The 56057-nt window shown below is 73.9% G+C and carries 56 protein-coding genes and 1 tRNA gene (2 of these 57 cut by a window edge); 26 read left to right on the plus strand and 31 right to left on the minus strand.

Features of this window, described 5'->3' with window-relative positions:
* A protein-coding gene (locus ACI78T_RS06030; RefSeq protein ID WP_456557175.1) for an esterase crosses the window boundary here: on the plus strand, positions 1–179 show its final stretch. The gene continues 1165 nt to the left of window position 1, outside the view; the window shows 179 of its 1344 coding nt (coding positions 1166–1344); the start codon falls outside the window, past its left edge; its stop codon occupies positions 177–179.
* A gap of 55 nt (positions 180–234) precedes the next feature.
* Here ACI78T_RS06030 and ACI78T_RS06035 read toward each other — a convergent pair whose 3' ends face one another.
* Positions 235–918, minus strand: a complete 684-nt coding sequence (locus ACI78T_RS06035; protein ID WP_456557176.1) for a (2Fe-2S)-binding protein — start codon at positions 916–918, stop codon at positions 235–237.
* A gap of 145 nt (positions 919–1063) precedes the next feature.
* On the opposite strand from ACI78T_RS06035, the gene acs reads away from it, so the two are divergent.
* The 3 genes from acs (at position 1064) to ACI78T_RS06050 (ending at position 4556) form a co-directional block, all read left to right on the plus strand.
* Positions 1064–3016, plus strand: a complete 1953-nt coding sequence (gene acs, locus ACI78T_RS06040) for an acetate--CoA ligase (protein WP_456557177.1) — start codon at positions 1064–1066, stop codon at positions 3014–3016.
* Positions 3017–3121: 105 nt separating this feature from the next.
* On the plus strand, positions 3122–3622 hold the full coding sequence (locus ACI78T_RS06045; protein ID WP_456557178.1) for a phage holin family protein: 501 nt from the start codon (positions 3122–3124) through the stop codon (positions 3620–3622).
* A 7-nt stretch (positions 3623–3629) separates the two neighbouring features.
* The gene (locus tag ACI78T_RS06050; RefSeq protein ID WP_456557179.1) at positions 3630–4556 is read left to right on the plus strand and encodes an alpha/beta fold hydrolase; all 927 of its coding nucleotides are present in this window, start codon (positions 3630–3632) and stop codon (positions 4554–4556) included.
* 96 nt (positions 4557–4652) lie between these two features.
* Here ACI78T_RS06050 and ACI78T_RS06055 read toward each other — a convergent pair whose 3' ends face one another.
* The 5 genes from ACI78T_RS06055 to nth are packed head-to-tail and all read right to left on the minus strand — an operon-like array spanning position 4653 to position 8421.
* Positions 4653–5834, minus strand: a complete 1182-nt coding sequence (locus ACI78T_RS06055; RefSeq protein WP_456557180.1) for a MarP family serine protease — start codon at positions 5832–5834, stop codon at positions 4653–4655.
* 4 nt (positions 5835–5838) lie between these two features.
* Entirely contained in the window at positions 5839–6276 is a 438-nt protein-coding gene (locus ACI78T_RS06060) for a plastocyanin/azurin family copper-binding protein (RefSeq protein ID WP_456557181.1), read from the minus strand.
* Entirely contained in the window at positions 6273–7037 is a 765-nt protein-coding gene (locus tag ACI78T_RS06065; RefSeq protein WP_456557182.1) for an NUDIX hydrolase, read from the minus strand. The genes ACI78T_RS06060 and ACI78T_RS06065 overlap by 4 nt, the downstream gene beginning before the upstream one ends.
* Positions 7034–7624 (minus strand): TlpA family protein disulfide reductase, encoded by a 591-nt coding sequence (locus ACI78T_RS06070; RefSeq protein WP_456557183.1) that lies wholly within the window; start codon positions 7622–7624, stop codon positions 7034–7036. Before ACI78T_RS06070 ends, ACI78T_RS06065 begins: the two co-directional genes overlap by 4 nt.
* Positions 7621–8421 (minus strand): endonuclease III, encoded by an 801-nt coding sequence (gene nth / locus ACI78T_RS06075; protein WP_456557184.1) that lies wholly within the window; start codon positions 8419–8421, stop codon positions 7621–7623. The genes ACI78T_RS06070 and nth overlap by 4 nt, the downstream gene beginning before the upstream one ends.
* Before the next feature lie 104 nt (positions 8422–8525).
* On the opposite strand from nth, the gene ACI78T_RS06080 reads away from it, so the two are divergent.
* Entirely contained in the window at positions 8526–8765 is a 240-nt protein-coding gene (locus ACI78T_RS06080) for a hypothetical protein (protein ID WP_456557185.1), read from the plus strand.
* A gap of 151 nt (positions 8766–8916) precedes the next feature.
* Positions 8917–9591 carry a Crp/Fnr family transcriptional regulator gene (locus ACI78T_RS06085; RefSeq protein ID WP_456557186.1) on the plus strand — a complete coding sequence of 225 codons (675 nt, stop codon included), beginning with the start codon at positions 8917–8919 and terminating at the stop codon, positions 9589–9591.
* Between the two features lie 130 nt (positions 9592–9721).
* Here ACI78T_RS06085 and ACI78T_RS06090 read toward each other — a convergent pair whose 3' ends face one another.
* Genes ACI78T_RS06090 through ACI78T_RS06100 form a run of 3 tightly spaced genes read right to left on the minus strand, consistent with a single transcriptional unit; the run spans position 9722 to position 11135 of the window.
* The gene (locus ACI78T_RS06090) at positions 9722–10513 is read right to left on the minus strand and encodes an NUDIX hydrolase (protein ID WP_456557187.1); all 792 of its coding nucleotides are present in this window, start codon (positions 10511–10513) and stop codon (positions 9722–9724) included.
* The gene (locus ACI78T_RS06095; protein ID WP_456557188.1) at positions 10510–10968 is read right to left on the minus strand and encodes a RidA family protein; all 459 of its coding nucleotides are present in this window, start codon (positions 10966–10968) and stop codon (positions 10510–10512) included. Before ACI78T_RS06095 ends, ACI78T_RS06090 begins: the two co-directional genes overlap by 4 nt.
* Complete coding sequence (locus tag ACI78T_RS06100; RefSeq protein WP_456557189.1) at positions 10965–11135, minus strand: hypothetical protein; 171 nt, start codon at positions 11133–11135, stop codon at positions 10965–10967. Before ACI78T_RS06100 ends, ACI78T_RS06095 begins: the two co-directional genes overlap by 4 nt.
* A 48-nt stretch (positions 11136–11183) precedes the next feature.
* Here ACI78T_RS06100 and ACI78T_RS06105 point away from each other — a divergent pair, with 48 nt between their 5' ends.
* Genes ACI78T_RS06105 through ACI78T_RS06115 form a run of 3 tightly spaced genes read left to right on the plus strand, consistent with a single transcriptional unit; the run spans position 11184 to position 15669 of the window.
* Positions 11184–12176, plus strand: a complete 993-nt coding sequence (locus ACI78T_RS06105; RefSeq protein ID WP_456557190.1) for an ArsA-related P-loop ATPase — start codon at positions 11184–11186, stop codon at positions 12174–12176.
* Positions 12173–13405: an ArsA family ATPase gene (locus tag ACI78T_RS06110; RefSeq protein ID WP_456557191.1), complete on the plus strand. Its 1233-nt coding sequence runs from the start codon at positions 12173–12175 to the stop codon at positions 13403–13405. Before ACI78T_RS06105 ends, ACI78T_RS06110 begins: the two co-directional genes overlap by 4 nt.
* Before the next feature lie 41 nt (positions 13406–13446).
* Positions 13447–15669, plus strand: coding sequence for a transglycosylase domain-containing protein (locus ACI78T_RS06115; protein ID WP_456557192.1), 2223 nt, complete (start codon positions 13447–13449; stop codon positions 15667–15669).
* Between the two features lie 3 nt (positions 15670–15672).
* Here the strand turns inward: ACI78T_RS06115 and ACI78T_RS06120 are convergent, their stop codons facing one another.
* Positions 15673–16125: a GatB/YqeY domain-containing protein gene (locus ACI78T_RS06120; protein WP_456557193.1), complete on the minus strand. Its 453-nt coding sequence runs from the start codon at positions 16123–16125 to the stop codon at positions 15673–15675.
* 53 nt (positions 16126–16178) lie between these two features.
* On the opposite strand from ACI78T_RS06120, the gene ACI78T_RS06125 reads away from it, so the two are divergent.
* The 3 genes from ACI78T_RS06125 to ACI78T_RS06135 all read left to right on the plus strand — a co-directional run bounded on the left by ACI78T_RS06125 (position 16179) and on the right by ACI78T_RS06135 (position 19058).
* Positions 16179–17090: a metallophosphoesterase gene (locus ACI78T_RS06125; RefSeq protein ID WP_456557194.1), complete on the plus strand. Its 912-nt coding sequence runs from the start codon at positions 16179–16181 to the stop codon at positions 17088–17090.
* Between the two features lie 31 nt (positions 17091–17121).
* A tRNA-Pro gene (locus ACI78T_RS06130) sits at positions 17122–17198 on the plus strand.
* Positions 17199–17261: 63 nt separating this feature from the next.
* Positions 17262–19058: a S9 family peptidase gene (locus ACI78T_RS06135; protein ID WP_456557195.1), complete on the plus strand. Its 1797-nt coding sequence runs from the start codon at positions 17262–17264 to the stop codon at positions 19056–19058.
* Between the two features lie 29 nt (positions 19059–19087).
* On the opposite strand, the gene ACI78T_RS06140 is transcribed toward ACI78T_RS06135, so the two are convergent.
* Positions 19088–20140, minus strand: coding sequence for an aspartate-semialdehyde dehydrogenase (locus ACI78T_RS06140; RefSeq protein ID WP_456557196.1), 1053 nt, complete (start codon positions 20138–20140; stop codon positions 19088–19090).
* Positions 20137–21402 carry an aspartate kinase gene (locus tag ACI78T_RS06145; protein WP_456557197.1) on the minus strand — a complete coding sequence of 422 codons (1266 nt, stop codon included), beginning with the start codon at positions 21400–21402 and terminating at the stop codon, positions 20137–20139. The genes ACI78T_RS06140 and ACI78T_RS06145 overlap by 4 nt, the downstream gene beginning before the upstream one ends.
* 74 nt (positions 21403–21476) lie before the next feature.
* On the opposite strand from ACI78T_RS06145, the gene ACI78T_RS06150 reads away from it, so the two are divergent.
* From ACI78T_RS06150 to ACI78T_RS06170, 5 genes are all read left to right on the plus strand, one after another.
* Positions 21477–23069, plus strand: a complete 1593-nt coding sequence (locus ACI78T_RS06150; RefSeq protein WP_456557198.1) for a phospholipase D family protein — start codon at positions 21477–21479, stop codon at positions 23067–23069.
* A gap of 180 nt (positions 23070–23249) precedes the next feature.
* Positions 23250–23888: a helix-turn-helix domain-containing protein gene (locus ACI78T_RS06155; RefSeq protein ID WP_456557199.1), complete on the plus strand. Its 639-nt coding sequence runs from the start codon at positions 23250–23252 to the stop codon at positions 23886–23888.
* 159 nt (positions 23889–24047) lie between these two features.
* Complete coding sequence (leuA, locus tag ACI78T_RS06160; RefSeq protein WP_456557200.1) at positions 24048–25781, plus strand: 2-isopropylmalate synthase; 1734 nt, start codon at positions 24048–24050, stop codon at positions 25779–25781.
* A gap of 52 nt (positions 25782–25833) precedes the next feature.
* Positions 25834–26346 (plus strand): RNA polymerase sigma factor, encoded by a 513-nt coding sequence (locus ACI78T_RS06165; RefSeq protein WP_456557201.1) that lies wholly within the window; start codon positions 25834–25836, stop codon positions 26344–26346.
* Entirely contained in the window at positions 26339–27238 is a 900-nt protein-coding gene (locus ACI78T_RS06170; RefSeq protein WP_456557202.1) for a VOC family protein, read from the plus strand. The genes ACI78T_RS06165 and ACI78T_RS06170 overlap by 8 nt, the downstream gene beginning before the upstream one ends.
* Here the strand turns inward: ACI78T_RS06170 and mnhG are convergent.
* From mnhG to ACI78T_RS06210, 8 genes are all read right to left on the minus strand, one after another.
* Entirely contained in the window at positions 27226–27684 is a 459-nt protein-coding gene (gene mnhG / locus ACI78T_RS06175) for a monovalent cation/H(+) antiporter subunit G (protein ID WP_456557203.1), read from the minus strand. The two genes, ACI78T_RS06170 and mnhG, sit on opposite strands and share 13 nt — an antisense overlap.
* Positions 27681–28010, minus strand: coding sequence for a monovalent cation/H+ antiporter complex subunit F (locus ACI78T_RS06180; protein WP_456557204.1), 330 nt, complete (start codon positions 28008–28010; stop codon positions 27681–27683). Before ACI78T_RS06180 ends, mnhG begins: the two co-directional genes overlap by 4 nt.
* Entirely contained in the window at positions 28007–28570 is a 564-nt protein-coding gene (locus ACI78T_RS06185) for a Na+/H+ antiporter subunit E (RefSeq protein WP_456557205.1), read from the minus strand. Before ACI78T_RS06185 ends, ACI78T_RS06180 begins: the two co-directional genes overlap by 4 nt.
* A complete protein-coding gene (locus ACI78T_RS06190; RefSeq protein ID WP_456557206.1) occupies positions 28567–30270 on the minus strand; it encodes a Na+/H+ antiporter subunit D in 1704 nt (567 codons plus the stop codon). The genes ACI78T_RS06185 and ACI78T_RS06190 overlap by 4 nt, the downstream gene beginning before the upstream one ends.
* Positions 30267–30764, minus strand: a complete 498-nt coding sequence (locus ACI78T_RS06195; protein ID WP_456557207.1) for a Na(+)/H(+) antiporter subunit C — start codon at positions 30762–30764, stop codon at positions 30267–30269. The genes ACI78T_RS06190 and ACI78T_RS06195 overlap by 4 nt, the downstream gene beginning before the upstream one ends.
* Positions 30761–33637, minus strand: a complete 2877-nt coding sequence (locus tag ACI78T_RS06200) for a Na+/H+ antiporter subunit A (protein WP_456557208.1) — start codon at positions 33635–33637, stop codon at positions 30761–30763. Before ACI78T_RS06200 ends, ACI78T_RS06195 begins: the two co-directional genes overlap by 4 nt.
* A gap of 75 nt (positions 33638–33712) precedes the next feature.
* The gene (locus ACI78T_RS06205; RefSeq protein WP_456557209.1) at positions 33713–34372 is read right to left on the minus strand and encodes a response regulator; all 660 of its coding nucleotides are present in this window, start codon (positions 34370–34372) and stop codon (positions 33713–33715) included.
* Positions 34369–35547, minus strand: coding sequence for a sensor histidine kinase (locus tag ACI78T_RS06210; protein ID WP_456557210.1), 1179 nt, complete (start codon positions 35545–35547; stop codon positions 34369–34371). Before ACI78T_RS06210 ends, ACI78T_RS06205 begins: the two co-directional genes overlap by 4 nt.
* 145 nt (positions 35548–35692) lie before the next feature.
* Here ACI78T_RS06210 and ACI78T_RS06215 point away from each other — a divergent pair, with 145 nt between their 5' ends.
* Positions 35693–36412, plus strand: coding sequence for a hypothetical protein (locus tag ACI78T_RS06215; protein ID WP_456557211.1), 720 nt, complete (start codon positions 35693–35695; stop codon positions 36410–36412).
* Positions 36413–36488: 76 nt separating this feature from the next.
* On the opposite strand, the gene ACI78T_RS06220 is transcribed toward ACI78T_RS06215, so the two are convergent.
* From ACI78T_RS06220 to ACI78T_RS06250, 7 genes are all read right to left on the minus strand, one after another.
* Positions 36489–38309, minus strand: coding sequence for an ABC-F family ATP-binding cassette domain-containing protein (locus ACI78T_RS06220; RefSeq protein WP_456557212.1), 1821 nt, complete (start codon positions 38307–38309; stop codon positions 36489–36491).
* A gap of 46 nt (positions 38310–38355) precedes the next feature.
* Positions 38356–39198 (minus strand): alpha/beta hydrolase, encoded by an 843-nt coding sequence (locus ACI78T_RS06225; RefSeq protein WP_456557213.1) that lies wholly within the window; start codon positions 39196–39198, stop codon positions 38356–38358.
* Between the two features lie 77 nt (positions 39199–39275).
* Entirely contained in the window at positions 39276–40172 is an 897-nt protein-coding gene (locus ACI78T_RS06230; RefSeq protein ID WP_456557214.1) for a transglutaminase family protein, read from the minus strand.
* Entirely contained in the window at positions 40169–41119 is a 951-nt protein-coding gene (locus ACI78T_RS06235; RefSeq protein WP_456557215.1) for an alpha-E domain-containing protein, read from the minus strand. The genes ACI78T_RS06230 and ACI78T_RS06235 overlap by 4 nt, the downstream gene beginning before the upstream one ends.
* The gene (locus ACI78T_RS06240) at positions 41113–42786 is read right to left on the minus strand and encodes a circularly permuted type 2 ATP-grasp protein (protein WP_456557216.1); all 1674 of its coding nucleotides are present in this window, start codon (positions 42784–42786) and stop codon (positions 41113–41115) included. Before ACI78T_RS06240 ends, ACI78T_RS06235 begins: the two co-directional genes overlap by 7 nt.
* Positions 42787–42831: 45 nt before the next feature.
* Complete coding sequence (locus ACI78T_RS06245; RefSeq protein ID WP_456557217.1) at positions 42832–43611, minus strand: class I SAM-dependent methyltransferase; 780 nt, start codon at positions 43609–43611, stop codon at positions 42832–42834.
* The gene (locus ACI78T_RS06250; protein ID WP_456557218.1) at positions 43608–44606 is read right to left on the minus strand and encodes a methylenetetrahydrofolate reductase; all 999 of its coding nucleotides are present in this window, start codon (positions 44604–44606) and stop codon (positions 43608–43610) included. Before ACI78T_RS06250 ends, ACI78T_RS06245 begins: the two co-directional genes overlap by 4 nt.
* A 195-nt stretch (positions 44607–44801) precedes the next feature.
* On the opposite strand from ACI78T_RS06250, the gene ACI78T_RS06255 reads away from it, so the two are divergent.
* From ACI78T_RS06255 to ACI78T_RS06265, 3 genes are read left to right on the plus strand one after another with little or no spacing between them, the layout of a single operon-like run.
* Complete coding sequence (locus tag ACI78T_RS06255) at positions 44802–45806, plus strand: pirin family protein (RefSeq protein ID WP_456557219.1); 1005 nt, start codon at positions 44802–44804, stop codon at positions 45804–45806.
* 9 nt (positions 45807–45815) lie between these two features.
* Positions 45816–46784, plus strand: coding sequence for a pirin family protein (locus tag ACI78T_RS06260; protein ID WP_456557220.1), 969 nt, complete (start codon positions 45816–45818; stop codon positions 46782–46784).
* Complete coding sequence (locus tag ACI78T_RS06265; protein WP_456557221.1) at positions 46784–47212, plus strand: PPOX class F420-dependent oxidoreductase; 429 nt, start codon at positions 46784–46786, stop codon at positions 47210–47212. Before ACI78T_RS06260 ends, ACI78T_RS06265 begins: the two co-directional genes overlap by 1 nt.
* Before the next feature lie 10 nt (positions 47213–47222).
* Here the strand turns inward: ACI78T_RS06265 and ACI78T_RS06270 are convergent, their stop codons facing one another.
* Both ACI78T_RS06270 and ACI78T_RS06275 read right to left on the minus strand, forming a co-directional pair.
* Positions 47223–47996 carry a VOC family protein gene (locus tag ACI78T_RS06270; protein ID WP_456557222.1) on the minus strand — a complete coding sequence of 258 codons (774 nt, stop codon included), beginning with the start codon at positions 47994–47996 and terminating at the stop codon, positions 47223–47225.
* Positions 47997–48070: 74 nt separating this feature from the next.
* Entirely contained in the window at positions 48071–49165 is a 1095-nt protein-coding gene (locus ACI78T_RS06275) for an LLM class flavin-dependent oxidoreductase (RefSeq protein WP_456557223.1), read from the minus strand.
* Between the two features lie 298 nt (positions 49166–49463).
* Between ACI78T_RS06275 and ACI78T_RS06280 the strand changes: the two genes are divergently transcribed.
* The 4 genes from ACI78T_RS06280 to ACI78T_RS06295 all read left to right on the plus strand — a co-directional run bounded on the left by ACI78T_RS06280 (position 49464) and on the right by ACI78T_RS06295 (position 53168).
* Positions 49464–50327, plus strand: a complete 864-nt coding sequence (locus tag ACI78T_RS06280) for an ABC transporter permease (protein WP_456557224.1) — start codon at positions 49464–49466, stop codon at positions 50325–50327.
* 85 nt (positions 50328–50412) lie between these two features.
* Complete coding sequence (locus ACI78T_RS06285; RefSeq protein ID WP_456557225.1) at positions 50413–51471, plus strand: taurine ABC transporter substrate-binding protein; 1059 nt, start codon at positions 50413–50415, stop codon at positions 51469–51471.
* Positions 51464–52282, plus strand: a complete 819-nt coding sequence (locus tag ACI78T_RS06290) for an ABC transporter ATP-binding protein (RefSeq protein ID WP_456557226.1) — start codon at positions 51464–51466, stop codon at positions 52280–52282. Before ACI78T_RS06285 ends, ACI78T_RS06290 begins: the two co-directional genes overlap by 8 nt.
* A 25-nt stretch (positions 52283–52307) precedes the next feature.
* On the plus strand, positions 52308–53168 hold the full coding sequence (locus ACI78T_RS06295; RefSeq protein ID WP_456557227.1) for a TauD/TfdA dioxygenase family protein: 861 nt from the start codon (positions 52308–52310) through the stop codon (positions 53166–53168).
* On the opposite strand, the gene ACI78T_RS06300 is transcribed toward ACI78T_RS06295, so the two are convergent.
* The gene (locus ACI78T_RS06300) at positions 53125–55242 is read right to left on the minus strand and encodes a TPM domain-containing protein (protein WP_456557228.1); all 2118 of its coding nucleotides are present in this window, start codon (positions 55240–55242) and stop codon (positions 53125–53127) included. The two genes, ACI78T_RS06295 and ACI78T_RS06300, sit on opposite strands and share 44 nt — an antisense overlap.
* A gap of 103 nt (positions 55243–55345) precedes the next feature.
* Between ACI78T_RS06300 and ACI78T_RS06305 the strand changes: the two genes are divergently transcribed.
* On the plus strand, positions 55346–55705 hold the full coding sequence (locus ACI78T_RS06305) for a Rieske (2Fe-2S) protein (RefSeq protein ID WP_456557229.1): 360 nt from the start codon (positions 55346–55348) through the stop codon (positions 55703–55705).
* A gap of 3 nt (positions 55706–55708) precedes the next feature.
* On the opposite strand, the gene ACI78T_RS06310 is transcribed toward ACI78T_RS06305, so the two are convergent.
* On the minus strand, positions 55709–56057 hold the 3' portion of the coding sequence (locus ACI78T_RS06310; RefSeq protein ID WP_456557230.1) for a MarR family winged helix-turn-helix transcriptional regulator. The gene runs 92 nt beyond the window's last position; only the last 349 of its 441 coding nucleotides appear in the window; its start codon lies off the right edge, out of view; it ends in the stop codon at positions 55709–55711.

Below are 56057 nucleotides of genomic sequence, written 5' to 3' on the forward strand. Positions count from 1 at the left end.
CGGCCGAGCGCAACCAGGCCTTCACCGACCTGGTCGCCTGGGTGGAGGACGGGGTGCGGCCTGCGGGCGACGACGTCCTCGACCCGGCCGTCGTGGCCGACCGCCGCTACGGCTGCCGGTTCACCCCGGTGGCGCACGCCGGCGACCTCGAGCACGCGCGGTACTGCACGACCCCCTGACACGGGCATCGAGCGACGGGACGTCCGGGCACCGCCCGGGCGTCCCGTCGTCGTCTCAGCCGCGGCCCGCGAGCCGCTCCAGCAGCCGCCGGCGCTCCTCGGGTGCACGGTTCGGGCAGGAGGTGCAGGTGGGCATGCCGGGCATCCGGTCGAGCAGGCAGCACGACGCCCGCCGGACGAACCGGCGACCACCGACGTCCTCGTAGCGCGGCACCGGCAGCGGCGGCCCGACGGCGGCGGCGAGCGGTGCCGCGAGCCCAGTGGTCCGCCCGACGTCCCCCGTGGCCTGCCCGAGCACCAGCAGCCGGTTGGCGAGCGAGTCGGTCGCGATCGCCCAGAGCGGCCGTGCGCGCATCCCCCCGGCGTCGGCCACCGCCGTCACGACGGCCGCCAGGGAGTCGCGCAGGTCGGCGGCGAGGTCCCCGCCCCGGCCGCCCGACACGGCGGCGACCGGCCGGCCCGCGGAGAAGGCGACGGACAGGTCCTCGAGGCGCGCCGACAGCGGCGACCCGGCGACCAGACCGGCCAGCGGCGGCGTGAGCAGCACCGACGACAGGGAGTACCACCACACCGTGGCGGCGACCCGTGCGTCCGCGGCGCCGCGCACCTGCCGCGCCGTCCAGCCCGCATCGGCCAGCGTGGCACCCGGGACGAGCACCGCGGACGCCGGCGCGACCAGCCCGAGCGCCGCGGCGCCCGGCACCTGCGCCGTCACCGCGTCCTGGAGCCGCTCCGCCACGGGGTCAGTCTGACCGGCCGCCGCACGGAACCAGCCGTCCGCCGTCCCGGAGCAGACGCCCGGGGCCGCGGGCCATACGGTGTGGTGGGAGCCACAGTGCGACGTGGCCGCGCCGCTGCGCGCCACCGGAATGGGGAGGTACCGCATGAGCGAGACGACGACCTCGACGGAGGGCCGGACGTTCCCGCCGCCCGAGCAGCTCGCCGCCCACGCCAACGTCGGTCCGGACGTCTACGACCGGGCGGCGCAGGACCGCCTCGGCTTCTGGGCGGAGCAGGCCCGCCGGCTCACCTGGACCCAGGAGTGGGACGAGGTCCTCGACTGGAGCAACCCGCCGTTCGCCAAGTGGTTCGTCGGCGGCAAGCTCAACGTCGCCTACAACTGCGTCGACCGGCACGTCGAGGACGGCCACGGCGACCAGGTCGCCTACCACTGGGAGGGCGAGCCGGGCGACACCCGCACGATCACCTACGCCCAGCTCAAGGACGAGGTCTCCAAGGCCGCGAACGCGCTGGTGGAGCTCGGCGTGAACGCCGGCGACCGCGTCGCCATCTACATGCCGATGATCCCGGAGACCATCATCGCGATGCTGGCCTGCGCCCGCATCGGCGCCGTCCACATGGTCGTCTTCGGCGGCTTCTCCGCCGACGCCCTGGCCAGCCGGCTCGACGACGCCGGTGCCGTCCTCGTCATCACCGCCGACGGCGGCTACCGGCGCGGCGCCCCCAGCGCCCTCAAGCCGGCCGTGGACGACGCGGTGGGCCGCAGCCCCGGCGTCCGCAACGTGCTGGTGGTGAAGCGGACCGAGCAGGACGTCGAGTGGACGGAGGGCCGCGACCTCTGGTGGCACGACGTCGTCGAGCGGCAGTCGACCGAGCACGAGCCGGAGTCCTTCGACGCCGAGCACCCCCTCTACATCATGTACACGTCGGGGACGACGGCGAAGCCCAAGGGCATCCTGCACACCAGCGGCGGCTACCTGACGCAGGTCGCCTACACGCACTGGGCGACCTTCGACCTCAAGCCCGACGACGACGTCTACTGGACGGCGGCCGACGTCGGCTGGGTGACCGGCCACAGCTACATCGTCTACGGGCCGCTGGCCAACCGGGCCACGTCGGTCATGTACGAGGGGACGCCGGAGACCCCGCACCGCGGCCGCTGGTTCGAGCTGATCCAGAAGTACGGCGTCACCATCCTCTACACCGCCCCCACGGTCATCCGGACGTTCATGAAGTGGGGCGAGGACATCCCGGCCGGCTTCGACCTGACGTCGCTGCGGCTGCTGGGCTCGGTCGGCGAGCCGATCAACCCGGAGGCGTGGCTCTGGTACCACCAGAACATCGGCGGCGGGCGCTGCCCGATCGTCGACACCTGGTGGCAGACCGAGACCGGCGCCCACATGATCACCCCGCTGCCCGGCGTCACGACGCTCGTCCCGGGCTCCGCCCAGGTGCCCTTCCCGGGGATCTCCGCCAAGGTCGTCGACGACGAGGGCAACGAGCTGGCCGACGACTCGACCGGCCTGCTGGTGCTGACCGAGCCGTGGCCGTCGATGCTGCGCACCATCTGGGGCGACGACGACCGCTACGTCGACACCTACTGGTCGCGGTTCGGCAAGAACGTCTACTTCGCCGGCGACGGGGCCAAGAAGGACGCGGACGGCAACATTTGGCTGCTCGGCCGGGTCGACGACGTCATGAACGTGTCCGGTCACCGGATCTCCACCACCGAGGTCGAGTCCTCGCTGGTGGGTCACCCGACCGTCGCGGAGGCCGCGGTCGTCGGCGCCAGCGACCCGACGACCGGCCAGGGCATCGTCGCCTTCGTGATCCTGCGCGGCAATGCGGAGGACTCCGGCGACGAGCTCGTGCAGACGCTGAAGACGCACGTCGCGAAGGACATCGGCCCCATCGCCAAGCCGCGCCAGATCATGGTCGTGCAGGAGCTGCCCAAGACCCGCTCGGGCAAGATCATGCGGCGACTGCTCCGCGACATCGCCGAGAACCGCGAGCTCGGCGACGTGACGACGCTGACCGACTCCTCGGTGATGAACATGATCAAGGAGAAGCTGCCCGCGGCACCCTCCGAGGACTGAGCCCCGGCGCCTCCGCCTCCCGATCGGGGGAGGCGGAGGCGCGCGCTCGGCCGACGTGCGGCACGATTCGGGTGACCACCTGCACCGATCGAAGGAGGAGCCCCCGTGGCCCACAGTGTGTCGCCGGCTTCCCGGAACTCGACGACAGGAGCCGAGGAGCCCTCCGTCGGCACGCTCGTCCAGAGCGCGATGGCCGACATCTCCACGCTGGTCCGCAGCGAGATCGAGCTGGCCAAGGCCGAGATCGGCAAGTCGGCGAAGAAGGCCGGCATCAGCGTCGGCCTGTTCGGCGCGGCCGGTGTCCTGGTGGCGTTCGCGGGGATCTACTTCTTCGTCACGGTGGCCGAGGCGCTTACCGCGCTGGGGCTCCCCCGCTGGGTCTCCTACGGCATCGTGACCGTCTTCCTGCTGCTGCTGGCCGGCGTCTGCGCGCTGATCGGGCGCCGGATGATCAAGAAGATCGAGAAGCCGGAGCGCACGCTGGAGACCCTCTCCGACCTGCCGGAGGTGCTGCACCGCGAGGCCCCCGGGGCGCGCCACCGGGACGTCCCCGAGGTGAGCAACGGCAAGGTCGCCCTGCGCGGCAACCAGACGTACAAGGTCTGAGCGCCCGGTGACCGTCCCCCCGGACGGCCCACCCGACGCGACCAGCGTCCTCCTGCCCGGGCCCTGGACCCACCGCGACATCTCGGCGAACGGCGTCCGCCTGCACGCGGCGGAGGCCGGCTCGGGGCCGCTGGTCCTGCTGCTGCACGGGTTCCCGCAGTTCTGGTGGACCTGGCGGTCGCAGCTGACCGGGCTGGCGGAGGCGGGGTTCCACGTCGTCGCGCCCGACCTGCGCGGCTACGGCGCGAGCGACAAGCCACCGCGCGGCTACGACCTGCCCACGTTGTCGGCGGACGTCGCCGCGCTCGTGCGAGCGCTGGGCGAGCAGGACGCCGTGGTCGTGGGCCACGACTGGGGCGGGCTGCTCGGCTGGACCATGGCCGCGCTGCACCCCAGGAGCGTGCGCCGGCTCGTGGTGCTGTCGATGGCGCACCCGCGGCGGCTGCGCGCCGGCATGACCGACCCGGCCCAGCGGCGCGCGTCCCGCTACGCGCTGGGCTTCCAGGTGCCCCGCCTGCCCGAGCGCCGCCTGACCCGCACCGACGACGACCCGGTGGCCGACCTGATGCAGCGCTGGTCGGGCCCCGCGTGGACGCGCACCCCCGACTTCGCGGAGGCGGTGGACCGCTACCGGGCCGCGGCGCGCATCCCGCAGGCCGCGTACGGCGCGATGGAGTACTACCGCTGGGCGGCCCGCTCGCAGCTGCGCCCCGACGGCCTGCGCTACGCGCGGCGGATGTCGGCGCCGGTCACCGCGCCGACGTTGCAGCTGCACGGCACGCTCGACTCCTGCGTGCTGGTGGACACGGCCCGGGGCTCCGGCCGGTACGTGGCCGGCGCCTACGAGTGGCGGGAGCTCCCGGGCATCGGCCACTTCCCCCAGGAGGAGGCCCCGGACCTGGTCACCGAGGCCATCGCCGGCTGGGCGGCGTAGCGCAGCGGAGCCGCCCGAGGTGACGCGATGGAACGGCCCCCGTTCAGGGCCCCGCCGCGAGCGCAGCGAGGTGCGGGGGGCAGCGAGATCCTTCTACTACTCGCAGGGACCGGTGCCCACCTCGGCGGTGGCGCGGCTGCCGACGTTCGCGGCCTCGGCGACCTGCGGGCCGGTGAGGGCGTAGCCGGTGTCGGGGTCGTCGATCGCCGAGGCGAAGACGACGCCCAGCACGCTGCCGTCGGGCGCGAACAGCGGCCCGCCGGAGTTGCCCGCCCGGACGGTGCCGTACAGCGCGTAGACGTCGCGGACGACGGTCTGCGTGCCGCGGAAGTCCGGACCGCTGATCTCGCCGCGGTCGCGGACGCGGGCCGGGCCGACGAAGAACGGCCCGCCGCCCGGGTAGCCCATGATGATCGCGTCGTCACCGGCCTCCGCCGGGTCCGCGGTGAAGGTGAGCGGCAGCGTCTCCAGCCCGGGGACGGCGAGGACCGCGACGTCGATCTCCTCGTCGACGTAGACCGGGACGGCGTCGTACTCGTCGCCCTCGGCCAGCACCACGGGGTCGCCCACGCCCGCCAGCACGTGCGCGTTCGTCATGACCCGCTCCGGCGCGTAGACGAACCCGGAGCCGTCGATCTGCCGGGAGCACGACGCCGCGATGCCGCTGATCTTCACGACCGAGCCCTCCACCGACGCCACGACCGGGCTGTTCAGCAGCGCCGGGTCGGGCGCCTCCACCTCGCGCACCTGCGTGGGGGTGAGCGGGTCGAGGACGTCGGGCAGGCCGCGGCGGTCGATGGCGTCGCGCAGCGTGTCGTAGACGGTGCGGACGCCGTCGGGGACGGCCCGGTCGACGGCCTGCACCAGCGCCGACTGCCGCACCTGGCTGGCGACCTGCGGGAACGGCGAACTGGCCAGCGGCGAGGCGACCATCCAGGCCACCAGCAGCACGGCGGTCGCCGACAGGACCGCCCCGGCGACGGAGTCGACCATCTTGGCCGGCTCCCACGTGACCCTCCCGCGGATCGCCCGGCCGATCGCCCCGGCCAGGATCTGCCCGAGCAGGGCCGCGGCGAGGACGACGACCAGCGCCGCGAACACCCGTGTCACGCTCGAGCCGTCGATGCGCTCGGCGACCGGTCCGGAGAGCTGGGCGCCCAGGACGGCGCCGCCGAGGAACCCGAGGATCGAGGTGGCGGACACCAGCAGGCCCTGGCGGAACCCGGAGAGCGCGAAGACCAGGGCCAGGACGATCAGGACGACGTCGACGAGGGACACCGGCTTACCCGCGCACCGTCATCGTGCCGACCTGGCCGAGCTGGACGTGGAAGGTGCACTCGAAGGGGTGGTCGCCGGGCTCGGCGACGGTGAACTCGATCGTCTTCTCCTCGCCCGGGGCCACGAGCGAGATGCCCTCGCCGATGTCCTCCGGGCCGGCGCCCTCGGTGAACTCGAGGTTGTGGGTCATCTGCTCGGCCACGTTGACCACGGTCAGCCGGACCTTGCCCGGGTCGACGGTGAAGCTGTCGGGCACGAACACGTAGTCGTCCTGGGTCTGCACGGTGATCTCCTGGACCCCGTCCGGTCCCGTGGTGACCTCGCCGACGCCCGGCGCGGTGCTCGGCGCGGCCTCGTCGCCGGCGTCCCCGCTGCCTCCGCACCCCACCAGCAGCACCGCCGCCGCGGCCAGGCCGGCGACCTGCGTGGAGAGACGCTTCATCGGGGCGGAACCGTACGCGCCGGAGGGCCGTCGGGCGCGGGATCGGCCACCGTCGGCGCGGCGGCGGCGTCGCGGTCGTCGTCGTCCCCGGAGCCCGGCAGCGTGTACGGCCGCAGCATGGACTCCGGGATCGGGCGCACGTCGCGGGTGTTCCACGGCCGGCTCAGGCCGGCGGCCTCGAGGATCGCCTCGAGCAGGCCGGCGGTGAACCCCCACACGAGCATGTCGGCGACGGCGAACGCAGGTCCGATGTAGCCCGACGGGTGGCTGAGCCGGAACCGGTTGGCCGGGTCGGTCAGCTCGGCGAGCGGCACGCGCGCGACCCGGGCCACCTCGTCCGGGTCGCCGATGCTGACGTCCCCCGGGTCCTCCCACCACCCGACCACCGGGACGACCAGCCGGTCCGACGGCGGTAGGTAGAGCTCCTGCAGGGTGGCCAGCACCCGCACGCCGTCCGGGTCGACCCCGGCCTCCTCCTGCGCCTCGCGCAGCGCCGTGCCGACCGGGAAGTCGTCACCCGCGTCCACCCCACCGCCGGGGAAGGCGGGCTGGCCGGCGTGGCTGCGCAGGTGGGCCGACTTCTCGATCAGCAGGACGTCGGGGCCGTCGACGCCCTCGCCGAACAGGATCAGCACGGCGGACCGGCGCGCGGTCGAGGACGCCTGCGGCATGCGGTGGCGCAGGGGCAGGTCGGCGGCCGAGCGCAGCAGCCGCTGCAGGTAGTCCGGCAGGCCGTCGAGGTCGGCGGCGGGCGTGGTCACAGCTGCACCCCGAGGTGCTCGGCGACCAGCGCGCGCAGCTCGTCGACGGAGGAGACGTCGCCGACCTGGGTGTGCACGACCGCCCCGTCCGCGTCGAGGAAGTAGGTGAACGGCAGGGCGTTGAGGCCGAGCTCGGTCATGAGCTCCCCGTCCCCGTCGAAGGCACCCGGAAACGTGACGCCCGCGTCATCGGCGAACGAGCCGGCCTGCGGGACGCCGTCCTTGCTGATGACACCCAGCACCTGGACCCGGCCGTCCGCGGAATCCGCGAACTCCTGCAGCAGCGGCAGCTCCTCGCGGCACGGCCCGCACCAGCTCCCCCACAGGTTGACCAGCGTCGGGACGCCGGGGGCGCGGCCGAGGTCGAGGGAGCCGCCGCCGAGGCAGTCGAAGGCCAGCGCGGGCATCGTCTGCGCGCCGGCCGCCGGCCGCTCGGGCTGCTCCGGGCAGGGCAGCAGCGAGGTCTCGGCGGTCGCGACGTCCGTCGTCGGCGAGGCATCGGGGGCCGCCTCGCCGGCGGCGGTGCAGCCGGCCAGCAACGACGCGAGCACGAGACCGCCGGCGGCGGCCGTCCGCAGCCGCGTCATTCGGTGTCCGACGTGGCCGGGGTCTTGACCAGCTTGACCGCGACCTCGGGGTCGACCGGCCCGATGCCGAAGGAGGGGCACCACTTCGCCAGGCCGCACGCGCCGCAGGCCGCCTTCTTGGCGTGGCACACCCGGCGGCCGTGGAAGATCACGCGGTGGGAGAAGTCGGTCCACTCCTTCTTCGGGATCAGCTCGGCGATCTCGGCCTCGACCTTCACCGGGTCCTCCTCCGCCGTCCACCCGAACCGGCGGACCAGCCGGCCGAAGTGGGTGTCGACGGTGAGGCCGGGCATGCCGAAGGCGTTGCCGAGGACGACGTTCGCGGTCTTGCGCCCCACCCCGGGGAGCGTGACGAGGTCGGCCATGCGCGCCGGCACCTCGCCGTCGAACCGCTCGACGAGCGCCTGGCTGAGCCCGAGCACCGAGTTCGCCTTGGCGCGGAAGAACCCGGTGGGCTTGAGGATGGTCTCGAGCTCCTCGCGGTCGGCTCCCGCGAGCGCCACGGCATCGGGGTACCGGGCGAAGAGCGTCGGCGTCACCTTGTTGACCATCTTGTCCGTGGTCTGGGCCGACAGGACCGTCGCGACGAGCAGCTCGAAGGCGTTGGTGAAGTCCAGCTCGCAGTGCGCGTCCGGGTGGATCAGGGCGAGCTCGCGGGCCATGCGCCGCGCCCGGCGGGTGCGCGACAGCGGCGTCTCCCCCGGGTCGTACGGCGAGGCGCCGGTGCGGGCGGCGAGCGTGGGCCGGCGGACGGGGGCGGGCCGCGCGTACGCGGGCTCAGACGCGGGCAGTGACACGCGGTCGAGGGTAGGCGGAGACCCTGACGTGTTCCGGCCGTGCCACCATGGGGAACGGACAGGTCACGGCCCGGACGGGCCCTACGATGGAGAGGTGGCAGGCGGTGGTCGCTCTGAGCGTCATCCTGTTCCCGCCCCTGCTCATCGCCTTCCTGCTGGTGATGGAGCGCGTCGAGGAGCCGCTGCGCCGGCCCGCGTCCCCGCGCGAGGTGACCGAGTTCCTGAGCACGGCGACGGCCGGCGAGGTCGACACGCTGGCCTCGTCGGGCATCCGCCGGGCGCTGTTCCGCTGGCGCCGCCGGCGCACCAAGGACGCCGGGACGGCCAACCCACCCCTCGTGTGAGCCGCGGTCCGCGTCGGCCGTGACCCAGGCCACTCGCTCGGAGGAGGGACGCGTCCGCCCACCGAACGGGTGACCGAATGCACAGCCGCCTAGACTCCCTCCGGACACGGACGCCTGTGCGTCCATGCGAACGGCAGTGAGAGGACGTGCAGTGGACGAGGTGCTGGCCCAGTCCGGGCTCTTCCAGGGGCTCTCGGAAGAGGCGGTGGACCCGGTCGCCAGTCGCTTGGAGATGATCACGCTCCCGCGGGGGCGCGTGGTCTTCAACGAGGGCGAGCCCGGGGACAGCCTGTACATCGTCGTCTCCGGGAAGATCAAGCTGTCCCGCCGCTCCCCGGACGGCCGCGAGAACGTGCTCGCCGTCATGGGTCCCTCGGACCAGTTCGGCGAGCTCTCGGTCTTCGACCCGGGCCCGCGCACCGCGACCGCGACCGCGGTGACCGACGTGAAGCTGGCCCGCATGCCGCAGTCGGTGCTGCGCCCGTGGATCGAGGCGCACCCGGAGATCGGCGAGCAGCTGCTGCGCGTGCTGGCCCGCCGCCTGCGCCGCACCAACGACTCGGTCGCCGACCTGATCTTCACCGACGTCCCCGGCCGCGTGGCCAAGGCCCTGCTGCAGATGGCCGACCGCTTCGGCAGCCGCGAGAGCGACGGCCTGCGCGTCAAGCACGACCTGACGCAGGAGGAGCTGGCCCAGCTCGTCGGCGCCTCGCGGGAGACCGTGAACAAGGCCCTGGCCGACTTCGTGCACCGCGGCTGGATCCAGCTGCAGGGCAAGTCGGTCGTCGTCCTCGACGAGGACCGCCTGCGCCGTCGCGCGCGCTAGCCACCGACGCACGGACGAGGGCCCGGAACCGTCACGGTTCCGGGCCCTCGTCGTGCTCCTGGGGTGTCGTTCGCGCTCCTGGAGTCCTGCAGGACCGCGGGAGCGCGAGAAACGCTCCAGGAGGGCGGCCTCACGAGGGAAGCGGCACCACCAGGCGGATGCGCGTCCCGTCGGGGAGCACCGCCCACTTCCCGTCGGCGGTCTCCTCGAAGGTCGGGCTGATCGGGTGCAGCGGTTCCGGCGGCGAGCCGTCCAGGGCGGCCGCGACGTCGGCGAACGGCTCGAGCTGGCCGAGCGTGTGCGTCGTCGGCGGCAGCATCGGCCGCGCGCCGGCGGCCGCCTCGGCCAGCGCGGCCGAAGGCGTCAGCCACGCGGCCTCGTCGGCCTCGCCGGAGACGTCGCGGGCCTCCTGCCCCACCGGTAGCGCCGCGACGAAGAACTTGGTGTCGTAGCGCCGCGGCTCGACCGGCGGCGTGATCCAGTGCGCGAACGGCCGCAGCAGGTCCGACCGCAGCGCCAGCCCGCGCCCGGCCAGCAGCTCGGTGAGCGAGAGGTCCCGGGTCAGCAGCGCCTGCCGCTGCTCCTCCCAGTCGTCACCGGACACGTCCGGCACGACCGCGCCGCCCCGCGGGTCCCCGGCCAGCAGGACGCCGGCCTCCTCGAACGTCTCCCGCACCGCGGCGCAGACGAGCTCGCGGGCGGTGCGCTCGTCGCAGCCGAACGCGGTGGCCCACTCCGCGGGCGACGGGCCGAACCAGGCGACGTCCGCGTCGCCGTCGCGCTCGTCAACCCCGCCGCCGGGGTAGGCGGTCATGCCGCCGGCGAACGGCATGCCCGTGGTGCGCCGCAGCAGGTAGACCTCGAGGCCCGGCGCCCCGTCGCGCACGAGGAGGACCGTCGCGGCCTGCCGCGGTTCGGTCATCCCCTGAGTTCGACGGTCAGCTCGACCTCGACCGGGGCACCCAGCGGGAGCTCGGCCACCCCGATGGCGCTGCGCGCGTGCTGCCCCGCCTCGCCGAACACCTTGCCCAGGAACTCGCTGGCGCCGTTGACCACCCGCGGCTGGCCGGTGAAGCCCTCGGCGCTGGCGACGTAGCCGACCACGCGCACGATCCGCGCGACCTCGTCGAGGCCGACCAGGTCGTCCACGGCGGCCAGGGCGTTGAGCGCGCACACCTTGGCGTCCGCGGCGGCCGCCTCGACGTCCACCGAGCCGCCGACCTTGCCGGTCCGGCGCAGGCCGCCGTCGACGAAGGGCAGCTGGCCGGAGGTGAACACCAGCGAGCCGGTCCGGACGGCGGGCACGTAAGCGGCCACCGGTGCGGCGACGGCGGGCAGCCGGATGCCCAGCTCGGCCAGGCGGGCGTGCCAGCTCATGCCGGGCGCTTGAGGTAGGCGACGAGCTGGTCGGAGCCGCCGGGACCCGGCAGCACGGTCACCAGCTCCCACCCGTCGACGCCCCAGGAGTCGAGGATCGCCTTGGTGTTGTGGACGAGCAGCGGGATGGTCGCGTACTCCCACTTGCGGCGGGCCGGTTCGGTCATGCCTGGACGCTAGCGCAGCGGTGGCGGCCTGCTCCTAGGCTGGTGCAGGTGAGCCCCGACCCGTCCTCCGTGCGCCTGCACGTCGTCACCGGCAAGGGCGGGACCGGCAAGACCACCGTCGCCGCCGCGCTGGCCCTCGCCCTGGCCGCGGACGGCCGGTCCGTCCTCCTCGTCGAGACCGAGGGCCGGCAGGGCATCGCACAGCTCTTCGACACCCCGCCGCTGCCCTACGAGGAGCGCCGCGTGGCCGTCACCCGCGGGGGCGGGGAGGTGAAGGCCTTGGCGATCGACGTCGAGGAGGCCCTCCTCGACTACCTCGACATGTTCTACAACCTGCGCCGGGCCGGCCGGGCGCTGCGCAAGATGGGCGCGATCGACTTCGCCACGGCCATCGCGCCGGGCCTCCGCGACGTGCTCATCACCGGCAAGATCAAGGAGGCCGTCACCCGCCGGCACGACGGGCGGCCGGTGTACGACGCCGTCGTCGTCGACGCGCCGCCGACCGGCCGGATCACCCGCTTCCTCGGCGTCACCGCCGAGATGGCCCAGCTCGCCCGCTCCGGCCCCATCAAGACCCAGAGCGACGGCGTCATGGCCGTGCTGCGCTCGCCCCAGACGGCGGTGCACCTGGTGACCCTGCTCGAGGACATGCCGGTCCAGGAGACGGCCGACGCCATCGCGGAGCTGACCAAGGCCGACCTGCCCGTCGGCTCGGTGATCGTGAACATGGCGACCGAGCCGGTGCTCCCGGTCGACGCCCTGACCCGCGCCGCGGAGGGCCGCCTCACCGGTGCCGACCTGCTGTCCGGCCTGGCGCCGGCGCACCTGCCGGGCGGGACCGACGTCGCCGACGCCCTGGCCGCCGAGGTCACCGAGCACGCCCAGCGCTGGGCCGGGCAGGACGCCCTCCGCGACGACGTCGAGGCGCTCGGCCGCCCCACCGTGGAGCTGCCGCTGCTCACCGGTCCCATGGACGTCGGGACGCTGTTCGAGCTGGCCGGCCGGCTGGAGGACCACGTGCGCACCGAGGTGGCCGCGTGACCGCCGCCCCGGAGGAGCGCCCGGGCCGCCCCGCGGCCGCCGCCCGCCCGGCGCCCGCCGCCCCGGCGATGGACCTGGACGCCCTGGTCACCGACCCGGCGACGCGGATCATCGTCTGCTGCGGGGCCGGCGGCGTGGGCAAGACGACGACGTCGGCGGCGCTGGCCCTGGCCGCCGCGGAGGCCGGCCGCACGGTCGTCGTCCTCACCATCGACCCGGCTCGGCGGCTGGCGCAGTCCCTGGGACTCGTGGAGCTGGACAACGAGCCGCGGCGGGTCGAGACGCCGGGGGCCGACGGCGAGCTGCACGCGATGATGCTGGACATGAAGCGCACGTTCGACGACGTCGTCGTGGCGCATTCGACCCCCGAGCGGGCCCAGCAGATCCTGGAGAACCCCTTCTACCAGTCGCTGTCCTCGTCCTTCGCCGGGACGCAGGAGTACATGGCGATGGAGAAGCTGGGCCAGCTGCGGGCCAGCGACCAGTGGGACCTGATCATCGTCGACACCCCGCCGTCGCGGTCGGCGCTGGACTTCCTCGACGCCCCGAACCGGATGAGCCGCTTCCTCGACGGCACGATGATCCGGCTGCTCACCGCGCCCAGCCGGACCGGCTTCAAGATCGCCAGCGCCGGGTTCATGTTCTTCAGCCGGATCATCTCGAAGATCCTCGGCGGGCAGCTGCTGCGCGACATCTCCGCGTTCGTCGCCGCGCTGGACACCATGTTCGGCGGCTTCCGCGAGCGGGCGACCGCGACCTACGAGCTGCTCCGCCGTCCCGGCACCTGGTTCGTCGTGGTGGCGACGCCGGAGCCGGACGCGCTGCGCGAGGCCTCCTACTTCGTCGACCGGCTGTCGGCCGAGGGGATGCCGCTGGCCGGGCTGGTGCTCAACCGCACGCACCCGCCGGCCACCACGCTGCTGTCGGCCACGCGGGCGGAGGGCGCCGCCGAGCGGGTCGGCGAGGCCGGTGCCGAGGGGGCCGAGCTCGCGGCCGCAGCGCTGCGGGTGCACGCCGAGCGGATGGTGCAGGCCGCCCGGGAGCAGCACCTGGCCGACCGGTTCACCAGCGCCCACCCGGAGGTCGCCGTCCGCACCGTCCCGGCCGCCGCGGGCGACGTGCACGACCTCGACGGGCTGCGCGTCATGGGCGAGGCGCTGACCGGCCTGGACGCGGACACGCCGACCGGCACGCCGCGCACCCGGGTCCTCCCCGCGCGCCGCAGCTGACCTCGGGCTCCGCGGCGCCGGGGCACGTACATTCGACGCCGATGTCGGAGAACGCTGCCCTCAGGACCCGCACGCTCGTCAAGCTCGCCGCGACGATCGTGGTCGCCGGTGCGCTGCTCGCCGGATTCCTCTTCCCCTGGGTGGGCGGGTCCGGGCTCGTGGCGCGCAACTCCGCGTCGCTGCTCGACGCCCTCCCGGTGGAGCTGACCGACGAGACACCGGCGGGCAACACGAAGATCCTGGCGGCCGACGGCTCGCTGATCACCAACCTGTACGAGAACAACCGGACGCCGGTGACGCCGGACCAGATCTCGCCGATCATGAAGCAGGCGCTGGTCGACATCGAGGACTCCCGCTTCTACGACCACAACGGCCTCGACGTGCAGGGCACCATGCGCGCCCTCGTCACCAACGTGGCCGCCGGCTCGGTCGAGGAGGGCGGCTCGACGCTGACCCAGCAGCTGGTCAAGCAGACCCTGCTGCAGACGGCGGAGACCCCCGAGGACCAGCAGGCCGCGGTCGACCAGAACGTGGGCCGCAAGCTGCGCGAGGCGCGACTGGCGCTCGCCCTGGAGGAGACCTATCCCAAGGACGAGATCCTCACCCGCTACCTGAACATCGTGTACTTCGGGCACGGCGCCTACGGCATCCAGGCCGCCGCCCAGAAGTACTTCAGCGTCAACGCGATCGACCTGACGCTCCCCCAGGCCGCCATGCTCGCCGGGCTGGTGCAGAGCCCCACCAACGACGACCCGATCTCCAACCCGGAGAACGCGGTCGCCCGCCGCAACCAGGTGCTGCAGCGGATGTTCGACCTCGGGCACATCACCGAGCAGGAGCTCAACGAGATCTCGCCCCAGCCGGTCGCGGTCGCCGAGGGCGTCGACCCGCCCAACGGCTGCATCGACGCCGCGGTCGGCGGCTTCTTCTGCGCCTACGCGGTCCAGCACCTGACCCGCGAGCTCGGCATGAGCGAGAACGACCTCAAGCGCGACGGCCTGACCATCCAGACGACGCTGCGGCCGGACCTGCAGACCTACGGCGACCAGGCGGTGCTCAACACACTGGCCATGGGCGACCAGCTCGCGGGCATGTTCACCGCCATCGAGCCCGGCACCGGCCACGTGCTGGCCATGAGCACCAACCGCCGCTACGGGTGCAGCGACCCCGACTGCGAGTCCGTCGTCCTCAACGACGTGGCCAGCAAGGGCGCCGGCTCCACCTACAAGGTCTTCACGGCCGCGGCCGCGCTCGAGGCCGGCATCGGCGCCGGGACGACGATCAGCACGCCGGGCAACCAGTACACCTCGCGGGTCTACCGCGGGCCGGCGTGCGGCGCGAACCGCGACCGCACCACGGGCATGTACTGCGTCGAGAACGCCGGCAACTACCCCGACACCCTCGACATGGTGGGCGCGCTGGTCCGCTCGTCGAACACCTACTTCCTCGCGCTCGAGGACCGCCTGGGCAGCGTCGAGGGCCCGGTCCGGATGTCGGAGCGGATGGGGCTGACGTACGACCAGCCCACCCAGAACCCGGCGCAGGACATCATCGACGGCAACTTCGGCTCGTTCACCCTCGGCGCCGAGGCCACCAGCCCGCTCGAGCTCGCCAACGCCTACGCCACCCTCGGCGCCCAGGGCACGAAGTGCGACCCCATCCCGGTGACGGCGGTGCTCGACCGGGCCGGCCAGCCGCTGACCAAGGACGGGCAGCCCCTGGTGACGGGTGACTCGTGCACCCCGGAGTCGATCCCGCCCGCGATCGCCAACACGCTCAGCCAGATCCTGGTCGGCGACGTCGCCACCCCGGCCGGTACCGGTACCCGCGCCGCGGTGCCGGGCCACGAGATCGCCGGCAAGACGGGTACCGCGCAGGGCCGCGACTCGGTGGCGTTCGTCGGCTTCATGCCCGAGTACGCGGCCAGCGTGATGGTGTTCAACCCCAAGGAGAAGCAGGACGTCGGCGGCTACGGCGGCAACCTGCCGGCGACGATCTGGCGTGACGCGATGGCGCCGTTCCTCGCCGACAAGCCCACCTCGCCGTTCCCGCCCGCGGACCAGGGCCTGCTCAACGGCGGCCGGCCCGCCCCGCAGCCGGCACCCTCTCCCGCCCCGGCGCCCGCCCCCACGGGTGACGCCCCGGCGCCCGACCCCAACGCCCCCGCGCCCGACCCGAACGCGCCGGTCCCGCAGGGCGGCACGGAGGGGCCGCCCGCGGACCCGGGCAACCCTGACGCGAACCGGGGCCGCGGTCCCGGCTGAGGCTCAGCCGAGCTGGCGGCGCACCTCCGCGGCGACCCGACCGCCCTCGGCGCGCCCGGCGACGGCGCCCTGCACGGCGCCCATGACCTTGCCCATGTCCTTCATGCCGGAGGCGCCGGTGCGGGTGATGACGTCGGCGACGAGCGCGGTCAGGTCGGCGTCGTCCAGCTGCGCGGGCAGGTAGCCGGCGAGCACGCCGCCCTCGGCCTCCTCGCGCTCGGCCTGCTCGGTGCGCCCGGCGCCGGCGAAGGCCTCGGCGGCCTCCCGGCGCTTCTTCGCCTCACGGCGCAGCACGGCCATCACCTCGTCGTCGGAGAGCTCGCGGGCCTCCTTGCCCGCCACCTCCTCGGCGCTGACGGCGGCGAGCACCATGCGGAGGGTCGCCGTCCGCAGCTCGTCGCGGCCCTTCATGGCGGTGGTGAGGTCGTCGCGCAGGCGGTTCTTGAGGTCGGCCACGGGTCCAGCCTGGCACGGCGCGGGATCCGGGCGCGCACGTAGGCTCTGCGACCGTGCGCTGGTACACCGCCCTCCCCGCCGCGACCGTCGCCTCCGGAGCGGCGGTGACCGCCTACGCGGGGCTCTACGAGCGCACCCGGTGGACGCTGCGCCGGTTCGACGTCCCCGTGCTGGCGCCGGGGTCGGCGCCGCTCACGATCCTGCAGATCTCCGACCTGCACATGACCGCCGGCCAGCGCTCCAAGCAGGAGTGGGTCGCCGGGCTGGCGGACCTGGAGCCGGACCTGGTGATCAACACCGGCGACAACCTCGCCGGGTTCGACGCCGTGCCGGGCACGCTCAAGGCCCTGGACCCGCTCATGGACCGTCCCGGCGCCTTCGTGCTGGCCAGCAACGACTACTTCGCGCCCCGGCCGAAGAACCCGCTGAAGTACTTCTGGCCCGACCACAAGCGGGTGCACGGCACGGAGCTGCCGTGGCGGGACCTCCGGGACGGGATGGCCGCCCGCGGGTGGCTGGACCTCACCAACGCGGCCGGTGAGCTGACGGTGGACGGCCGGCGCATCGACTTCGCGGGCGTGGACGACTCCCACCTCAAGCGGGACCGCTACGACCTGGTCGCCGGCCCGGCCGACGCGACGGCGGACGTGCGCATCGGGCTGGCCCACTCCCCCGAGCCGCGGGTGCTCGACCGGTTCGCCGCCGACGGCTACGACCTCCTGCTGTGCGGGCACACGCACGGCGGCCAGCTCCGGGTCCCGTTCTACGGCGCGCTGGTCACCAACTGCGGAATCGACCGCGACCGGGTGCGGTGGCTGCACCGCTGGGCCGAGCCCACCGCCGACCACCCCGCGGGCACGTGGCTGCACGTCTCCGCGGGCCTGGGCACGAGCCCCTACGCGCCGGTCCGGTTCGCCTGCCCGCCGGAGGCGACGCTGCTCACGCTGACCCCCCGGGCCGGCTGACGGAGGACCCGGCTAGACTCGTCCACGGCCTCGGGGTGTGGCGCAGCTTGGTAGCGCGCGTCGTTCGGGACGACGAGGCCGCAGGTTCAAATCCTGTCACCCCGACCACCAGCTCAGGGGCCGCCACATGGCGGCCCCTGAGTCGTTCTCCGGCCCTGGGAGGATGGGGCGGTGACCGCCGAACCCGCCGCTGTCCCCGCTCTCTCCCCCGAGGTCACCGCCCGCTGGCAGGCCCGCTTCCGGGCGCCGCGGGTGTCGCTGCCCGACTGGGCGCAGGACGCCCCGCACCGCAACCTCTACGCCTCCGACCTCGGCGGCGTCGTCGAGCAGTACGCGTGGGACCGGGAGACCGGCGAGCACCGGCAGGTGACCGACCGGCCCAACGGGACGCTCATCGGCACGCTCAGCCCGGACGGCGAGACCATCTGGTGGTTCGCCGACACCGACGGCGACGAGTTCGGCATCTGGATGACCCAGCCCTTCGGGGGCGGCGAGGACGTCGTGGCCGTGCCGGAGGTGGAGCCCGCCTACCCCGCCGGCCTGGAGGTCGGGCGCACCCTGGTGGCCATCGGCCGGGCCACCGACGACGGCAGCGAGCTGTGGCTCGCGCCGTCCGGCGACGCGCCGAGGGTGGTCTACCGGCACGCCGACCCGGCGTCGGTCGACGCGCTCAGCCAGGACGACGCCCTGCTGGTCATCTCGCACTCCGAGCACGGTGACCCGCGCTACCCGGCGCTGCGCGTGCTGGGCACCGCCGACGACTCGGTGCTGGCCGAGAAGTGGGACGGCGAGGGCCGCGGCCTGCACGCCCTGGAGTTCGGGCCGCTGCCCGACGACCGCCGGCTGCTCGTCAGCCACGAGCGGCGCGGGCGCGACGAGCTGCTCATCTGGGACGTCGCGACCGACACCGAGACCGAGATCGTGCTCGACCTGCCCGGCGACGTGACGGCGGGCTTCTACCCGGACGGCACCGCGCTGCTGGTGGGTCACGACCACGCCGCCCGGAGCGAGATCTACCGCTACGACCTCGCCACGGGCGCGCTGGAGAAGCTGGAGACCCCGCCCGGCGTCGTCCGCGGGGCGACCGCCCGGCCCGACGGCACCGTGGAGCTCGCCTGGTCCTCCGCGGCGCTGCCGCCGGTGATCCGCCGCGCGGACGGCCCGGTCGTGCTGTCGGTCGCCGACGAGGAGCCGCCGGAGGCCTACCCGGTCGAGGACCGCTGGGTGCCCGGTCCCGGTGGAGACATCCACGCGCTCGTCGTCCGGCCGTCCGGTCCCCCGCCGTACGCGACGGCGTTCCTGGTGCACGGCGGGCCGGAGGCGGCCGACGACGACTCCTACCGCGCCCGCCGCGCGGCCTACGTGGACGCCGGGTACGCCGTCGTGCACGTGAACTACCGCGGCTCCACGGGCTACGGGTCGATCTGGCGCGACGCGCTGACGGGGCGCCCGGGGCTCACCGAGCTCGAGGACGTCGCCGCCGTCTACGACGCCCTGCTGGCCGAGGGGTTCCTGGACCGGTCGCGGGCGCTGCTCACCGGTGGGTCGTGGGGCGGGTTCCTCACCCTGCTCGGCCTGGGCACGCAGCCGGAGCGCTGGGCTGCCGGCATCGCGGAGGTGCCGGTCGCGGACTACCTGGCCGCCTACGAGGACGAGATGGAGGGCCTGCGGGCCTACGACCGCGCGCTCTTCGGCGGGTCACCGGACGAGGTGCGCGACGTCTACGTGCGCTCCTCGCCGATCACCTACGTCGACGCGGTGGCCGCGCCCGTCCTGGTGGTCGCGGGCGCCAACGACCCGCGCTGCCCGATCCGGCAGATCGACAACTACCTCGGCCGGCTCGAGGAGCTCGGCAAGGAGCACGAGGTGTACCGGTTCGACGCCGGCCACGGCTCGCTCGTCATCGAGGAGACCATCCGCCAGGTCGAGATCGCGCTCGCCTTCGCCCTGAAGCACGTGACGCCCTGAACTGAGGGACTTTCTGTACAGAAAGTCCCTCAGCGGGAGGCGGCGATGAGCTCCGCGATCTGGACGGTGTTGAGCGCCGCGCCCTTGCGCAGGTTGTCGTTGCTGACGAACAGCACCAGGCCGCGACCGCCCTCGACGCTCTGGTCCTGGCGGATCCGGCCGACGTAGCTCGGGTCCTTGCCCGCCGCCTGCAGCGGGTTCGGGACGTCGGACAGCTCGACCCCGGGCGCGGTCGACAGCAGCTCGGTGGCCCGCTCGACGCTCAGCGGCCGCGCGAACTCGACGTTCAGCGACAGCGAGTGCCCGGAGAAGACCGGCACGCGCACGCACGTGCCGGAGACCCGCAGGTCGGGGATGCCGAGGATCTTGCGGCTCTCGTTGCGGAGCTTCTGCTCCTCGTCGGTCTCGAACGAGCCGTCGTCCACGACCGAGCCGGCCATGGGCAGCACGTTGAACGCGATCGGGGCGACGTACTTGACCGGGTCGGGGAAGGCCACGGCCGAGCCGTCGTGGGTCAGGGCGTCGGCCTTGTCGACGACGGCCTTGGCCTGCCCGTGCAACTCCTCGACGCCGGCGACGCCGCTGCCGGAGACCGCCTGGTAGGTGCTGGCGACGATGCGGACCAGCTGCGCCTCGTCGTGCAGCGGCTTGAGCACCGGCATCGCCGCCATGGTGGTGCAGTTCGGATTGGCGATGATCCGGCCGGAGGCCTTGGCGATGTCGCCGGGGTTGACCTCGCTGACCACCAGGGGGATCTCCGGGTCGCGGCGGAAGGCCGAGCTGTTGTCGATGACCGTCACGCCGGCGGCGGCGAAGCGTGGCGCCTGCGCGCGCGAGGTGGTGGCACCCGCGGAGAAGATGGCGATGTCCAGACCGGTCGGGTCGGCGGTCGCGGCGTCCTCGACGGTGATCTCGCCGCCCGCCCACGGCAGGGTGGAGCCGGCCGAGCGCGCGGAGGCGAAGAAGCGGAGCTCGGCCAGCGGGAACTCCCGCTCGGCGAGGATGTCGCGCACGACGCGGCCCACCTGGCCGGTCGCGCCCACGATGCCGACCCGCAGGCCGCTGTCACTGAACGAGCTCATCGCCCCGTCCCTCCGTAGACGACGGCCTCGACGTCGGAGCCGAGGTCGAACGCGTCGTGCACCGCGCGGACGGCGATGTCGACGTCGGTGTCGCGGCAGACCACGGAGATGCGGATCTCCGAGGTGCTGATCAGCTCCAGGTTGACGCCCGCGTCGGCGAGCGCGCCGAAGAACTTGGCCGACACGCCGGGGTGCGAGCGCATGCCCGCGCCGACCAGCGACACCTTGCCGATGTGCTGGTCGAACTCCACGTCGGTGTACCCGACGGTGTGCTTGACCTTCTCCAGGGCCGCGATCGCGGCAGGGCCGTCGCTCTTGGGCAGCGTGAAGGAGATGTCGGCGAGCTTGCTGGCACCGGCCGACACGTTCTGCACGATCATGTCGATGTTGATCTCGGCGTCCGCGAGCACGCGGAACAGCTGCGCCGCCTCGCCCGGCCGGTCGGGCACCCCGTAGACGGTGATCTTGCCTTCGGAGCGGTCGTGCGCGACGCCCGTGATGATCGCCTGTTCCACCGGGAGGTCCTCCATCGAGCCGGACACGATCGTGCCGGGAAGGTGTGAGTAGGAGCTGCGGACGTGCACGGGGATGCCGTAGCGGCGGGCGTACTCGACGCAGCGGAGCATGAGCACCTTGGCCCCGGAGGCGGCGAGCTCGAGCATCTCCTCGTAGGTGATGGTGTCCAGCCGCTGGGCGTTCGGGACGATCCGCGGGTCGGCGGTGAAGACGCCGTCGACGTCGGTGTAGATCTCGCAGACGTCGGCACGCAGGGCGGCGGCGACGGCGACGGCGGTGGTGTCGGAGCCGCCGCGGCCGAGCGTGGTGATGTCCTTGGTGTCCTGGCTGACGCCCTGGAACCCGGCGACGATGACGATCGAGCCCTCGTTCAGCGCGTCGCGCAGCCGGCCCGGGGTCACGTCGATGATGCGGGCCTTGCCGTGGCTGGACGTGGTGATGACGCCGGCCTGCGACCCGGTGAACGAGCGCGCCTCGTAGCCGTGGGTGGAGATCGCGATGGCCAGCAACGCCATGGAGATCCGCTCGCCGGCGGTGAGCAGCATGTCGAGCTCGCGACCGGGCGGGTCGTCGGTGATCTGGCCGGCCAGATCGAGCAGTTCGTCGGTGCTGTCGCCCATCGCGGAGACGACCACGACGACGTCGTCGTCGTTCTTCTTCGCGCTGACGATCCGCTCGGCGACACGCTTCATGTGCTCTGCGGAGGCGACGGAGGAACCGCCGTACTTCTGGACGACGAGGGCCACGGGTCCACAGGCTACCGATGTGGCTGCTCGGCCCGGTGGTTGCGTCCCCGGGAGCAGCGCGTTGTGATCATGCGGTGGACGACCCCGAGCAGTGGATGCTGACCGGCGAGGAGCGCGGGAACCCGCACACCGACCTCCCCGCGTGGACCGCCGGCAACCTCGCCGAGCCGCTCCTGCACGGCAGCACCTACTTCGACCGGCTGGTCGACGAGGTCCGAGCGCTGAACGCCGGGGACCACCTCTTCTTCACCGACTGGCGTGGCGACCCGGACGAGAAGCTCCGCGACGAGGGACCCACCGTGGCGGAGCTGTTCTCCGAGGCGGTGCAGCGCGGGGTGTGCGTGCGGGGCCTGGTGTGGCGCTCGCACATGCAGCAGCTGTCGCTGAACAAGGAGTCCAACCGTGCGCTGGACCGGGAGGTGGAGCACGGCGGTGGTGAGGTGATCCTGGACCAGCGGATCCGCCGCATGGGCAGCCACCACCAGAAGCTGGTGGTGCTCCGCCACGACGAGGCACCCGAGAAGGACATCGCCTTCGTCGGCGGGATCGACCTCTGCTACTCCCGCCGCGACGACGCCGACCACGGCGGTGACCCGCAGGCGCTGTCGATGTCGGCCGCCTACGGGGACAACCCGCCCTGGCACGACGTCCAGCTGCAGATTCGCGGGCCGGCGGTGCACGTCCTCGACACGGTGTTCCGGGAACGCTGGGACGATCCCAACAGCCCCGACGAGGACCACCCCCTCGCCTGGATCCACGACAAGCTGCACCACGCGCGGATGCACGCCGACCCGCTGCCGCCGCAGCTCCCGCCGCCACCGCGGTGCGGGCCGCACTACGTGCAGAACCTGCGCACCTATCCCGCGATCCGGCCGCCCTACGACTTCGCGCCGGACGGCGAGCGGTCCGTGGCGCGCGGCTACACGAAGGCGATCAAGCGGGCCCGGCGGCTCGTCTACCTCGAGGACCAGTACATGTGGTCGGCCGAGGTGGCGCGGCTGTTCGCCGAGGCGCTGCGGGACCACCCCGACCTGCACCTCGTCGTCGTGGTGCCGCGGGTGCCCGACCAGGACGGCGCGCTGGCCGAGCGACCGCAGCTCGTCGGGCGGTGGCAGGCGATCGAGATGTGCCGGAAGGCGGGCGAGGGGCGCGTGCACGTCTTCGACGTGGAGAACCACGCGGGCACCCCGGTGTACGTGCACGCGAAGGTCTGCGTCGCCGACGACACCTGGGCGAGCGTCGGCAGCGACAACTTCAACCGGCGCTCCTGGACCCACGACAGCGAGCTCTCCAGCACCGTCCTCGACACGACGCGTGACCCCCGCGAGCCGCGGGACCCCGCCGGGACCGGCGACGGAGCCCGGACCTTCGCCCGCGACCTGCGACTGGCCCTGGCGCGCGAGCACCTCGACCTGGCCGCCGACGGGAGCGAGGACGACCTCGTGCTCGACCCCGAGCGCTTCATCGCCACCCTGACCGAGCGCGCCGAGGCCCTGGACGCCTGGCACGAGGGCGGTCGGCAGGGCACCCGGCCCCCGGGGCGGCTGCGGCCCCACCACGCCGAGCGGCTGCCCTGGTACACCCGGCTCTGGGCGACCCCGGTCTACCGCCTCGTCGACGACCCCGACGGCCGCCCGCTACGCCTGCGGCTGCAGAAGAGGTTCTGACCGCACCGGCGCGCCCTCCGCCCGAGCACCTCAGGACCACGTTCCCCGAAGCTCTGCCTCTGCTTACCCCTGTAATCAGAGGCAGAGCTTCCGGAGATCCCTGGTGCGCTGACCAGTCCTGCGTCCACAGACCGCCCGGAGACTCATCTGCTGCGCCCAGCACGGCGCACCAACCTTGTCGTGGACAGCCCGTTCGACCTGTGCGGGGCCCTGCGACGCATCCGTCGCGTCGCGGACCTCTCCCAACGCGAGCTGGCCGACGCCGCTGGGATCCCTCCCTCGACACTGGCGCACGCGGAGTCCGGAACCCGCGATCTGGGAGTCGGCTCGCTGGCCCGAGCAGCCGCCGTCGCGGGGCTGCGCCTCACTGTCGTCGACAGCTCCGGTGCAGAGGTCGGGCCCATGTCAGCAGGTGCCGTCCGGGACCTGGGCGGCCGCCGGTTCCCCGCCCATCTCGACACGGCGCGCAGCGACGAGGCCCTCAGGCTGGACGGACCCCGGAGGGACCGCCCGGAGACCTCGTTCACGTACGGCAGGGACCGCGGCGCCCGTGACGCATGTCGTCGCGTGGCGGGCACCCCTCCCGACCACCACGCACGTGTTCCCGGCGACTCCCCCGCCGGCCGCCGGGAGGAACGGCGGCGTGCGGCTGCCCAGGCCCGGGACGACGAACGCCGGCGTCGCTTCGTCGCGGGCGAATCTCGCCGCCTGCCCGAGCCGTTCGTGTGCACCTGCCCGCCCGGCTGCGACGAGATGGACGACTGGTCGGGCCGCCCCGTGCACACCGAGGACTGCCCGTGTTCCTGCGATCTCGGCTGATCCGCTGCTACCGTGGGCACGTGCGCGGCAGCCTCCTGCTTATGAGCCGCGGCGAGGCCCTCTCCTAGGTCGGCCCCCTCGCCGCGGGTTTCGCGCGTTCCCGGCGCCGCTGACCGCCCCACCGGAGCTGAGTCCAGCCCGCGCCAGAGGAGCCTCATCGTGAACGAGCAGCACCCGCACGTACGCAACCCCCAGCAGCCCTCGCGGATGCCGATCCACCGCTACGCCCCCTTCACCCCCGTCGTCCTGCCCGACCGCACCTGGCCGGACACCGTCACGACGCAGGCCCCGCGCTGGTGCGCCGTCGACCTGCGCGACGGGAACCAGGCCCTGATCGACCCGATGACCCCCGACCGCAAGCGCCGCATGTTCGAGCTGCTGGTCCGCATGGGCTACAAGGAGATCGAGGTCGGGTTCCCCGCGGCCAGCCAGACCGACTTCGACTTCGTCCGCCAGCTGATCGAGGACGACCTGGTCCCCGACGACGTCACCATCCAGGTCCTCACCCAGGCCCGGGACGAGCTGATCGAGCGCACCTACGAGTCGCTGCGCGGCGCCAAGCAGGCGATCGTGCACCTCTACAACTCGACCAGCACCCTCCAGCGCCGGGTCGTCTTCGGCTCCGACCGCGCCGGCATCGTCGACATCGCCGTCCACGGCGCCCAGCTGGTGCGCAAGCTGGCCGAGCAGATGGGTGACACGGAGATCCTCTTCGAGTACTCCCCCGAGTCCTTCACCGGCACCGAGCTCCACTTCGCCGTCGAGATCTGCAACGCCGTCACCGACGTCTGGGAGCCCACCCCCGACCGGCCGACCATCCTCAACCTGCCGGCCACCGTCGAGATGGCCGAGCCGACGGTCTACGCCGACCAGATCGAGTGGATGCACCGCAACCTCGGCCGCCGCGACGCCGTGGTCCTGTCCCTGCACCCGCACAACGACCGGGGCACCGCCGTCGCCGCCGCCGAGCTGGGCTACCGCGCCGGCGCCGACCGCATCGAGGGCTGCCTGTTCGGCAACGGCGAGCGCACCGGCAACGTCGACCTGGTCACCCTGGGCCTGAACCTGTTCAGCCAGGGCATCGACCCGCAGATCGACTTCTCGGACATCGACGAGATCCGCCGCACCGTCGAGTACTGCAACCAGCTGGGCGTCCACGAGCGCCACCCGTACGGCGGCGACCTGGTCTACACCGCCTTCTCCGGCTCCCACCAGGACGCCATCAACAAGGGCTTCAAGGCACTCGCCGCCGACGCCGAGGCCGCCGGCAAGACCGTCGCCGAGATGCCGTGGGCCGTCCCGTACCTGCCGATCGACCCCAAGGACGTCGGCCGCAGCTACGAGGCCGTCATCCGGGTCAACAGCCAGTCCGGCAAGGGCGGCGTCGCCTACATCATGAAGACCGAGAACCAGCTGGACCTCCCGCGCCGCCTGCAGATCGAGTTCAGCGCCGTCATCCAGCAGCACACGGACGACGAGGGTGGCGAGGTGACCGCCCAGCAGATGTGGGCGGCCTTCAGCAACGAGTACCTGCCCGACCCGGCTGCACCGTGGGGCCGGTTCTCCCTCACCGGCCACCGGCACCAGGCGCACGGCGACAAGGTCGACGAGATGGTCGTCGAGCTCGTCGACAACGGCGTACCGGTCACCGTCGACGGCCGCGGCAACGGGCCGATCGCCGCGTTCGTCGACGCGCTGAAGAGCCTGGACGTCGACGTCCGCGTCCTCGACTACGCCGAGCACGCGCTGTCCTCCGGCGGCGACGCCAAGGCCGCCGCCTACGTCGAGTGCGCCGTCGGCGACCGCGTCCTGTGGGGCGTGGGCATCGACCCCAACATCGTCAGCGCCTCGCTGCGCGCCGTCGTCTCGGCGGTGAACCGGGCACAGCGGTAGAAAAGTCGTCGTCCGGGCGTCGGAGAACGCGACCGCCGGACGACGGAGGGACATGGGCAGCCCGGGATCGCGCGCGGTGGGACCACCGCCGGATCCCGGGCTGCTGTCGCTCTACGACCGCGCCCTGCCCGAGGTGTACGGCTACCTGCTCGCCCGGTGCGGCCAGCGCACCCTCGCCGAGGACCTCACCGCCGAGACGTTCCTCGCGGCCGTGGGCGCGACCGGGCCGGTCACGGTCCCGTGGCTGATCGGCACCGCCCGCCACAAGCTCGTCGACCACTGGCGGCGGCAGGAGCGGGAGCAGCGCACCCTGCGCCTCGTGGAGGGCGCCGAGGTGGACGACCCGTGGGACGTCCGCCTCGACGCGCTGCGGGCCCGGCAGGTCCTCGACGGGCTCTCCCCGCAGCACCGCGCCGCCCTGACCCTGCGCTACGTCGACGACCTGCCCGTCCCGCAGGTAGCCGCGCTCCTCCAGCGCACGGTGCACGCGACCGAGGCACTGCTCGTCCGCGCCCGCGCCGCCTTCCGACGCGCGTACGTCACCACCGGGGGCAGCGATGACTGACCCGTTCACCGGGCTGCGGCGGCCCGTCGAAGCCGTCGACCCCGACCCGGCGTTCGCCGCGACCCTCCGCGAGCGGCTGCGCCGCGCCCTGCTCCAGCAGTCCCCGTCCGCACCCAGCGCTGTGCCGGCCACCCACCCCACCACCCCAGCGAGGAGTACCGCCGTGTCCGCTCTGGTCCCCTACCTCGTGGTCCGTGACGCCCGGGCCGCCATCGCCTGGTACGCCGAGGCCTTCGGCGCGCACACCGTGGGCGACCCCTACCTCGACGGCGACCGCGTCGGGCACGCCGAGCTCGAGGTCGCCGGCGCCACCCTCTACCTCGCCGACGAGTACCCGGAGTACGGGTTGCAGGGGCCGGGCGACGGGAAGCCGCCGGTCTCCCTGCACCTGTCGGTGCCCGACGTCGACGCCGTCATGGACCGGGCCGCCGCGGCCGGAGCCACCGTCGAGCGCCCCGCGACCGACGAGCCCTACGGCCGCGGCGGCAGGCTCATCGACCCCTACGGCCACCGCTGGATGGTGCAGAGCGCACCGGCCGCGGCCGGGCCCGCACCCAAGCCCGGCGACGCCGTCTACCTGACGCTGCAGGTCCCCGACGGCGCGCGTGCCCGCGACTTCTACGAGGCGGTGCTCGGCTGGTCGCTGGATCCTGGCCGGGTCGCCGACGGGTGGGAGACGCAGGAGCAGACCCCGATGATCGGGGTGCACGGCGGGCAGCACGAGGACACGGGCGTCGTGCCGATGTACGCCGTCGACGACATCGAGGTGGCGGTCGCCGCCGTCCGCACCGCCGGTGGGCAGGCCGGCGAGATCGAGCGGCAGTCCTACGGGCTCTCCGCGCTGTGCCGGGACGACCAGGGGCTGCCGTTCTGGCTCGGTCAGCTCGGCTGACGGTCCTCCGGTGCCTCGTCCTCGCGCCGGCTCTCGACCAGCGCCCGGGCGGGGTTCTCCGGCGGGGCGTCGGCCGGCTCGTCGCCCTGGTAGACGCTGTCGCGCCCCTCGGCCTCGCGCAGCTCGTCGACCAGCAGCAGGTCGCGGCGGACGTGCCGTCGGCGGTAGGCCACCCGGCTGATCATGTGCGCGCTGACCGGCGCGGTGAGCAACTGGAACGCCGCGACCAGCAGCAGCATCCAGGTGGCGGCCAGCCCGTGCAGCCGGATGGCGCCGCCCACCATGACCAGCAGGACGCCCAGCACCTGCGGCTTCGTGCCGGCGTGCATCCGCGACAGCACGTCGGGGAAGCGCACCAGCCCGACGCCGGCGGTCAGGCAGAGGAAGGCGCCGGCCAGCAGGCAGGCCACCGCGACCACGTCCGCGGCGGAGGACAGCCCGCTCATCGCCGCACCTCGCGTTCCTCGGCCGCCTCGGGCAGCCCCACGTCGGTCCCATCACCGGTCGCCGACTGCAGGAGCATGCCGCCGACGTAGCGGGCGATCGAGACCGAGCCGACGAACGCCAGGAGGGACACCACCACCAGCACCGGGACCACGGTCGGGTCGCGCTGCAGGGCGGCGTGCACCGCCAGGCTCGCCGAGATGATGACCAGCAGGGTGTCGGTGGCCACCACCCGGTCGAGCAGGGACGGCCCGCGGGCCAGCCGGATCAGGGCGAGCAGCGCGCCACCGCCCAGCAGGGTGTGCGCGACGACCTCGACGACGGTCACGACGCCGTCCCGACCGGAGGGGTGCCCGCCAGCGCGGCGATGTCCTCCGCCGTGCCGAACGCCCGCACGATCCGCTCCTCGGTGGCCAGCACGTCCGCCTTCTGCCGCTCGACGTCGTCGAGGTCGTCCGCGTGCAGCAGGTGCACCGAGATCAGCCGCTCCTCCCGGTCGAGGTCGAGCACGAGCGAGCCCGGGACGAGCGAGATCGTCTCGGACACGACGGTGAGCAGCAGGTCGGAGTCCGCCCGCAGCTGCACCCGGACGATGGCGCCCTGCCGCACCCCGCCCGGCCCCAGCGCTCGCCACGCCACCTGCGCGCCCGAGACGACGAGGTCGACCAGGAAGTGCCCGACGAAACGGATCAGCGGCAGCGGCCGGACGCGGCCACCCCCCACGACCGGAGGCAGCGGGAGCAGCAGCATCACCGCGAGGCCGACGGCGAGCCCGGACAGCAGGTTCGCCCACGACCAGGTCCCCCACAGCAGGATCCAGACGACGACCAGCCACGCCAGCAGGGGGAGCTGGTGCCGCAGCCGGGGTCCGGCGGGTTCGACGCTCACTCGCCCTCCTCCGCCGGCACCGGGTCGCCGAACACCGAGTCGACGTAGGGCGCGCGGTCCAGCAGGTCCACGGCCGCCCGTTCGGTGTAGCCGTAAAGCGGGCCGGCGACGAACGTCAGCCCGACGGTCACCACCACCATGGCGCCGGTGGCCGCGGCCATGACGCGCGGCAGGGGGCGCAGCGCGCGCACCCCGGCGGCGCGGGGCGCCGGCTGCGCCGTCCCCGCCGTCGCCACCTGCTCGTGCCGCTCCCACGCCGCCCGCCAGGCCGCCTGCCGCTGGCTGGGCTGCCCGTCCCCCGACGGCGCGGCGGCACCGGCCATCGCCGCCTCCCCCGCGTCGCTGGCCGCCGCCGCGGCGGTGTCGGCCGAGGGCTCCTGCGTCGGTGGGCGCCAGAACGCCCGCGTCCACACGCGGGCGACGGCGAGCAGCGTCAGCAGGCTGGTGACCACGCCGCCGGCGACGAGGGTGAGCGCCAGCGGGCCGCCGTCCGCGACGCCGGCCTCGAGCAGCCCCAGCTTCCCGATGAACCCCGACAGCGGCGGGATCCCGGCGAGGTTCATCGCGGGCACGAAGAACAGCACCGCCAGCAGCGGCGACCGGGTGGCCAGGCCGCCGAGCCGGTCCACCGACGTCGACCCGCCCTGGCGCTCGATCAGCCCGGCGACCAGGAACAGCGTGGTCTGGATGGCGATGTGGTGCGCGACGTAGAAGATCGCGCCGGCCAGCCCGGCCGCCGTCCCGAGGGCGATGCCGAACACCATGTAGCCGATGTGGCTGACCAGGGTGAAGGACAGCATGCGTCGGACGTCGGTCTGCGCGACCGCGCCGAGGATGCCCATCACCATGGTGGCGAGGCCGGCCCACATCAGCAGGTCGTCGAGCGCGCCGGACGGGAACAGCAGGGTCTGCGTGCGGATGATCGCGTAGACGCCGACCTTGGTGAGCAGGCCGGCGAACACCGCGGTGACCGGCGCGGGCGCCGTCGGGTAGCTGTCGGGTAGCCAGGCCGACAGGGGGAAGACCGCCGCCTTGATGCAGAAGGCGATGAGCAGCATCGACTGCAGGAGCAGCTGGGTGCCCTCCGGCAGCTGGGCCAGCCGGCCGGCGAGCTGCGCCATGTTCACCGTGCCGGTCGAGGCGTAGACCAGCCCGATCGCGGCCAGGAAGATCAGCGAGCTGGTCAGGCTGACGATCACGTAGGTGACCCCGGCCCGCACCCGGGGCGCGGACCCGCCGAGGGTGAGCAGCACGTAGCTGGCCATCAGCAGGATCTCGAAGCCGACGTAGAGGTTGAACAGGTCGCCGGCCAGGAACGCGTTGCTCACGCCCGCGATCAGCACCAGGAACGTCGGGTGGAAGATCGACAGCGGCGACTGCTCCGACCCGTCCGCCGACCCCTGGCCCACGGCGAAGACCAGGACGCCCAGCGCCACCGTCGAGGCGACCACCAGCATCAGCGCCGACAACCGGTCGACGACGAGCACGACGCCCAGGGGAACCGGCCAGCCGCCGACCGAGATCGACGCCGCCCCCTCTGCATCGGCCTGCACGAGCAGCAGGAGCGACACGACGAGGACCGCGGCCAGGACCAGCAGGCTCACCGCCCGCTGGGTGCGCGGGTGCCGGCCGACCAGGAGCGTGCCGGCGGCGCCGAGCAGCGGCAGCAGGACCGGCAGGGGAGCCAGGACCGAGATCACCGCGTCACCTCGTCCAGCGGCAGGTCGACGTCGTCGGCCAGGACCTCGCTGCGCCGGTGCCGGGTCAGGCTGTCGGCGTGCCCGGCGGGGCGGTCCTCCGGCGCGAGGTCGTCGGGGTCGAGCTCGTCGGCGTCGGTGGCCGACCGCCCGGCGACGCGGCGGTCCTCCTCGTCGGTGCCGATCGCCTCGTTGCGGGCCAGCGCCCACGAGCGGTGGATCATCGCCAGCACGAACGCCGCGACGCCGAAGGTGATCACGATCGCGGTCAGGATCAGGGCCTGCGGCAGCGGGTCGCTCATCTCGTCGGCCTCGGAGACCCCGAGGATCGGCGGCAGCCCGCCCGGGCCCGCCGACGAGAGCAGCAGCAGGTTGGTGGCGTTGCCCAGCAGCAGGAACCCGACGAGGACGCGGGTGAGGCTGCGGTCCAGCAGCAGGTAGACGCCGGCGGCGTACAGGCCCCCGATGATGACGGGCAGGACGACGGTGGGGGTCATCGCACGATCACCTCTCCGGGCTCGGCCTCGATGGGGTCGTCCTCGTCCTCCTGCCGGTCCAGCTCCGCGCCGAGGCTGCGCAGGATGTCGAGGACCAGCCCGACGACGATCAGGTAGACGCCGATGTCGAAGAACAGCGAGGTCACGAGCTTGACGTCGCCGAGGACCGGCAGCGTCGTCTCGAGGATCGCCGTCTGCAGCACCTCGGCGCCGAGCAGCAGCCCGGCGACGCCGGTGCCGCCGGCGAACAGGAGGCCGGCGCCGAGCAGCAGGCCGGGGTCGACCGGCGCGGCCTCGCCCAGCTCGTACCGGCCGCCGGCCAGGTACCGGAGCACCAGGGCGAGGCCGGCGACCAGACCGCCGGCGAAGCCGCCGCCGGGCTCGTTGTGGCCGGAGAACAGCAGGTACAGCGAGAACACCAGGATCGTGTGGAAGAGGACCCTGGTGATCACCTCGAGGACGACCGACCGCCGCTCCGGCGGGAGGGCGACGCTGGCGGCCAGCCAGCGCCGCCGGGGGGCGCGCCCGGCCGGGGTCTGCGGCTGGAGCCGGTCGGCGGCGTCGAGCCGGTCGACCCCGCCCGTGCGGCGGCGGAGGAACACCAGGCTCGCGACGCCGGTCGCGGCCACGACCAGCAGCGAGATCTCCCCCAGCGTGTCCCAGGCCCGGATGTCGACGAGGGTCACGTTGACGATGTTCTTGCCGCCCCCGAAGTCGTAGGCCTCCTCGGGGTAGTCGGCGGACACCGGCGTCGCCGTCCGCGTGGCGAGGGCGACCGCACCCACGGCACCCATGAGCAGACCCATCGCGATCGCGATGACCCCGCGCACCGCCCGTTCCCGGGGCCGGTGCCGCTCGGTGATGTCCTTGGGCAGCTTGCGCAGCACCAGCACGAAGGTGACCAGCGTGAGGGTCTCGACGAGGAACTGGGTGAGCGCGAGGTCCGGCGCTCCCTGCAGCGCGAACAGGACGGCGAGGCCGTAGCCGGTGACGCCGACGACGAGGACGACCGACAGCCGCTGCCGGATCCGCAGGGCCATGCCGGCGGCGATGAGCACGACGACGCCGACGAGCACCTGCACCGGGGTGTCCCACGCCCGCCACTCCCCGGGCCAGGGTGCCCGGGTCAGCAGCACCGTGCCGGGCAGCGCCAGGACGACGACGAGGATGGTGCCCAGGTAAGCGGGCAGCGATCCGCGCTGGGTGGTGCCGGTGACCAGCACCGACAGCCGGTCGACCCCCTGGACGACGTTCCAGTAGCCCTCGTCGGCCGACGCCCCCACGGCGAACCGCGCCTGCACCCGGTTGACCGGGCGACGGGCCGCGAACAGCGCCGCGCCGGCGAGCAGGCTGCCCAGCGACAGGAGCAGCGCGGGCTGCCAGCCGTGCCAGAGGGCGAGCTCCTCCGCCTCCGGCGCCAGCAGCGGCAGGGTCTCCGCGTACGCGGCGACGAGCGGCTCGAGCAGCGGGCTGGCCGGACCGAACACCACCCCGGCGAGGACCAGCACGGCCGGCGCCGCGAGGAACAGCGCGCCGGGTGGGTGGGCCAGCTCCACCTCGGGCACGTCCGGCTTGCGGGCGAACGCCCCCCACCAGAAGCGCAGCGTGTAGGCGGCGGTGAGGGCGGACCCGACCACCAGGACGGCGAGCTCCACCGTCGCCGCGGTCGCGTCGGGGAGGCCGCCGTCCAGCAGCGCGGTGAACGCCGCCTCCTTGCCGACGAAGCCGAGCATCGGCGGGACCCCGGCCATGGAGAGGGCGGCCAGCGCGCCGATGGTCGCGAGCACGGGCACGCGCCGGCCGAGGCCGGACAGCTTCCGCAGGTCGCGGGTGCCGGTGGCGTGGTCGACGACGCCGACGGTGAGGAACAGCGCGGACTTGAACAGCGCGTGGGCCAGCGTCATGGCCAGCCCGGCCGCGGCCATCTCGTAGCTGCCCGCGCCGACGAGCACCATGAGGAACCCGAGCTGGCTGACGGTGCCGAACGCGAGCAGCAGCTTGAGGTCGGTCTGCCGGATGGCCCGGTAGCCGCCGACGAGCATCGTGGCCCCGCCGAGCACGAGGACGATCGGCCGCCAGCCGGGCAGCTCGGCGAACCCGGGAGCGAACCGGGCGACCAGGTAGATGCCGGCCTTCACCATCGCCGCGGCGTGCAGGTAGGCGCTGACCGGCGTCGGCGCCTCCATGGCGGCGGGCAGCCAGAAGTGGAACGGCACCATCGCCGACTTGGTCACGGCGCCGGCCAGGACGAGGACGGTGCCGGCGACGAGGAACGGCCCGCTGCCCGGGTCGGCGACGACCTCGGACAGGAGGTAGCTGCCGCTGGACTCCCCGATCATGATCAACCCGACCAGCATCGCCAGCCCACCGGCGGTGGTCAGGATCAGCGCCTGGCTGGCCGCCCGCCGGGCCGCGAGCCGGCTGCCGCTGCCGCCGATCAGCAGGAACGAGAAGACGGTGGTCAGTTCCCAGAAGACGTAGAGCAGCAGCAGGTCGTCGGCGACCACCAGCCCGAGCATCGAGCCGGCGAAGGCGGTCAGGTTGCCGGCGAAGCGCGCCGTGCCCTCGTCCCCGGGCTCGAAGTAGCGGGCGCAGTAGACGAGGACGAGCGCGCCGACGCCGGTGACCAGGAGCGCGAAGGTGAGCGAGAGGGCGTCCAGCCGCAGCGCGATGTCGAGGTCGAGGGCCGGGATCCACGGCGTCGTCTCCCCGACCTCGCCGCCGCCGGTGACGGTCGCGAGCTGCGCGAGGAACCAGGCGCAGGCGGCCGCGGGGACCAGGGCGAGCGCGAGGAACGCCTGCCTCCCCCACCAGCGCACGAGCACGGGCGCGAGCACCGCGGCGACCAGGTGGGCGAGCAGGAGTACGAGCACGGGTCTCCGGGAGTCTCGAGGGGCTCGGGGACGACCACTGACTGAGTCGGACGACGGCCGGCGGTAGTGCCCAGGCTACCTTCCCGGCGTGACGAGCCCGCTCTCGTAGGCGAAGGCCACCGCCTGGACGCGGTCGCGCAACCCGAGCTTCAGCAGGATCCGGCTCACGTGCGTCTTCACGGTCGCCTCGCCGAGGTAGAGGCGTGCGGCGATCTCGGCGTTGGACAACCCGGCCGCGACCAGCGCGAGGACGTCGGTCTCCCGCTCGGTCAGTTCGGCGAGCGCCGCGGCCCGCGCCGGGTCGGGGGCCGGCGCGGACGCGTAGCCCTCGATGACGCGGAGCGTGACGGCCGGGTCGAGCAGCCCGTGCCCGGCGGCGACGGTGCGCACCGCCGTCACGAGGTCCTCGGGCGGGGCCACCTTGAGCAGGAAGCCGCTGACCCCGGCGCGCAGGGCGGCGGTCACGTACTCGTCCTCGTCGAAGGTGGTGAGGACGACGACGCGCGTGGGCAGCTCCGCGGCGAGGATGCGGCGGGCCGCCTCCAGCCCGTCCATGCCGGGCATGCGGACGTCGAGCAGCACGACGTCCGGCTGCTGCTCGGTGACGACGCGGACGCCCGCGGCGCCGTCGGCGGCCTCGCCCACGACCTCGATGTCCGGCTCGGCCGCCAGCACCATGCGCAGGCCGGTGCGCACCATCGCCTGGTCGTCGACCAGCACCACGCGGATCGTCACGCCACCACCGCCGGCTCCACCGCCGGCACGGGGAAGGCGGCGCGCACCCGGTAGCCGCCGCCCCGGACGGGGCCGACCTCCAGGCTGCCCCCGGCGACGGCCACCCGCTCGCGCATGTGCAGCTGGCCGTGGCCGCCGGACGCGGACTCCATCGAGCGGTCGGGCACCGGCAGCCGCCGCCTGCCGTCGTCGGTGACCGTGACCGCGACCCGGTCCGGCGCGTAGGCGACCTCGACCGTGGTGGCCGCTCCGCCGGCGTGCCGCAGCACGTTGGACAGCGCCTCCTGCACGACCCGGACGGCGGAGACGTCGACCAGCTGCGGCAGCTCGACCGGGTCGCCGGTGACCCGGAGGTCGATCTGCAGCCCACCGGCCCGCAGGTCGTCGAGGACCTCCCCGAGCCGGGAGAGGGAGGGCTGGGGCGCGGGGTCGCCGTCCGCCTGCTCGCGCAGGATGCCGACCACGCGGCGCATCTCGTCGACGGCCTCCCGCCCGAGCCGCTCGAGGCCGAGGAGGACCTCCTGCGCCTCGGGCTTGTCGGGCAGCAGCCGCCTCAGCCCGCCCATCTGAAGCACCATGACGCTCACCGAGTGGGCGACCGAGTCGTGCACCTCGCGGGCGATCCGCGACCGCTCGGCGACGACGGCGGCCTCGGCGATGGCCTCCTGCTGCGCGGCGAGCCGCCCGGCGAGGACCTGCAGCTCCCGTGAGCGGACCTGCATCTGCCGCACCAGCGTGCCGACGCCCCACGCCGCACCGGTGACCAGGAGGTAGAAGAACCCCTCCCACGGCGACGGGTTGAAGGCGAACCCCGCGACCAGGACGACGATCGTCGACACGACCGCGGCGAGCGCCCCCCGGCGGTCGGAGAGGACCGCGGCGGCGTGCCCGACAAGGATCCCCATGCCGATGAGCTGGGCGCCGCCGGGCCCGGGAGTGCCCAGGGCGTAGTTGCCGACCACGGTGAGCGAGCCCAGGACGGCCGTGACGGCCGGCCAGCGCGGGCAGACCGCGAGCAGCAGCCCTACCGCGACCCCGGGCAGCGAGGTGACCATGCCGGAGGGGCGGAACGTGTCGATCGCGGTCTCGACGACGGCCATGCCACCGAACACCAGCCCGACGGCCGGCCACAGCCAGCGGTCGCGCAGGCGGAGGGACGTCGTCCATGGCGGCATGGCGAGCACGCTATTGGCCGCGCGGACCTGCGGGCATCCCCCGCACGGCCGAACGCGCGGCGCGTCCGTTCCCCCTCAGGGCGGACGCAGGTCGGTGCGTCCCGGCGGACGCCCAGGACCCCCTGCCGTTCCTAGCGTTCCGGCCATGACTTCCGACCTGATGACCACCGCACCCACGACCACCGCGACCACGTCCGCCGCCGAGCGCCCCGCCCGGTCCGCCGGCTCGCTGATGCTGCCGATCGCCGGCGGCGCGCTGATCGCCGGTTCCCTGCTCTACGTCGCCGGCCTGGCGACCTCGCCGCCGGCGGACTCCATGGCGAACGCCGACTACATCGCCTCGCTGGCCCGCGACCCCGGGCAGACGGCCCTGTCCGCGCTGCTCCTGCACTACGGCAACCTGGTGCTGGGCCTGGCCTGGCTCGCCGTCCCCACGCTGGTGCGGGGCGTCAAGGGCCGCATCCCGACGGTCGTCGGCGCGCTCATGTCGGCGATCGGCCTGGTCACCGTCGCGGGCTTCGTGCTCTACGACTTCTGGACCGGTGGCATCGGCCGCGAGCTGGACGCCGGCACCGCCGAGGCGCTCTTCGACACCGTGCAGGCCGACCCGGGTCTCGCCGTCGTCGGGATCGTGACGGTGCTCGGGCTGGTCGGCCCCCTGATCGGCTACATCGGGCTCGCGCGGGCCGGTGTCACCAGCTGGTGGCTCGTGGTCCCGGTCGTCGCCTCGCTCGCGGCCTCGGCGGCGATGGAGTTCCAGCCGCTGCCCTTCGCCGCATTCGCCCTGGTCGGCGCGATCCCGGCCGTCGTGGTGGGCCTGCGCATCATCCGGCGCCGCAAGGCCGAGGAGGCCGTGGCTGCCTGACCACCCCGTTCACCGACGCTCTGCCTCTGCTTGCACGGGTAAGCAGAGGCAGAGCGTCGTCGTGGGTGTCCGGCCGTCAGCCTTCGGCGAGCTCCGAGGCGAGCAGCCAGGCCTCCTCGACCTCGTCCTTCTCCGCCTGCAGCGCCTTCAGCTGCGCGTCGAGCTCCGCCGCCTTCGCGTAGTCGGTCGCCGCGGCGGCGAGCTGCTCGTGCAGCTTCTTCTCGTCGGCGTCCAGCTTGAGCATCCGCCGCTCGAGTCTGCTCGCCTCCTTCTTCGCCGCCCGCGCCTCGGCTGCCGAGACGGCCGGGGGCGCGGTCGACGGCGAGCCGACCGGACGGGCTCCCGAGTCGCCGGACGCCGTCGTCAGGGGCGCACCTCCGGCCGCGCGGCGGCGCAGGTACTCGTCGACCCCGCCCGGGAGCTCGGCCAACGAGCCGTCGCCGAGGAGGGCGACGACCTTGTCGCAGACCCGGTCGACGAAGTAGCGGTCGTGGCTGACCACCAGGACCGTCCCCGGGAAGCTGTCGAGCAGGTCCTCGAGCGCGGTGAGGGTGTCGATGTCGAGGTCGTTGGTGGGCTCGTCGAGCACCAGCACGTTGGGCTCGCCCATGAGCAGCCGCAGCAGCTGCAGCCGGCGGCGCTCGCCGCCGGAGAGGTCCCCGACCGGCGTCCACTGCCGGCTGGCGGCGAAGCCGAACCGCTCGGCCAGGGACGACGCCGAGATCTCCTGGTTCCCGATGCGGGCGATGCGGGCGACGTCCTGCACCGCCTCCAGCACACGGGCGCGCGGCGGCAGCTCCGCCACGTGCTGCGACAGGTACGCCGGCGCGACGGTCTGGCCGACGACGATCCGCCCGGCGTCCGGCTTCGTCTCCCCGACCAGCAGCTTGAGCAGCGACGTCTTCCCGGCGCCGTTCACCCCGACGATGCCGATGCGGTCACCCGGGCCGACGTGCCAGGTCAGGTCCCGGAAGAGGGTGCGCGGGCCGTCGTCCGTCGGTACCGCGTAGTCGACGTCCTCGACGTCGTAGACGGTCTTGCCGAGCCGACGGGCGGCGAAGCCCTTCAGCGCCATCGAGTCCCGCGGCGGCGGCTCGTCGGCGATCAGCGCCTGCGCGGCCTCGATGCGGAACTTCGGCTTGCTGGTGCGGGCCGGCGGGCCACGCCGCAGCCAGGCCAGCTCCTTGCGGACCAGGTTGAGCCTGCGCTCCTCGGTCACCGCCGAGATGCGGGCCCGTTCCGCCCGCGCCAGCGTGTAGGCCGAGTAGCCGCCCTCGTAGGCGTGCACGTTCCCGTCCGCCACCTCCCACGTGGTGGTGCAGACCTCGTCGAGGAACCACCGGTCGTGGGTCACGACGACCATGCCGCCCACGCGCGCCTTCACGTACTCGGCGAGCCAGGCGACGCCCTCGACGTCCAGGTGGTTGGTCGGCTCGTCCAGCACCAGGAGGTCCAGCGGCCGGATCAGCTGGGCGGCCAGCGCCACGCGGCGCCGCTCACCTCCGGACATGGGTGCGACGGGGGCGTCGAGGCCGAGCCGGTCGAGCTCCAGGCCGGTGAGCACGGAGCGCACGGCCGGGTCGCCGGCCCACTCGTGCTCGGCCGCGAACATCGACGGGGGCAGAACGACGTCGCGGACCGTCGTCCCGGGCGGGAGCGTGCCGGACTGGTCCAGCACGCCCATGGCGAGGTCGCCGCGGCGGGTGACCCGGCCCGAGTCGGGCTCGTCGACGCCGGTGAGCAGCGACAGCAGCGTGCTCTTCCCGCCGCCGTTGCGGCCGACGACGCCGATCCGCTCACCGGCGGCGACGCCCAGCGAGACGTCGTCGAGCACGACCGTCGTGCCGAAGGCCTTGTGCACCCGCTCGAAGTTGACCAGGTTCAGGGGTGCGCTCATCTCCCCCAGTATCCGCCTGGCCGTGCCGGGCCGTGGCCGGCGGGCGTCAGGTGAAGCGCTGGACGAAGGAGAGCGCGGTCCGCGCGACCTGGGGCCACCCGTGGTCGATCGTGAGCGAGTGGCCGCGGTCGGGCATCTTCACGATCTCCGTCACGCCGGGGTTGCGCCGCTGCAGTTTGTACGCGGCGTGCGCGATGGCCCAGGGCACGGTGTGGTCCTTCTCGCCGTCGATGATCAGGAGCGGCCCGCGGTCCGGGTTCCGGGTGTCGACCTTCGCCTCGGTCCACGGGTTGAGGTTCGCGTTGCCCATCTGGACCAGCGCCATCCCCGAGCCCGCGACGTGGAACCGGTCGTAGAGGTCCCTCGCCTCCGCCTCGTCCAGGGCGTTGGCCCAGCCGTACCGGAACTGGTCGTAGGTGAGGGTGACCGCCCGGCCGCGCGTGCGTGGATCGGCCAGCAGAGGGCCTACGCCCTTGAGCACCGAGAGGGGCAGCGGCAGGACGCCCCGGAAGATCCCGGGGTCGATGGCCACGGTGGCCGCCGCCAGACCTCGGCCCGCGAGCATCTGCGCGATCAGGCCGCCGGTCGAGTGCCCGATCAGCACGGGCTTCCTCTCCAGGGCCGCGACGACCTCGCCGGTGTGGTCGGCGATCCGGTTCAGCGACGTGCCGCTGAGCGCCTCGGGCTCGGCCCGGGCCGCGTCGACGGTGACCGGGTCACCCGGCCAGTCCGGCGTCAGCGGTGCGTAGCCGGACTGCCGGAAGAGATCGGCCCAGGCGTCCCAGCTGCTGGGCAGCAGCCAGAGGCCGTGGATGAAGAGGACCGGCGGGTGGCCCGAGGCGTTGGCCGCCTCGACCTCGGCCGTCTCCCGGTCCGACATCGACGCCATGGCTGCCCCCTCCGCTCGGTGGAGTGGGTGCGACCGTAGCGAGGTCCGCGCGCGGGCAGGGGGTCCGGCCGCACGGTTCAGGCGAGGCGGGTGACCTCCACCGTCACCGTGTGACCCTCGCTCTTCGGGCCGGAGAACAGGCCCTTGAACGGCGGGACGTCGCCGTAGTCGCGCCCCCGCCCGAGGGTCACGTGCCGGGTGCCGACCTCGACGGAGTTGGTGGGGTCGAACGCGTTCCAGCCGCCGTCCCACCACTCCACCCAGGCGTGGCTCTCCCCCGTCACCGGCACGCCGATCTCGGCGCCCGGCTTCGGGTGCAGGTATCCCGAGACGTACCGCGCCGGCAGCCCGAGCGCCCGCAGCAGGCCGACGGTGACGTGCGAGATGTCCTGGCAGACGCCCTGCCCCTTGGCCCACGCCTGCATGGCGTTGGTCTTCACGTTCGTCGAGCCTGACAGGTAGGCGATGTGGTCGTGCACGAAGCCGCACACCAGCCGCCCGGCCTCGTGCGGGTGCGCGTCGCCGACGGCCGCGCGGGCCTCCTGCACCACCTCGTCGTCCATGGCGGTCAGCGCGGTCGGGGTGAGCAGTTCCCCGAACTGCTCGCGCACCTCACGCGCGGCCAGGCCGCTCCAGCCGACCCGGTCGTGGCCGCCGAGGTCGGGCCCCGCCTCGACGATCGAGGTCCCGGTGACCACGAGCTCCGAGTGCGGGGTGTGCAGGTCGAAGGCAGTGACGGTGGAGCCCCAGTAGTCGCGGTAGGCGTAGGCGGTGGCGGCCGGCTCGATCTCGACCTTGGAACGCAGCGTCGTCTGGCGGTTGCTGTTCTCCGGCGTCAGGCGCGCCTCGTTGTAGCTCGACCGCACCGGCCCGCTGTAGTGGAACCGCGTCCGGTGGACGACCTGCAGCCGCCACCGGTGCGCCGCCGGCCGCGGGCCGGCCACCGGCACCTGGGTCTGCGTCTGGGGGCTCACCCGGCCTCCTCCGGCACCCACACCTGCGGCGCCTGCTCGGTGAAGAAGCGGTGGGTCACCGCGGCGCTGGCCGCCGAGCAGGTGCGCTGCAGCTCCTCCAGGCGCGACGGCAGCTGCGCGAGCAGCTCGGGCGGGCTCATGAACTCCAGCATCGTGCGCGCGCGGCCGACGATGCGGTGCGCCTCGCCGGCGACGCCGATGCGCGCGGCGTCGCGGACCGTCGAGCGCTCCAGCTCGGCCAGGCACCCCTCCGCCTGCTCCAGCGCGGCGAACACCGACCGCGGGAACAGCCGGTCCAGCAGCAGGAACTCCGCCGCCCGGCTGCTGTTCACCATCCCGCGGTACGTGCGCAGGTAGGGCTCGTAGGCGCCGGTCGAGCGCAGCACGAGCGTCCAGGACGGCGCCGCGTCCCCGGCCAGGATGCGTGTGGAGATGATCCGCGAGGTCATGTCCACGCGCTCCAGCGAGCGGCCCAGGATGAGGAACAGCCAGCTCTCGTCGCGGCTCATCGTGGCGTCGGCCAGCCCGAACACCATCGCCGAGCGCTCGCGCACGAACCGGAACAGCGAGTGCGGCCCGTACCGGCGGGCCATCGTGCGCTGCTGCGGCAGGGCGTTGTGGGTGACGTTGAGCGACTCCCAGATCTCGGCGCTGAGCACCTCGCGCGCGCCACGGGCGTTCTCCCGCGCCGCCGACAGCGCGCCGACGATCGAGCTGGGGCTGGTGCGGTCGAACGCGAGCGTGGCCAGCACCCGCTCGGTGTCGGCCTCGGCGTCGGGCACCGGCGAACCCATGAGCGCCAGCAGGTTGGCGCAGGCGCGGCGCTCGTCGATCCACGGGTCCTCGACCAGCCGCTGGGTGTGCACGTCAAGGATCCGGGCGGTGTCGTCGGCGCGCTCCACGTAGCGGCCGATCCAGAACAGCGACTCGGCGATCCGGCTCAGCATGAGCAACTCCCGCCGAGCCGAGCAGCGTCACCAGCCGTCGGCCCCGTCCGGAGGCTCGGCCCGAGCGTGCGAGGGCTGAGAGGGACGGGGTCCTTCAACTGTTGCTGCTGCTGGGACTGGCCCACCACCGTGTCGTTCAGCGGACCGGGGTCCTGCGCCGGCGGGTCGTCGGGCAGGTCGGCCGCGGTGAACTCGATCGTGGTCAGCTCGGGCTCGTCGGCGTCCGCGGTCGGGCGGGGCGGGCTGATCACCCAGGTGTCCTTGGACCCGCCGCCCTGGCTGGAGTTGACGACGAGCTCGCCCTCGGGGAGCGCGACGCGGGTGAGGCCACCGGGCAGCACCCACACCTTCTCGCCGTCGTTGATCGCGAACGGCCGCAGGTCCACGTGCCGCGGGGCGATCCGGCCGCCGATCAGCGTCGGCGAGGTGGACAGGCCGATCGGCTTCTGGGCGATCCAGTCCCGCGGCCGCGCCCGCACCTTGACCGCGAGGTCGCCGAGCGTCTTCTCGTCCGCCTTCGGCCCGATCACGATGCCCTTGCCGCCCGACCCGTCCACCGGCTTGAGCACCAGCTGGTCCAGGGACTCGAGCACCCACTCGACGGTGTCCCGCTCGTCGAGCCGGTAGGTGTCGGCGTTCTGCAGCACCGGCTCCTCGCCCAGGTAGTAGCGGATGAGGTCGGGCACCCAGGTGTAGAGCAGCTTGTCGTCGGCGACCCCGTTGCCCACGGCGTTGGCGATGGTCACCCGGCCCGCCCGCGCCGCGTTCAGGACGCCGGCGCAGCCGATCACCGAGTCCGGCCGGAAGTGCACGGGGTCGAGGAACTCGTCGTCGATCCGGCGGTAGATGACGTCGACGCGCTGCTGGCCGTCCGTCGTCCGCATGCTGACCTGGTTGCCCGAGCAGACCAGGTCGCGGCCCTCGACGAGCTCGACGCCCATCTGGCGGGCGAGCAGCGCGTGCTCGAAGTAGGCCGAGTTGTAGACGCCGGGGGTGAGGACGACGACCGTCGGGTCGGCGACGTTGGACGGCGCCGACGCCTTGAGGGCGGCCAGCAGCCTCGTCGGGTAGTCGGAGACCGGCTCGATCCGGTGGTCGGCGAACAGCTCCGGCAGGACCTGGCTCATCGCCGCGCGGTTGGTGATGACGTAGCTGACGCCCGACGGCGAGCGGAGGTTGTCCTCGAGCACCCGGAACTCGCCGGCCTCGTCGCGCACCAGGTCGATGCCGCTGACGTGCACCCGCACGCCGTTGGGCGGCACCAGGCCGTGCGCCTGGCGGTGGAAGTGGGCGCTGGTGGTGATCACGTTGCGCGGGACCACCCGGTCGGTGAAGACCTGGCCGGCGCCGTAGACGTCGGCGAGGAAGGCCTCCAGCGCGTGCACCCGCTGGGCGACGCCGCGCTCGATGACGTCCCACTCCTCGGCGCCGATGACCCGCGGCACGATGTCGAGCGGGAAGGGCTGCTCCTCCCCCGCGTGCGCGAACGTCACCCCCGCGTCGCGGTAGGTCTGCGAGAGCACGTCGGCGCGCGCGGCGAGCTCGTCGCCGGCCATCGGCTGCAGCGACGCGAAGAGGCCGGCGTACGCGGCCCGCGGCTCACCGACCCCGCCGAACATCTCGTCCCACTGCTCCCCGAGGGAGTAGCCGTCGAAGAGGTCCGCCATGAGGGGCAACCTAGTGACGACGTGTGTCGCGCGCGTGTCGAAGGGTCAGCGCGCCCTGCCATCGCGAGCACGGGCGATGCCCAGCCACGGCCGCAGCGCACCGCGCGAGATGAGCCGGCCCACCCGGTGGGCGTTCTCGCGCGCCTGGGCGAACTCCGGGCGGTCCCCGTGCCGGCGCTCCACCTCCGCGTCCACCGCGTCGGCCCGCTCCAGCCAGTCCGCCGGGCTGTCGGAGAGGTCGGCCACGCCGGTCTCCTCGAGCTCGAAGCCGGCCCGGTCCAGCAGGTCGAGGAGCTCACTCTCGTCCGGGAACTCGTTCCCGTCGGGCAGGGGCGGCGGCAGCGGGCCGGTGGCCACGAACACCAGCAGGCCGAGCCGGGCTCCGGGGACCAGCACCCGGCGCAGCTCCGACAGCAGGCCCACCTTGTCCGACGTCGTGCACATGACGCCGAGGCACCAGGCGGCGTCGAACGATCCTGCCGCGAACGGCAGGTGCTGCGACATGGCCACAGCCGACGGCAGCCCGAAGAGGCGCCGGCCGGCGTGCACCGCGGCTGCCATCGGCTCGGCGCACACCGGCCGCACCCCCCGCTCGGCCGCCAGCCACCCGGCGGGGCCGCCTACCCCGGCCCCGTCGTCGAGCAGCCGGGTGGTCGGCCTCAGGTCCAGCCGGTCGGCGAGCCAGCGCAGCGCCCCCTCGCTGCCGCTGCCCCGGCACCCCGCCGGGATCGCGTACTCGGGACCGAGCGCGCGCACGGCCTCCTCGGTCCAGGCGGCGACGGTGTCGAACTCCGCCTCCATCGCCTCGCTCTCGAGCTCGCTCACGGACTCCCTCTCAGTCGTGCGGCCACCTCGGCCTTGATGTGCGCGCCGTCGTCCTCGCCCCGGTCGGAGGCCAGGCCCGACAGGTTGACGCCCACGACGCCGGGGACGGCGAGCAGCGCCCGCGCCTCCGCGACCGCGGCCGCGATGCCCGCCTCCCGCGGGTCCGGCGCGGCGAGCACCCGCTCGACGACGTCGTCGTCCAGGTGCAGGCCGGGGAACCGCTGGAGCACGCGCGCCGAGCGCTCGTCGGTGTAGACGGCGACACCGGCGACGAACGGCAGCGTCGCGCCGGCCGCCCGCGCCGCGGCGACGAACGACGCCGCCCGCGCCGGGCTGCTGACGTGGTTGAGCACGCACAGCTGCGCGCCCGCCCGCTGCTTCTCCGCCACCCGCGCCGGCCGGAGGTCGACCGGCGGTGCCTCGGGCGACTCGGGGACGGCGACCGTCAGCCCGCGCTCCGCGGCCAGTGCGGCGAGGCGCACCCCGTCGAGGTCGAACACCTGGCTGGTGCCCGCCCGCACGCCTGGCCCGCGGCCGTCCCCCGTCACGCAGAGGACCCCGTCGACGCCCAGCGAGGCCAGGCCGGCCAGCTCCTGCTCGAGGACGACGCGGTTGCGGTCGCGGCACGCCAACGTCGTCCACAACCGGGCGCCAGCCCCGATGGCCTCCGCGGCCAGCATGGTCGGCGGGAAGTCCGGGCGGTTGGCGTGCTCCCCCAGCAGCAGGCCGTCCGACTCCGGCGCCAGGACGCCGACGATCCGGCGCACCGCCGCGAGGTCGAACGCGGGGACCGACAGGTCGGTGAGCACCACGGGAACTGGGACGGAGCGAGCGGGTGCCGGCGGTCCGGACCACCGGACGAGCGGCGTGTCGAGGAAGACGCACCGGTGCTGGGCCAGCTCGCAGCGCTCGTCCTCGCGCACGCCGCCGCAGGGCCCGAACACCATCCGCTTCGGGCAGCCGAGCCGCCCGGCGACGGTCGACTCGGGCTCCATGCGTCGCCCCTGCCCGGACCGTGGGTGCGCCGAAACCCCACCCCGACGTGCCGAGATCACGGGATCTCGGCACATCAGCCCCTTCGAAGCGCCGAGATCGCGCGATCTCGGCAGAGGCGCGGCGGAGGGGGAAGACAAAGCGGGCCGCGGGGGTTACCGTCGCCACTAGTTGAACTCTCAACCCAGGAGGCCGGCATGCCTGCCGTGACCGTCGAGGACACCACCACCCTGGCCCGCGTCCCGGTGCCCGCTCCCGGGACCGTCCGCCGCCGGACCCGCTCGGTCACGACCGCGCCGTCCGGGTTCGAGGGCGAGGGCTTCCCGGTCCGCCGCGCGTTCGCCGGCGTCGACCTCCGCGACCTCGACCCGTTCATCCACATGGACCAGATGGGCGAGGTCGAGTACGCCCCGGGTGAGCCGAAGGGCACCAGCTGGCACCCGCACCGCGGCTTCGAGACCGTCACCTACATCATCGACGGCACCTTCGAGCACGCCGACTCCCACGGCGGTGGCGGCACGATCAGCAACGGCGACACCCAGTGGATGACCGCGGGCGGCGGCGTCCTGCACATCGAGCGGCCGCCGGAGCACTTGGTCGTCAGCGGCGGGCTGTTCCACGGGCTGCAGCTGTGGGTGAACCTGCCCCGCGCGCAGAAGTGGGTCGAGCCGCGCTACCAGGACCTGCGCGCCAACGAGTCGGTGCTGCTCGCCAGCCCCGACGCCGGCGCCCTGCTGCGGGTCATCGCCGGTGACGTCGCCGGCCACGTCGGCCCCGGCTCCACGTACACGCCCATGGCGATGGTCCACGCGACCGTCTCCCCCGGTGCCACCCTCGACCTGCCGTGGCGGCGGGACTTCAACGCGCTGGTCTACGTTCTCTCCGGCGCGGGCTCCGTCGGCATCGACGGGGCTCCCGTCCGCACCGGGCAGCTCGCCGTCCTCGGACCCGGCGACACGGTGACCATCAACGGCGCGGTCCACCAGGAGTCGCGCACCCCGGCGCTGGACGTGGTCGTCCTCGGCGGCGCCCCGATCCGCGAGCCGATCGCCATGTACGGGCCGTTCGTCATGAACACCCGGCAGGAGGTCATGGACGCCTTCACCGACTTCCAGGCCGGGCGCCTCGGGTCGATCCCGGCGAGTTACGGCCGGCGAGTTCCGCACGAGGACGTCCGGGGCGAGACTGACCAGGACGCCTAGGGGGATCCCATGAGCAACCTCGACCGCCGCCCGGCCGCCCGCGAGATGGGCGGCCTGGAGGCGACGCCGGCCGGCCCGGCGCTGGACCTGCTGCCCGGCAAGGAGGTGCTGCTCGGCGAGAGCACGCGCGTCCGGCGGCTGCTCCCGACGCTGGGACGGCGCATGGTCGGCGCCTGGGCGTTCGTCGACCACTACGGCCCGGACGACGTCACCACCTCCGCCGGCATGCAGGTCGCGCCGCACCCGCACACCGGGCTGCAGACGGTGTCGTGGCTGCTCGAGGGCGAGGTGCACCACCGCGACTCCGTCGGCAGCGACGTGGTGTTCGGCCCCGGCCAGCTGGCCCTGATGACGGCCGGGCACGGTATCGCGCACTCCGAGCAGTCGCCGGTCGTGCACCCGCGCTACCTGCACGGCGCCCAGCTGTGGGTGGCGCTCCCGGACGCGCACCGGGAGGTGGCCCCGCACTTCGAGCACCACGCCACGCTGCCCGGCTTCACCTCCGACGGGCTGACGACGACGGTGCTCATGGGCTCGGTCGGCGGCGCCACGTCCCCCGGCACCGCCTACAGCCCGCTCGTGGGCGCCGACCTCAAGCTGACCCCCGGCGCCGACGTCGAGCTGCGGCTGGAGCCGGACTTCGAGTATGCCGTGCTGGCCGCGGGCGGCTCGGCCACCGTCGAGGGCGCGCCGGTGGCGCACGGCTCGATGCTCTACCTCGGCACCGGGCGGCGGACCCTGCGGCTGCAGGCGGAGGAGGCGGCCAGCCTCCTGCTGCTCGGCGGGGAGCCGTTCGAGGAGCAGCTGGTCATGTGGTGGAACTTCGTCGGCCGCACGGGCGAGGAGATCGCCGAGTACGCCGAGCTCTGGAACGCCGAGGACGACCGCTTCGGCGTCGTCGTCGGCTTCGACGGTGACCGGCTGCCGGCACCGGCGCTGCCGGCCATGCCGCTCAAGGCCCGCGGCCGGGTCCGCTAGTGGCGGCCGACCCGCGCATGCTCGCGTTCGTCGCGGAGAACCGCTGGGGCGTGCTGGCCACGGTCAAGCGCGACGGCCGCCCGCAGCTGTCCAACGTCGGCTACGCGTACGACGCCGCCGAGGACCTGGTGCGCGTCTCGGTGACCGCCGACCGCGCCAAGACCCGCAACCTCGAGCGCGACCCGCGCGTCACGCTCCACGTCGCCTCACGCGACTTCTGGACCTGGGTCGCCGTCGAGGGCACGGCCGAGCTCACGCCGGTCGCCGCCGATCCGCACGACGCCACCGTCGAGGAGCTGATCACCTACTACCGCGGCGTCAGCGGCGAGCACGAGGACTGGGACGAGTACCGGTCGGCCATGGTGGCCGACCGGCGTCTCGTCGTCCGGTTCCGCCCCGAGCACGCCTACGGCCAGCTGCGGAGCTGACCGGCCGCCGTCACCCGGGCGGGTTCTGCATCACCTCGAAGGGCGCGCCCCACGGGTCCTCGACGATCGCGAAGCGCCCGAAGGGCGTGTCCATCGGCGCCATGACGACCTTGCCGCCGTGGGACTCCACCGTGGCCACCGCCTCGTCGGTCGAGGCGACCGAGAAGCAGGTCAGCCATCCCTTGGGCATGCTCGGATCGGCTGCCCCCAGCCCACCCAGCGGGTTCCCGCCGGTGCTGAAGGTCGTGTAGTCCATGCCCTCCTCGGCCTGCCCCGGCGGCAGCTCGTCGAAGCGGAACCCGAAGACGGCGGAGTAGAAGCCGCGGGCCGCGGCCGCGTCCTCGGTCATCTCCTCGTTCCACGCCAGCGCACCGGGTTCGTTGTGCAGCTGGGCGCCCGTGTGCGTGCCGGCCTGCCAGACCCCGAAGGCGTACCCCTGCGGGTCGCGGGCGATCACGAAGGTCCCCATCGGACCGACCTCCATCGGTTCCACGAGGATCTGCCCGCCGGCGTCGCGGATCCTGGTGGCGAACGCACCCGCGTCCGCCCCGGCGAAGTACGTCATCCACTTGGGCGGGTCGTCCGGGTCCTGCTGCGGACCCATGCCGGCCACCGTTCGGCCCTGGAGCGTGGCGTTCAGGTAGCCGCCGAACTCGGGGTCGCCGCCGGTGTACTCCCAGCCGAACAGGGCCGTGTAGAACGCCTTCGCCGCGTCGACGTCGGGGACGCCGATGTCGATCCAGCACGGGGTGCCGTCGGGCCAGGGTGCGTCGCGAGTGGGCATCGCTTCCTCCTCCGGATGTGCGTGAGGCCGGTCACGGTGCCACCGGGGTGCGACAGTTCCCAGGGGCCCGTGAGTCAGGCGGCCAGCAACCGGTGGCCGACGAGCGGCAGGACCTCCTCGCCCACCCGCCACGCCTCCTCCAGGTGCGGGTAGCCGGAGAGGATGAACTCGTCGAAGCCCAGGCGGGCGTACTCCTCGACGCGCTCGGCCACCTGCTCGTGGCTGCCGACCAGCGCGGTGGCCGCGCCCTCCCGCACCAGCCCGATGCCGGCCCAGAGGTTGGGCGCCACCTCGAGCGCCCGCGCGCCGTCGGGCGTCCGCCCGCCGTGCAGCGACGCCATCCGCGCCTGCCCGACCGAGTCCATCCGCGCGAAGCGCTCCTGCGTCGCCGCGATCGACTGCGGCGACATCCCGGCCAGCATCCGGTCGGCCTCGGCCCACGCCTCCTCCGTGGTGTCGCGGCTGAGCACGTGCAGCCGGATGCCGAAGCGCAGCTCCCGGCCGGCGGCGGCCGCCTTCTCCCGCAGCCGGTCGAGCCGGGCGGCCACCATGGACGGCGGCTCGCCCCACGTCAGGTAGGTGTCGACGAGGCGGGCGGAGACGTCCTCGGCCGGCGCCGACGCCCCACCCAGGTAGATGCGCGGCAACGTGCCGGGGACGGCGAGATCGGCACCCTCGACCCGCACGTGCTGCCCGGCGAAGTCGAAGGGCTCGCCCGAGAACGACCGGCGCAGCACCTCGAGGAACTCCCCGGTGCGGGCGTAGCGGGCGTCGTGGTCGAGGAAGTCGCCGAACGCGCGCTGCTCCCCCGGGTCGCCGCCGGTGACGACGTTCAGCCGCAGCCGCCCGCCGCTGAGCTCCTGGAAGGTGGCCGCCTGCTGCGCCACCAACGTCGGGAGCGCGAAGCCCGGCCGGAGCGCGACCAGGAACTCCAGGCGCTCGGTGAGACCGATCAGCGCCGAGCAGACCACCCAGGGATCGGGGCACCCGGCACCCACCGGCGTGAGCACCCCGGTGAACCCGGACTGCTCGGCCGCGCGCGCCACCGACCCCAGGTAGCCCAGGGTCGCCGGCCGGCTCAAGGCCGATGCGGCGGTGCCGGTGACGACCGTCGCTGGCGCGACCTCGCGGCCGTCGCCCCGGGTGGGCAGGAACCAGTGGAACTGCACGGCGGGACCTCGCAGACCTGACAGGAGGGGAACGGACCCAGCAAACCACATCAAGTCGATGGGATTTGACGGGATAGCCGTGGAACCTCTAACGTCCGCCGTCGTCGACCCCGGGGCACCCGCCCCGCGAACCGGACGGAGGTGCGCCATGGCTGCCCGCCTGCTCACCTCCCGCCGCACGGTCGACCACGGGCGCCTCTCGAGCGCCCTCTGTCGCGCTGCCTGAGCCAGGTCCCGCGCCTCGTCGAGGCGCACCCCCCAAGGACGACGTCGTCGTCCCCTGCTCCGGAGCGCACCCGTGTCCACCCTGCTCACCGCACCTGCCGTCGAGACCTCGGTCGGGACGCCACCCCTGCCGGCCCCCGCCCGCACCGGCTCCGGCCGGTGGCGGCGCGTCGGCGTCCGCGTTCTCGCCACGCTGGCCCTCCTCGGGCTGTGGCAGCTGCTGTACGCCCTCGAGGTATGGAGCCCGGTCCTGCTGCCCTCGCCCGGTGACGTCTGGGAGGCGCTGATCCGGACGTCGACGGTGCACGACGGCGTCGTCGGCTACCAGGGCCGCTACCTCTGGGAGCACCTCGCGATCAGCCTCGGCCGGATCGGTCTCGGCTCGCTGTTCGGGATCGCCGCCGGCCTGGTGGTCGGGCTGCTCATGGGCACGCTCCCCTGGGTCCGCGTCGTCGTTGAGCCGTGGGTGACGTTCCTGCGGGCGCTGCCGCCGCTGGCCTACTTCAGCCTGCTGATCATCTGGTTCGGCATCGAGGAGTCGCCCAAGATCTGGCTGCTCGCCATCGCGGCGATGCCGCCGGTCGCCGTCGCCACGGCCGCCGCGGTGGTCGGGGCGCCGGCCACGCTGGTCGAGGCGGCCCGGGCGATGGGCGCCCGGGGGTGGCGGACGACGACCACCGTCGTGCTCCCGTCCGCGCTGCCGGAGATCTTCACCGGCATCCGCCTGGCCGTCGGCATCGCCTACTCGTCGTTGGTGGCGGCCGAGACGGTCAACGGCCTGCCCGGCATCGGCGGCATGATCCGCGACGCCCAGACCTACCTGCAGTCCGACGTCGTGATCCTCGGGCTGTTCGCGATCGGCCTCTCCGGCCTGGCGATCGACGGCTGCCTGCGCGCGATCGAGCGCCGGCTGCTGCCCTGGCGCGGCCGCGGCTGACGCCGCTCACCTCCCCCTGACGCACCACCCCCCCGACCCGGGGTCGCCGTCCCCGGCTGCCCTGACACCGAGAGAAGGAAGAGACATGACCCCGCCCCGCGGCTGGCGCCGCCTGGCTGCCGCCCTCGCCCTGACCACCCTCGCCGGCGCCCTCGCCGCCTGCGGCTCCGAGTCCGCCGACGCGGCCGGCGACGAGTCCGGCGGCGGCACCATCCGGATCGCCTACCAGGCGTTCCCGAGCGGCGACCTGATCGTGAAGGACCAGGGCTGGCTCGAGGAGGCCCTGCCCGACTACGACATCGAGTGGAGCAAGTTCGACTCCGGCGCCAGCATCAACACCGCGTTCGTCGGCGACTCGGTCGACATCGCCGCGATCGGCTCCAGCCCGGTGGCCCGCGGGCTCTCCGCGCCGCTGAACATCCCCTACCAGGTCACCTGGATCCTCGACGTCGCCGGCGACAACGAGGCCCTGGTCGCCCGGGACGGCAGCGGCATCACCGACCTCGCCGACCTGGCGGGCAAGAAGGTCGCGACGCCGTTCGCCTCGACCGCGCACTACAGCCTGCTGGCCGCGCTGGACCGGGCCGGGGTGGACAGCTCGACGGTGACCTTCCTGGACCTGCAGCCGCAGGACATCATCGCCGCCTGGAGCCGGGGCGACATCGACGCGGCCTACACCTGGCTGCCGTCGCTGGCGGAGATCTCGCAGACGGGCACCGTCCTGGTGACCAGCCGCGAGCTGGCCGGTGACGGCAAGCCGACCCTGGACCTGGGCGTGGCCTCGACCGCGTTCATCGAGGAGCACCCGGACGCCATCTCCGCCTGGCGGAAGGTGCAGGCGCGGGCGCTGCGGCTGATCGCCGACGACCCGGACGCCGCCGCGGCGGCCGTCGGCCGGCAGCTCGGCATCGAGCCGGAGGCGGCGGCCGAGCAGCTCTCGCAGGGCGTCTTCCTCGACCCGGCCGACCAGCCGACCGCCGAGTGGCTCGGCACGGCGGATGAGCCCGGCAACCTGGCGGTCAACCTGCAGGACGCCGCGAAGTTCCTCGTCGGCCAGCAGCAGATCCCGTCGGCGCCCGACGTCGAGGTGTTCGAGAAGGCCATCTACCGCGAGGGTCTCGAGGACGACGTCCGCGATGAGTAGCGCGACCGGAGCCGTCGCCCGGGGTGCCCAGCGCACCCCGGGCGGCGGGGCCGCCCTCTCGATCCGGGACGTCGGCCACGAGTACGGCCGCGGGGCGTCGCGGGTCAGCGCCCTCGGGCCGGTGTCGCTGGAGGTCCCCGCTGGGGAGTTCCTGATGCTGGTCGGCCCGTCCGGCTGCGGCAAGAGCACCCTGCTCCGGCTGCTCGCCGGGTTCGAGCGCCCCACCCACGGCGAGGTCCTCGTCGGCGGGGAGGCGCCCGAGCCGGGCCGCCAGGCCGGGGTGGTGTTCCAGCAGGCGCGGCTGTTCCCCTGGCGGACCGTCGGCGGCAACGTCGAGCTGGCCCTCGGGCTGGCCGGCGTCCCGCGGCCGGAGCGCACGGAGCGCGCCGCCGAGCTGCTCGACCGCGTCGGGCTGTCCGGCACCGCCGGCCGCCGCACCTGGGAGATCTCCGGCGGTCAGCAGCAACGGGTCGCGATCGCCCGGGCGCTGGCCGGCGAGCGGCCCCTGCTGCTGCTCGACGAGCCGTTCGCCGCGCTCGACGCGCTGACCCGCGAGCGCCTGCAGGAGGACGTCCGCGACGTCGGCAACCGCACCGGCACCACGTCGGTCTTCGTGACCCACAGCGTCGACGAGGCGGTGTTCCTGGCCTCGCGCGTGGTGGTGCTGACCGCCGCGCCCGGCACCGTCGCGCTCGACATCCCTGTCGAGCTGCCGCGCACCGGCCTGACCGCCGACGAGCTGCGCGGCCTGCCCGAGTACGCCGCCTACCGCGCCGAGATCGGCGCCGCCGTCCGTTCCGTCGCCCGCTGACCCACCCACCGCACAGGAGGACCCTATGACCCTCACCGTCCCCACGCCGACCCTCACGCTCGAGCGGCTCGGCACCTTCCACGGCGCCCGCGTGACCGGCGTCGACCTGGTCACCGCCGACGACGCGACGCTGGCCGCCGTCCGGGCGGCGCTGGTCGAGCACAAGGTGCTGTTCTTCTTCGGCCAGTCGCTCGACCCCGACTCGCAGGTGCTGCTGGGCCGCCGGCTCGGCGAGCTCACCCCCTCGCACCCCGTGGTGAAGGGCATCGACGAGGACCACCCGGAGATCTACGCCCTCGACGCGGCGGACAACGGCTTCGCCGACGTCTGGCACACCGACGTGACGTTCGTGCGCCGCCCACCGCTCGGCTCGATCCTGCGCGCCGTCCAGGTGCCCGAGGTGGGCGGCGACACCCAGTGGGCCGACGCCGAGGCCGCCTACCTCTCCCTGTCGCCGGCGGTGCGCGAGCTGGCCGACCAGCTGACCGCCGTCCACGACGGCACCCGCGAGTTCGGCTACTACCTGGCCCAGCGCGGCGGGAACAGCTGGGACGGCGACGACTACCGCCGGCTGGAGCCGGTCGAGCACCCCGTCGTCCGGGTGCACCCCGAGAGCGGACGGCGGAGCCTGTTCGTCAACCCGGGCTTCACCTCGCACATCGCGGGGGTGTCGGAGTTCGAGAGCCGCGGGCTGCTCGACCTCTTCTACGCGCACCTGACCAAGCCTGAGCACATCGTCCGGCACCGCTGGACCGCCGGGGACGTCGCGATGTGGGACAACCGGTCGACGCTGCACTACGCCAACCGCGACTACGGCAGCTTCCGCCGGATCATGCACCGCATCACGTTCCGCGGGGACGAGCCGGTCGGGCCGTCCCGGGGCTGACGGGGTGGGGGGGGGGGGGGGGGGGGGGGGGGGGGGGGGGGGGGGGGGGGGGCCCCCCCGCCCCCCCCCCCCCCCCCCCCCCCCCCCTGCCGCCGCCGCCGAAGCCGCCACCGCCGCTGCGGCCGCCGCCGCCGAAGCCACCGCCCCCGCCGCCGAAGCCGCCACCGAACCCGCCGCCACCGCGGGCGCCGCCCATGAGGATGCCGCCGAGCACCAGGCTGCCGAGGTCGACACCGCCCCGCCGGTGGCCGGGGCCGTAGCCGCCACCGAAGCCGCCGCCGTAGCCACCCGGGCCGCCGTAGCCGCCGCCCCAGCTCGAGACGTCGTCCTGCGCGCGGTCGAGCGCCGACTGCGCCAGGTTCGTCGCCTGGTGCGCCTCCCGCAGGGCGGTCATGGGGTCGTCTCGGCCCATGCCGACGGCGACGTCGAGCCGGCGCTGCGCCTCCGCCAGCCGGGTGCGCGCCTCCGGGCCCACGGCGCCGCGGCGGGTGCTGATGAAGTCAGCGGCGGCCGCGATCGTCGACTGCGCGGTCATCACCGCCTGGTCGAGGGCCGCCGCTGCCCGCCGCTTCTGCGTCTGCGCGTCGCGGGCGACGGTCAGCGCCTGCTCCAGCGCGATGTCGGCCTCCTCCAGCTGGCGCAGCGCCGAGAGCGGGTCCGGCCGTTCCCCCGCCATGAGCTGGTCCGCCGAGGCCAGGACCGCCTCCGCGCGGGCGACCTGCGGCCCCAGCCCGCTCCGGTCGCCCCCGCTGCTCAGCGAGCGCGCCTCCGCCAGGTCCTTCTCGGTCTCGGCCCGGACGGCGGCCACCCGCGCACCCGCGGAGTCGAGGTCGGCGGCCATGCGCGAGACGGCGTCCAGCAGCGTGGTCGTCTGGGCGACGGCGTCCTCGGCTGCCCGGATGTCACCGACCGCGCTGCCCTTCTCGTTCGACGCGAGCGCCGCCCGGGCCTCCTCGACCTCCTGCTCGGCCGCGGCCAGCCGGGCGCGCGCCTCCGTGACATTGTCGGCGACCGGCGCCAGCGCGGAATCGGCGAACCGCCGCTGCAGCTGGGCCAGGCGCTCCTCCTCCTGCGGGATCCGCGAGTGCAGCGAGACGATGCGCGGCCCGAGGGCGTCGAGCACCTGCGGCGCGGTGTTCTCCAGGTCGCGCAGCTTCGCGAACGCCCCGGCCTGCTCGTCCAGGCGCGCGCCTGCGGCCCCGGTCAGCTGCAGCATCTCGCCGAGCATCTGCCGGGTGGTCGGCTCGTCCTCGGGCACGTCGTCGTCGAGCTGCTGGCGGATCATGAACGCCCGGGCGAGCTCGTCCTTGGAGGTGGCCAGCGCCTGGTCGAAGCCCACGACCGCCTCCGGGCCGTACTGGACACGGGCGTAGTCGAGGTCGAGCTGCGAGGTCTTCATCGCCTCGTCCAGCTCGAGCAGGGCGCTGCTCGCCCGGCCCTGCAGCTCGTCGGTGGACACCCCCGCGTAGGGGTCGGGCCGCTCGAGCCGCTTCACCGGCGGGGGCTGCGACTCGCGCCTGCGCCGCCGCGCTCGGGAGACGAGGTACGCGCCACCACCCAGCACGGCGATGGCGCCGATGGCCAGGAGTGGCCCCCCGCCGCCGCCGTCCCCGCCACCGGGCGCCTCGCCGGTGCGCACGATGTCGGCGAACGCGACGACGCCGGCCTCCCAGTTCCCCTCCGAGAACTCGGGCTCGACCACCTGGCCGGCCAGCTCGTCGGCCTCGCTCGCGGAGACGTCGGCGTTGCGCGGGAGGGCGAAGGCGTAGTTGTCGTCGTCGACCGCGATCGCGAGCATCCCGTCGTTCCCGCCCAGGCCCGACAGGTCCGCCGTCGCGTTCATCCACTGGCCGGGGTCCGCCCCGTCGAAGCTGTCGACGGTGACGACGAAGAGCTGGACACCGTCCTCGGTCTGCAGCTCCTCCAGCGCGGCCTCGACCTGCGGTTCGTCGTCGATGACGCCCGCCTCGTCGGCCAGCTGCTCGTCGAGCCGGAAGGGCTCCTCCGCGAGCGCCGGCGCCGCCGGCAGGGCGAGCAGCGCCGAAGCACCCAGGACGACGCACAGCCGGCGCACGGCCACCTCCATCTGTCGGGAGATCGACAGTACCGACGGGGCAGGCGTCCGGCGCCGTCGCGCGGGGTAGGGGGCGGTCCGCCGTCCGAACAGAGGAGCGCCCGTGCCCGAGCCCGACCGCCTGCCTGCCGCCGACCTGCCCCCCGGCGCCGTCCGCCGGGTCGGCGACTGGGCGGTGGGCAACCGGGGCGACGACAGGTACTTCGCGGTCTCCCGGCGGTGCCGGCACCAGCTCGCCGACCTGTCCGAGGGCAGCATCGACGCCGACGGGTGCCTGGTGTGCCCCTGGCACCAGAGCCGCTACGACGTCCGCACCGGCGAGATGGTCGAGGGGCCGAAGGGCTTCCTCGGCTACCACGGGCCGACGCCGGGCTACACGCAGCTGGTGGAGCTGCTCGGCCGGATCGCGCGCCTGCGCGTGCGCCGGGCGACCCGGCAGCGAGACGACGTCGTCCTGGAGTGACGGTCAGGCCCCGCGCAGTCCCGCCACGAGCCGCCGGACGACGGCACGCGCCTGCTCCATCTCGGCCACGGTGACACCGGCTACCCGCAGCACCCCCGCGCGGTCGGCATCCGACGCCGCGACGAGCCGGCCCAGGGCCTCGCCCCCGGTATCGGTGAGCGCGACCAGCGGCGCCCGGGCGTGATCGGGGTTCGGGCGCAGCTCCACGTGCCCCGCGGCGGCCAGGTCGTCGACCACGCGCTGCACGCTCTGCCGTGCCAGTCCCAGCCGCCGGGCCGCCGACGCCACGGTGCGCGGGCCGTCGGAGACGACGCTGAGGACGTGCCAGCGCGCGGTGGTCTGGCCCTCCCCG

The organism is Blastococcus sp. SYSU D00922 (genome assembly GCF_054050495.1).

Coding starts and splice junctions, on each gene's coding strand:
- acs (WP_456557177.1), top strand. CDS start 1,064: ATGAGCGAGACGACGACCTCGACGGAGGGCCGGACGTTCCCGCCGCCC.
- ACI78T_RS06060 (WP_456557181.1), bottom strand. CDS start 6,276: ATGAAGCGTCTCTCCACGCAGGTCGCCGGCCTGGCCGCGGCGGCGGTG.
- ACI78T_RS06070 (WP_456557183.1), bottom strand. CDS start 7,624: ATGACGCGGCTGCGGACGGCCGCCGCCGGCGGTCTCGTGCTCGCGTCG.
- ACI78T_RS06090 (WP_456557187.1), bottom strand. CDS start 10,513: ATGACCGAACCGCGGCAGGCCGCGACGGTCCTCCTCGTGCGCGACGGG.
- ACI78T_RS06095 (WP_456557188.1), bottom strand. CDS start 10,968: ATGAGCTGGCACGCCCGCCTGGCCGAGCTGGGCATCCGGCTGCCCGCC.
- ACI78T_RS06100 (WP_456557189.1), bottom strand. CDS start 11,135: ATGACCGAACCGGCCCGCCGCAAGTGGGAGTACGCGACCATCCCGCTG.
- ACI78T_RS06115 (WP_456557192.1), top strand. CDS start 13,447: ATGTCGGAGAACGCTGCCCTCAGGACCCGCACGCTCGTCAAGCTCGCC.
- ACI78T_RS06140 (WP_456557196.1), bottom strand. CDS start 20,140: ATGAGCTCGTTCAGTGACAGCGGCCTGCGGGTCGGCATCGTGGGCGCG.
- ACI78T_RS06165 (WP_456557201.1), top strand. CDS start 25,834: ATGGGCAGCCCGGGATCGCGCGCGGTGGGACCACCGCCGGATCCCGGG.
- ACI78T_RS06170 (WP_456557202.1), top strand. CDS start 26,339: ATGACTGACCCGTTCACCGGGCTGCGGCGGCCCGTCGAAGCCGTCGAC.
- mnhG (WP_456557203.1), bottom strand. CDS start 27,684: ATGAGCGGGCTGTCCTCCGCCGCGGACGTGGTCGCGGTGGCCTGCCTG.
- ACI78T_RS06195 (WP_456557207.1), bottom strand. CDS start 30,764: ATGACCCCCACCGTCGTCCTGCCCGTCATCATCGGGGGCCTGTACGCC.
- ACI78T_RS06210 (WP_456557210.1), bottom strand. CDS start 35,547: ATGCCGCCATGGACGACGTCCCTCCGCCTGCGCGACCGCTGGCTGTGG.
- ACI78T_RS06215 (WP_456557211.1), top strand. CDS start 35,693: ATGACTTCCGACCTGATGACCACCGCACCCACGACCACCGCGACCACG.
- ACI78T_RS06220 (WP_456557212.1), bottom strand. CDS start 38,309: ATGAGCGCACCCCTGAACCTGGTCAACTTCGAGCGGGTGCACAAGGCC.
- ACI78T_RS06225 (WP_456557213.1), bottom strand. CDS start 39,198: ATGGCGTCGATGTCGGACCGGGAGACGGCCGAGGTCGAGGCGGCCAAC.
- ACI78T_RS06235 (WP_456557215.1), bottom strand. CDS start 41,119: ATGCTGAGCCGGATCGCCGAGTCGCTGTTCTGGATCGGCCGCTACGTG.
- ACI78T_RS06240 (WP_456557216.1), bottom strand. CDS start 42,786: ATGGCGGACCTCTTCGACGGCTACTCCCTCGGGGAGCAGTGGGACGAG.
- ACI78T_RS06250 (WP_456557218.1), bottom strand. CDS start 44,606: ATGGAGCCCGAGTCGACCGTCGCCGGGCGGCTCGGCTGCCCGAAGCGG.
- ACI78T_RS06255 (WP_456557219.1), top strand. CDS start 44,802: ATGCCTGCCGTGACCGTCGAGGACACCACCACCCTGGCCCGCGTCCCG.
- ACI78T_RS06260 (WP_456557220.1), top strand. CDS start 45,816: ATGAGCAACCTCGACCGCCGCCCGGCCGCCCGCGAGATGGGCGGCCTG.
- ACI78T_RS06270 (WP_456557222.1), bottom strand. CDS start 47,996: ATGCCCACTCGCGACGCACCCTGGCCCGACGGCACCCCGTGCTGGATC.
- ACI78T_RS06285 (WP_456557225.1), top strand. CDS start 50,413: ATGACCCCGCCCCGCGGCTGGCGCCGCCTGGCTGCCGCCCTCGCCCTG.
- ACI78T_RS06290 (WP_456557226.1), top strand. CDS start 51,464: ATGAGTAGCGCGACCGGAGCCGTCGCCCGGGGTGCCCAGCGCACCCCG.
- ACI78T_RS06295 (WP_456557227.1), top strand. CDS start 52,308: ATGACCCTCACCGTCCCCACGCCGACCCTCACGCTCGAGCGGCTCGGC.